This window comes from Streptomyces geranii, from assembly GCF_002954775.1.
Classification (GTDB): domain Bacteria; phylum Actinomycetota; class Actinomycetes; order Streptomycetales; family Streptomycetaceae; genus Streptomyces; species Streptomyces geranii.
The window spans coordinates 1-57,671 of record NZ_PJME01000047.1 but is presented as its reverse complement, the minus strand read 5'-3'; the positions used below and the strand labels follow the sequence as shown (position 1 = coordinate 57,671).

Annotated in this window: 50 protein-coding genes and 1 tRNA gene; 38 read left to right on the top strand and 13 right to left on the bottom strand. The window is 70.5% G+C overall.

Features of this window, described 5'->3' with window-relative positions; all coding sequences use genetic code 11:
• Nucleotides 1-15 precede the first annotated feature (15 nt).
• The 11 genes from CW359_RS35660 to CW359_RS35610 all read left to right on the top strand — a co-directional run bounded on the left by CW359_RS35660 (nucleotide 16) and on the right by CW359_RS35610 (nucleotide 15,004).
• Nucleotides 16-732 carry a hypothetical protein gene (locus CW359_RS35660; protein WP_105974360.1) on the top strand — a complete coding sequence of 239 codons (717 nt, stop codon included), beginning with the start codon at nucleotides 16-18 and terminating at the stop codon, nucleotides 730-732.
• Complete coding sequence (locus CW359_RS35655; protein WP_105974359.1) at nucleotides 732-2,942, top strand: bifunctional polysaccharide deacetylase/glycosyltransferase family 2 protein; 2,211 nt, start codon at nucleotides 732-734, stop codon at nucleotides 2,940-2,942. Before CW359_RS35660 ends, CW359_RS35655 begins: the two co-directional genes overlap by 1 nt.
• Nucleotides 2,943-2,977: 35 nt before the next feature.
• A complete protein-coding gene (locus tag CW359_RS35650; RefSeq protein WP_105974380.1) occupies nucleotides 2,978-4,204 on the top strand; it encodes an acyltransferase family protein in 1,227 nt (408 codons plus the stop codon).
• Nucleotides 4,205-4,467: 263 nt separating this feature from the next.
• Entirely contained in the window at nucleotides 4,468-5,850 is a 1,383-nt protein-coding gene (locus tag CW359_RS35645) for a nitrate/nitrite transporter (RefSeq protein ID WP_105974358.1), read from the top strand.
• 124 nt (nucleotides 5,851-5,974) lie between these two features.
• Nucleotides 5,975-7,144, top strand: a complete 1,170-nt coding sequence (locus tag CW359_RS35640; RefSeq protein ID WP_105974357.1) for a uroporphyrinogen-III synthase — start codon at nucleotides 5,975-5,977, stop codon at nucleotides 7,142-7,144.
• 700 nt (nucleotides 7,145-7,844) lie between these two features.
• The gene (locus tag CW359_RS35635; RefSeq protein ID WP_105974356.1) at nucleotides 7,845-8,420 is read left to right on the top strand and encodes a CGNR zinc finger domain-containing protein; all 576 of its coding nucleotides are present in this window, start codon (nucleotides 7,845-7,847) and stop codon (nucleotides 8,418-8,420) included.
• A gap of 359 nt (nucleotides 8,421-8,779) precedes the next feature.
• Nucleotides 8,780-9,301 carry a sigma-70 family RNA polymerase sigma factor gene (locus CW359_RS35630; RefSeq protein ID WP_044471680.1) on the top strand — a complete coding sequence of 174 codons (522 nt, stop codon included), beginning with the start codon at nucleotides 8,780-8,782 and terminating at the stop codon, nucleotides 9,299-9,301.
• A 38-nt stretch (nucleotides 9,302-9,339) separates the two neighbouring features.
• A complete protein-coding gene (locus CW359_RS35625) occupies nucleotides 9,340-10,128 on the top strand; it encodes an anti-sigma factor family protein (RefSeq protein ID WP_105974354.1) in 789 nt (262 codons plus the stop codon).
• A 162-nt stretch (nucleotides 10,129-10,290) separates the two neighbouring features.
• Nucleotides 10,291-12,603, top strand: coding sequence for a HelD family protein (locus CW359_RS35620; protein ID WP_105974353.1), 2,313 nt, complete (start codon nucleotides 10,291-10,293; stop codon nucleotides 12,601-12,603).
• A gap of 334 nt (nucleotides 12,604-12,937) precedes the next feature.
• The gene (locus CW359_RS35615; protein ID WP_105974352.1) at nucleotides 12,938-14,362 is read left to right on the top strand and encodes an NAD-dependent malic enzyme; all 1,425 of its coding nucleotides are present in this window, start codon (nucleotides 12,938-12,940) and stop codon (nucleotides 14,360-14,362) included.
• A 360-nt stretch (nucleotides 14,363-14,722) separates the two neighbouring features.
• Complete coding sequence (locus CW359_RS35610) at nucleotides 14,723-15,004, top strand: HU family DNA-binding protein (protein WP_105974351.1); 282 nt, start codon at nucleotides 14,723-14,725, stop codon at nucleotides 15,002-15,004.
• Nucleotides 15,005-15,195: 191 nt separating this feature from the next.
• Here CW359_RS35610 and murA read toward each other — a convergent pair whose 3' ends face one another.
• Nucleotides 15,196-16,542: a UDP-N-acetylglucosamine 1-carboxyvinyltransferase gene (gene murA / locus CW359_RS35605; protein WP_105974350.1), complete on the bottom strand. Its 1,347-nt coding sequence runs from the start codon at nucleotides 16,540-16,542 to the stop codon at nucleotides 15,196-15,198.
• A gap of 280 nt (nucleotides 16,543-16,822) precedes the next feature.
• Here murA and CW359_RS35600 point away from each other — a divergent pair, with 280 nt between their 5' ends.
• The 14 genes from CW359_RS35600 (at nucleotide 16,823) to CW359_RS35540 (ending at nucleotide 31,913) form a co-directional block, all read left to right on the top strand.
• Nucleotides 16,823-17,398 (top strand): YqgE/AlgH family protein, encoded by a 576-nt coding sequence (locus tag CW359_RS35600; protein ID WP_105974349.1) that lies wholly within the window; start codon nucleotides 16,823-16,825, stop codon nucleotides 17,396-17,398.
• Nucleotides 17,399-17,428: 30 nt separating this feature from the next.
• Nucleotides 17,429-17,725, top strand: a complete 297-nt coding sequence (locus tag CW359_RS35595; protein WP_053741615.1) for a DUF3039 domain-containing protein — start codon at nucleotides 17,429-17,431, stop codon at nucleotides 17,723-17,725.
• A gap of 240 nt (nucleotides 17,726-17,965) precedes the next feature.
• Nucleotides 17,966-19,282, top strand: coding sequence for an extracellular solute-binding protein (locus tag CW359_RS35590; RefSeq protein WP_105974348.1), 1,317 nt, complete (start codon nucleotides 17,966-17,968; stop codon nucleotides 19,280-19,282).
• 38 nt (nucleotides 19,283-19,320) lie between these two features.
• Complete coding sequence (locus CW359_RS35585) at nucleotides 19,321-20,238, top strand: carbohydrate ABC transporter permease (RefSeq protein ID WP_198655515.1); 918 nt, start codon at nucleotides 19,321-19,323, stop codon at nucleotides 20,236-20,238.
• Entirely contained in the window at nucleotides 20,238-21,125 is an 888-nt protein-coding gene (locus CW359_RS35580) for a carbohydrate ABC transporter permease (RefSeq protein WP_198655514.1), read from the top strand. Before CW359_RS35585 ends, CW359_RS35580 begins: the two co-directional genes overlap by 1 nt.
• Nucleotides 21,122-22,765 (top strand): beta-N-acetylhexosaminidase, encoded by a 1,644-nt coding sequence (locus CW359_RS35575; RefSeq protein WP_105974347.1) that lies wholly within the window; start codon nucleotides 21,122-21,124, stop codon nucleotides 22,763-22,765. Before CW359_RS35580 ends, CW359_RS35575 begins: the two co-directional genes overlap by 4 nt.
• 256 nt (nucleotides 22,766-23,021) lie before the next feature.
• On the top strand, nucleotides 23,022-23,915 hold the full coding sequence (locus CW359_RS35570; RefSeq protein ID WP_105974346.1) for an FAD binding domain-containing protein: 894 nt from the start codon (nucleotides 23,022-23,024) through the stop codon (nucleotides 23,913-23,915).
• Complete coding sequence (locus CW359_RS35565; RefSeq protein WP_105974345.1) at nucleotides 23,912-25,633, top strand: 2Fe-2S iron-sulfur cluster-binding protein; 1,722 nt, start codon at nucleotides 23,912-23,914, stop codon at nucleotides 25,631-25,633. Before CW359_RS35570 ends, CW359_RS35565 begins: the two co-directional genes overlap by 4 nt.
• Complete coding sequence (locus CW359_RS35560; RefSeq protein WP_105974344.1) at nucleotides 25,630-27,939, top strand: xanthine dehydrogenase family protein molybdopterin-binding subunit; 2,310 nt, start codon at nucleotides 25,630-25,632, stop codon at nucleotides 27,937-27,939. Before CW359_RS35565 ends, CW359_RS35560 begins: the two co-directional genes overlap by 4 nt.
• Nucleotides 27,936-28,061, top strand: a complete 126-nt coding sequence (locus tag CW359_RS47205) for a hypothetical protein (protein WP_269805620.1) — start codon at nucleotides 27,936-27,938, stop codon at nucleotides 28,059-28,061. The genes CW359_RS35560 and CW359_RS47205 overlap by 4 nt, the downstream gene beginning before the upstream one ends.
• Nucleotides 28,062-28,228: 167 nt before the next feature.
• Entirely contained in the window at nucleotides 28,229-29,164 is a 936-nt protein-coding gene (locus CW359_RS35555; protein WP_105974343.1) for an SUKH-4 family immunity protein, read from the top strand.
• Between the two features lie 164 nt (nucleotides 29,165-29,328).
• Entirely contained in the window at nucleotides 29,329-29,916 is a 588-nt protein-coding gene (locus CW359_RS35550; RefSeq protein WP_198655513.1) for an ATP/GTP-binding protein, read from the top strand.
• A 41-nt stretch (nucleotides 29,917-29,957) separates the two neighbouring features.
• Nucleotides 29,958-31,253, top strand: a complete 1,296-nt coding sequence (locus tag CW359_RS35545; RefSeq protein WP_232838753.1) for a GNAT family N-acetyltransferase — start codon at nucleotides 29,958-29,960, stop codon at nucleotides 31,251-31,253.
• A 75-nt stretch (nucleotides 31,254-31,328) separates the two neighbouring features.
• Complete coding sequence (locus CW359_RS35540) at nucleotides 31,329-31,913, top strand: hypothetical protein (protein WP_232838752.1); 585 nt, start codon at nucleotides 31,329-31,331, stop codon at nucleotides 31,911-31,913.
• Nucleotides 31,914-32,063: 150 nt separating this feature from the next.
• Here CW359_RS35540 and CW359_RS35535 read toward each other — a convergent pair.
• Nucleotides 32,064-32,138: transfer RNA gene (locus CW359_RS35535), tRNA-Cys, on the bottom strand.
• Nucleotides 32,139-32,374: 236 nt separating this feature from the next.
• Between CW359_RS35535 and CW359_RS35530 the strand changes: the two genes are divergently transcribed.
• From CW359_RS35530 to CW359_RS35505, 6 genes are all read left to right on the top strand, one after another.
• A complete protein-coding gene (locus CW359_RS35530; protein WP_105974340.1) occupies nucleotides 32,375-33,847 on the top strand; it encodes an MFS transporter in 1,473 nt (490 codons plus the stop codon).
• A gap of 40 nt (nucleotides 33,848-33,887) precedes the next feature.
• Nucleotides 33,888-34,088, top strand: coding sequence for a CopG family transcriptional regulator (locus CW359_RS35525; protein WP_408647554.1), 201 nt, complete (start codon nucleotides 33,888-33,890; stop codon nucleotides 34,086-34,088).
• Nucleotides 34,085-34,474 (top strand): type II toxin-antitoxin system death-on-curing family toxin, encoded by a 390-nt coding sequence (locus CW359_RS35520; RefSeq protein WP_105974338.1) that lies wholly within the window; start codon nucleotides 34,085-34,087, stop codon nucleotides 34,472-34,474. Before CW359_RS35525 ends, CW359_RS35520 begins: the two co-directional genes overlap by 4 nt.
• A 145-nt stretch (nucleotides 34,475-34,619) precedes the next feature.
• A complete protein-coding gene (locus CW359_RS35515; protein WP_105974337.1) occupies nucleotides 34,620-36,428 on the top strand; it encodes a DEAD/DEAH box helicase in 1,809 nt (602 codons plus the stop codon).
• Between the two features lie 327 nt (nucleotides 36,429-36,755).
• The gene (locus CW359_RS35510) at nucleotides 36,756-37,397 is read left to right on the top strand and encodes an IclR family transcriptional regulator (RefSeq protein ID WP_105974336.1); all 642 of its coding nucleotides are present in this window, start codon (nucleotides 36,756-36,758) and stop codon (nucleotides 37,395-37,397) included.
• An 88-nt stretch (nucleotides 37,398-37,485) separates the two neighbouring features.
• A complete protein-coding gene (locus tag CW359_RS35505; RefSeq protein WP_105974335.1) occupies nucleotides 37,486-38,277 on the top strand; it encodes a S16 family serine protease in 792 nt (263 codons plus the stop codon).
• A 106-nt stretch (nucleotides 38,278-38,383) separates the two neighbouring features.
• Here the strand turns inward: CW359_RS35505 and CW359_RS35500 are convergent, their stop codons facing one another.
• Nucleotides 38,384-40,120: an RICIN domain-containing protein gene (locus tag CW359_RS35500; protein WP_105974376.1), complete on the bottom strand. Its 1,737-nt coding sequence runs from the start codon at nucleotides 40,118-40,120 to the stop codon at nucleotides 38,384-38,386.
• A gap of 293 nt (nucleotides 40,121-40,413) precedes the next feature.
• Here CW359_RS35500 and CW359_RS35495 point away from each other — a divergent pair, with 293 nt between their 5' ends.
• Nucleotides 40,414-41,451, top strand: a complete 1,038-nt coding sequence (locus CW359_RS35495; RefSeq protein ID WP_105974334.1) for a LacI family DNA-binding transcriptional regulator — start codon at nucleotides 40,414-40,416, stop codon at nucleotides 41,449-41,451.
• A gap of 90 nt (nucleotides 41,452-41,541) precedes the next feature.
• Here CW359_RS35495 and CW359_RS35490 read toward each other — a convergent pair whose 3' ends face one another.
• The 7 genes from CW359_RS35490 to CW359_RS35460 all read right to left on the bottom strand — a co-directional run bounded on the left by CW359_RS35490 (nucleotide 41,542) and on the right by CW359_RS35460 (nucleotide 46,645).
• Nucleotides 41,542-41,733: a hypothetical protein gene (locus CW359_RS35490; RefSeq protein WP_105974333.1), complete on the bottom strand. Its 192-nt coding sequence runs from the start codon at nucleotides 41,731-41,733 to the stop codon at nucleotides 41,542-41,544.
• Nucleotides 41,734-41,746: 13 nt separating this feature from the next.
• Complete coding sequence (locus tag CW359_RS35485) at nucleotides 41,747-42,334, bottom strand: ArsR/SmtB family transcription factor (RefSeq protein WP_105974375.1); 588 nt, start codon at nucleotides 42,332-42,334, stop codon at nucleotides 41,747-41,749.
• Nucleotides 42,335-42,401: 67 nt separating this feature from the next.
• Entirely contained in the window at nucleotides 42,402-43,370 is a 969-nt protein-coding gene (locus CW359_RS35480) for a glycine betaine ABC transporter substrate-binding protein (RefSeq protein WP_105974332.1), read from the bottom strand.
• Nucleotides 43,367-44,119, bottom strand: a complete 753-nt coding sequence (locus CW359_RS35475) for an ABC transporter permease (RefSeq protein WP_232838755.1) — start codon at nucleotides 44,117-44,119, stop codon at nucleotides 43,367-43,369. The genes CW359_RS35480 and CW359_RS35475 overlap by 4 nt, the downstream gene beginning before the upstream one ends.
• Before the next feature lie 134 nt (nucleotides 44,120-44,253).
• Nucleotides 44,254-45,498, bottom strand: a complete 1,245-nt coding sequence (locus CW359_RS35470; protein WP_105974330.1) for a betaine/proline/choline family ABC transporter ATP-binding protein — start codon at nucleotides 45,496-45,498, stop codon at nucleotides 44,254-44,256.
• A complete protein-coding gene (locus CW359_RS35465) occupies nucleotides 45,491-46,138 on the bottom strand; it encodes an ABC transporter permease (protein ID WP_105974329.1) in 648 nt (215 codons plus the stop codon). Before CW359_RS35465 ends, CW359_RS35470 begins: the two co-directional genes overlap by 8 nt.
• Before the next feature lie 21 nt (nucleotides 46,139-46,159).
• Entirely contained in the window at nucleotides 46,160-46,645 is a 486-nt protein-coding gene (locus tag CW359_RS35460) for an Lrp/AsnC family transcriptional regulator (protein WP_105974328.1), read from the bottom strand.
• A gap of 127 nt (nucleotides 46,646-46,772) precedes the next feature.
• On the opposite strand from CW359_RS35460, the gene hppD reads away from it, so the two are divergent.
• The gene (gene hppD / locus CW359_RS35455; protein WP_105974327.1) at nucleotides 46,773-47,918 is read left to right on the top strand and encodes a 4-hydroxyphenylpyruvate dioxygenase; all 1,146 of its coding nucleotides are present in this window, start codon (nucleotides 46,773-46,775) and stop codon (nucleotides 47,916-47,918) included.
• An 18-nt stretch (nucleotides 47,919-47,936) separates the two neighbouring features.
• Here the strand turns inward: hppD and CW359_RS35450 are convergent, their stop codons facing one another.
• Nucleotides 47,937-49,355: a tetratricopeptide repeat protein gene (locus CW359_RS35450; protein WP_105974326.1), complete on the bottom strand. Its 1,419-nt coding sequence runs from the start codon at nucleotides 49,353-49,355 to the stop codon at nucleotides 47,937-47,939.
• A 92-nt stretch (nucleotides 49,356-49,447) separates the two neighbouring features.
• On the opposite strand from CW359_RS35450, the gene CW359_RS35445 reads away from it, so the two are divergent.
• A complete protein-coding gene (locus tag CW359_RS35445; protein ID WP_105974325.1) occupies nucleotides 49,448-50,854 on the top strand; it encodes an FAD-binding oxidoreductase in 1,407 nt (468 codons plus the stop codon).
• Between the two features lie 14 nt (nucleotides 50,855-50,868).
• Here the strand turns inward: CW359_RS35445 and CW359_RS35440 are convergent, their stop codons facing one another.
• Nucleotides 50,869-51,342, bottom strand: coding sequence for an SsgA family sporulation/cell division regulator (locus tag CW359_RS35440; RefSeq protein WP_105974374.1), 474 nt, complete (start codon nucleotides 51,340-51,342; stop codon nucleotides 50,869-50,871).
• A 431-nt stretch (nucleotides 51,343-51,773) separates the two neighbouring features.
• Between CW359_RS35440 and CW359_RS35435 the strand changes: the two genes are divergently transcribed.
• Together CW359_RS35435 and CW359_RS35430 are read left to right on the top strand one after the other, a co-directional pair.
• Nucleotides 51,774-53,177, top strand: coding sequence for an RDD family protein (locus CW359_RS35435; protein ID WP_105974324.1), 1,404 nt, complete (start codon nucleotides 51,774-51,776; stop codon nucleotides 53,175-53,177).
• 122 nt (nucleotides 53,178-53,299) lie between these two features.
• Nucleotides 53,300-53,959 carry an RDD family protein gene (locus CW359_RS35430; RefSeq protein WP_105974323.1) on the top strand — a complete coding sequence of 220 codons (660 nt, stop codon included), beginning with the start codon at nucleotides 53,300-53,302 and terminating at the stop codon, nucleotides 53,957-53,959.
• 80 nt (nucleotides 53,960-54,039) lie between these two features.
• Here the strand turns inward: CW359_RS35430 and CW359_RS35425 are convergent, their stop codons facing one another.
• The gene (locus CW359_RS35425) at nucleotides 54,040-54,324 is read right to left on the bottom strand and encodes a hypothetical protein (protein ID WP_105974373.1); all 285 of its coding nucleotides are present in this window, start codon (nucleotides 54,322-54,324) and stop codon (nucleotides 54,040-54,042) included.
• A 369-nt stretch (nucleotides 54,325-54,693) separates the two neighbouring features.
• Here CW359_RS35425 and CW359_RS35420 point away from each other — a divergent pair, with 369 nt between their 5' ends.
• Together CW359_RS35420 and CW359_RS35415 are read left to right on the top strand one after the other, a co-directional pair.
• A complete protein-coding gene (locus CW359_RS35420) occupies nucleotides 54,694-57,039 on the top strand; it encodes an immune inhibitor A domain-containing protein (RefSeq protein ID WP_105974322.1) in 2,346 nt (781 codons plus the stop codon).
• A gap of 133 nt (nucleotides 57,040-57,172) precedes the next feature.
• Entirely contained in the window at nucleotides 57,173-57,532 is a 360-nt protein-coding gene (locus tag CW359_RS35415; protein ID WP_105974321.1) for a hypothetical protein, read from the top strand.
• Nucleotides 57,533-57,671 lie beyond the last annotated feature (139 nt).

Sequence of the window (57,671 nt, the reverse complement as noted above, 5' to 3'; positions counted from 1 at the left end):
CATGACCCGCACGAGGTGACCGTCCAGCTCGACGGCGTCGGCCGGCAGCTTGAGGAACTGCTCGTCCGGCAGGCCAAGGAGGGCGCGGACGCCGGTGCGGGCGACGGTCCCGTCTTCGTCGACGAGACCGGCCGCCGCAGTCGCCGGTACCGCCGCATAGGCATAGTCGTGGGCATCGCCTGCGCCGTGTACGCCGTCGTCATCGTCGGCACCCTGCTCTCCGGCAACTCGGACGCCCCCTGGCTGCCGGTCCCGGGCCAGCAGGACGAACAGCCGGCCGGTCAGGTCGAGACGAGCCCGCTGCCCGCTGAGTCGGCGCCCGTGTCGGAGTCGGCCGGGTCCTCGCCCACCCCGGAGGCGTCGGTGGGCCCGAGCGCCGTGCCGTCGCAGGGGACCAGCGCGACCCCGGAGCCGTCCGCGAGCGCGGCCCGGCCGAGCACGTCGACCAGCGCCAAGCCCGCGCCCAGCGCCAGCAGGCCCGACCCGGACCCCAGCCCGAGCGTCTCCGACCCCGCCCCGTCCCCGTCGGTGTCCGTCTCCCCGTCGCCGTCCGCGTCCGGCGGCCCCGACCCGTCGCCCGACCCGTCCCCGTCGACCAACCCCGGCACGGACCCGGTCGCGGGCGGTTCGCAGGAGCCGGTACCGATCGCGTCCGAGGGCCCGGCCGGCGGGGGCCCGAGCCCCGCCGACCCGGGCACCGCCGGTTCCACCTCCCCGGAGTACGTCATCTGATGGCATCCCGCACCAGCCGTCGAGCCACCCGAAACACCCGGAACACCGGCAGGTCCCGCAGGTCCGCCCCGCGCCCCAGGCGCCGGCTGCCCCTGCGCCAGCTGCTGCCCTCGCTCGTCCTCCTCGCGCTGATGGCGATGCTGATGCTGCGCGGGTACGTGCACAACGAGATCCTCGCCGACCACCGGGTCCAGTCGCCCGCCTCCGCCGACCAGGTCCCCAAGGAGATCCTGGAGGGCGGCCCGGTCATCGACACCCGGGGCGGCCAGACGGCCAGCCTCGACATGCCGGACCGCGAGCTGGTCCTCACCTTCGACGACGGTCCCGACCCCAAGTGGACGCCCAAGGTCCTCGACGTACTGAAGAAGCACGACGCGCACGCCGTCTTCTTCATCACCGGCACGATGGCCTCGCGCTACCCCGAACTGGTCCGGCGCATGGTCGACGAGGGCCACGAGATCGGGCTGCACACCTTCAACCACCCCGACCTCTCCTACCAGTCGAAGAAGCGCATCGACTGGGAGCTGTCCCAGAACCAGCTGGCCCTCGCGGGCGCCGCGGGCATCCGCACCTCGCTCTTCCGGCCGCCGTACTCCTCGTTCGCCGCCGTCATGGACAACAAGTCGTGGCCGGTCACCGAGTACATCGGCAGCCGCGGCTACATCACGGTCGTCAACAACACCGACAGCGAGGACTGGCAGCGCCCCGGCGTCGACGAGATCATCCGCCGGGCCACGCCCAAGGGCGACGACGGCGCGATCGTCCTCATGCACGACTCCGGTGGCGACCGCTCCCAGACCGTCGCCGCGCTCGACCGGTTCATCGGCCAACTCCAGGACCGGGGCTACGAGTTCGACACCCTCACCGCCGCCCTCAAGGCCCCGAGCGCGCACACCGCCGTGGTCGGGACGGAGCGCTGGAAGGGCCAGGCGTGGGTGTACGCCGTGCAGGCGTCCGAGCACATCACCGACACCCTGGTCGTCGGCCTCGCCGTGATCGGCGCGCTGGTCATCGCCCGGTTCGGGCTGATGCTCCTGCTGTCGGTACTGCACGCCCGCAAGGTGCGCAGGAAGAACTTCCGCTGGGGCCCGCCCGTCACCGAACCCGTCTCCGTCCTCGTGCCCGCCTACAACGAGGCCAAGTGCATCGAGCAGACGGTCCGTTCGCTGATGGAGAGCGACCACCCCATCGAGGTGATCGTCGTCGACGACGGGTCGAGCGACGGCACCGCCCGCATCGTCGAAAACCTGGGCCTGCCGAACGTACGCGTCGTCCGCCAGCTCAACGCGGGCAAGCCCGCCGCCCTCAACCGGGGTGTGGCGAACGCCCGTTACAACATCATCGTGATGATGGACGGCGACACCGTCTTCGAGCCGTCCACCGTCCGCGAACTCGTCCAGCCCTTCGGCGACGCGCGCGTGGGCGCCGTCGCGGGCAACGCGAAGGTCGGCAACCGCGACCGGCTGATCGGCGCCTGGCAGCACATCGAGTACGTGATGGGCTTCAACCTCGACCGCCGGATGTACGACATGCTCCGCTGCATGCCGACCATCCCCGGCGCGATCGGCGCCTTCCGGCGCAGCGCGCTCAAGCGGGTCGGCGGCATGAGCGACGACACGCTCGCCGAGGACACCGACATCACCATGGCGATGCACCGCGACGGCTGGCGGGTCGTGTACGCGGAGAACGCCCGCGCCTGGACCGAGGCCCCGGAGTCCGTCCAGCAGCTCTGGTCCCAGCGCTACCGCTGGTCGTACGGCACCATGCAGGCGATCTGGAAGCACCGCCGCGCGGTCATCGAACGCGGCCCTTCCGGCCGCTTCGGCCGCGTCGGCCTGCCCCTGGTCTCCCTGTTCATGGTCCTGGCCCCGCTCCTCGCCCCCCTGATCGACGTCTTCCTCCTCTACGGGCTGGTGTTCGGCCCGACCGAGAAGACGATCGTCGCCTGGCTGGGCGTACTGGCGATCCAGGTGGTGTGCGCGGCCTACGCGTTCCGCCTCGACAAGGAACCCATGACCCACCTGATATCCCTGCCGCTCCAGCAGATCCTCTACCGCCAGCTCATGTACGTCGTCCTGCTCCAGTCCTGGATCACCGCGCTCACCGGAGGCCGGCTGCGCTGGCAGAAGCTGCGCCGGACCGGAGCGGTCGGCATGCCCGGCGGGGTGCCGCAGCAGGCACCGGCGCAGGAGCGGCGGCCGGTCGGATGAGCACGTACCACTCTCCCCAGAAGGCGCCGCACGCGATGACCGTACCCAGCACGCGAACCGGCGCGACCGACGAGCTGTCCGACACGGCCCCGATCCCGGAGCAGGCCCCGCGCCCGTCCGGCGGCCGGGACCGCTACTTCGACCTGCTCCGCGCGCTCGCCCTGTTCCGCGTGGTCCTCTACCACCTCACCGGCTGGGCCTGGCTCCCGCTGCTCTTCCCCTCCATGGGCGTGATGTTCGCCCTGGCGGGCAACCTGATGGCCCGCTCCCTGAAGCGGCCCGCAGGCCAGGTCATCAAGAGCCGCGTACGCCGCCTGCTGCCCCCGATGTGGCTGCTGGGCGTCGTCGGCGTCACCGGCATGGTCCTCCAGGGCTGGGGCCCGGACGCCGAGGGCCACCCCGGCTGGTGGTGGCTGCACCTCACCTACTGGATCCTCCCGCTGAGCGACCCGCCGTTCGCCGAGGGCCTGCCCGGCGTCCACGGCTTCATCGGCGAGAACTGGGCCGCCGACCTCGCCGGACCGCTCTGGTACCTGCGCGCCTACCTCTGGTACGTACTCCTCTCGCCGTTCCTGCTCCGCGCCCTGCGCGCGCTGCCGGTGGCCACCATCGCCGCGCCGATCGCGCTGTCGGCGGCGTTCGAGTTCGGGTACATCACCCTGCCGGGGGAGCGCATCCCGTCGGCGCTCACCGACTTCAGCACCTTCGGCGCCTGCTGGATCCTCGGCATGGCCCACCAGGAGGGCGTCCTGCAGCGCCTGCCGCGCTACATCGTCCCGTCCATCGCCCCGGTCATCGCCATGGTCGGCCTCTGGTACGCCCTCAACCACGACTTCGGTGAGGGCAACGACCTGGACTCCATGCCCTTCGCCCAGGCCCTCTGGTCCTGCGGCACGGTGATGCTGCTGCTGCACGTCAGCCCGTCCTGGTCGGAGTGGCCGAAGCGACTGCGCCGCTGGGACAGGCCGATCACCCTGCTGAACTCCCGTGCCGTGACGATCTACCTCTGGCACAACACCTGCATCCTGATCGCCGCGACCCAGTGGGACCGCCTGTGGGCGTTCGAACCCCTGGAACAGAACGCGGCCTGGCTCCTGGAGAGCCCCTGGCCGGTACTGGCCCTGACCTGGCTCCTGATCGCCGCCTGCGTCGCCTGCTTCGGCTGGGCGGAGGACCTGGCGGCGAAACGAAAGCCCCGCCTGTGGCCGAGCGGCCCGGAAAAGCGACGGCCCGCCCGAGGCGGTGCGGGCCACCGCAGGTGAGACACGTGAGGGAACGGCCCGGCACCCCGGTGGGTGCCGGGCCGTTCCGCGTCGCTTCCGCATGGTCACGGACGTCTCCGTGCCCCGCCCGTGACCTCCGTCTGGTTAACCTCTCATCCCACCTCCTCGCGGGGTGAGAGCAAAGTTCCCTTCCGGTCACCCACAGCCACAGTGCGGAAACGCGCTCTGCCTACCTTCGGGACTCATCACCGCTCAGTACCCCGAAACGAACCACCCGAGCCCCGGACCACCGTGGAGGCGTCATGACAGCCCCTAGTTCAGCCCCCGCACCCGGCAGGGGAGGCCGCTGGATCGAGCACTGGGATCCCGAGGACGAGGCCTTCTGGAACGCGACCGGCGAGAAGGTCGCCCGCCGCAACCTGTTCTTCTCCGTGCTCTCCGAGCACATCGGCTTCTCCATCTGGACGCTGTGGTCCGTGATGGTGCTGTTCATGGGACCGGAGTACGGGCTCACCCCGGCGGACAAGTTCTTCATCGTGTCGATGGCGACCGCCGTCGGCGCCGTCGTCCGCGTCCCCTACACCTTCGCCGTCGCCATCTTCGGTGGCCGGAACTGGACCATCGTCTCCGCGTCGCTGCTCCTCATCCCGACGATCGCGGCGTTCATCGTGATGGAACCGGGGACCTCCTTCAACACGTTCCTGGTGTGCGCCATGCTCGCCGGTCTCGGTGGCGGCAACTTCGCCTCCAGCATGACCAACATCAACGCCTTCTTCCCGCTCCGCAAGAAGGGGTGGGCGCTCGGGCTCAACGCCGGCGGCGGCAACATCGGTGTCCCGGTCGTGCAGCTCATCGGGCTCGCCGTCATCGGCGCGAGCGGCGGGCCGCGCGTGCTCCTCGGGATCTACATCCCGCTGATCCTCATCGCCGCCGTCCTGGCCGCGGTCAAGATGGACAACATCGCGCACCTGAAGAACGACACCGGCGCCGCCAAGGAGGCCGTCAAGGACGCGCACACCTGGATCATGTCCTTCCTCTACATCGGGACGTTCGGGTCGTTCATCGGCTACAGCTTCGCCTTCGGCCTCGTCCTGCAGACGCAGTTCGGGCGTACGCCGCTCCAGTCCGCGTACGTCACCTTCATCGGCCCGCTGCTCGGCTCGCTGATCCGGCCCGTGGGCGGCGCCCTCGCCGACCGCTTCGGCGGGGCGAAGATCACCCTGTGGAACTACGTCGGCATGGCGGGCGCCACCGGGGTCATCGTCTTCGCGTCCACCCAGAAGTCGCTGCCCCTGTTCACCGTCGCCTTCATCGCCCTGTTCGTCCTCTCCGGCCTCGGCAACGGCTCGACCTTCAAGATGATCCCCGGCATCTTCCAGGCCAAGGCGCTCGCCAAGGGACTGGAGGGTGAGGAGGCCGCGGCCTACGGACGCCGTCTCTCCGGTGCCACCATGGGCATCATCGGCGCGGTCGGCGCGCTCGGCGGCCTCGGTATCAACCTCTCCCTCCGCCAGTCCTTCCTGAGCGTCGGCTCCGGCACCGGTGCCTTCGTCGCCTTCCTCGCCTTCTACGGGGTCTGCTTCCTGGTCACCTGGGCCGTATACCTTCGCCGCCCGCTCGGCACAACGGCCACCGCGACCCCGGCGTCGGAGGCAAAGCCGCAGCTCAGCTATGCCGAGGTGTGACACTCGCCCTGAGGGGCTTAAGTAACACCGGCGACATGAATCCGAACCGAGCCTGTCACGCGCCGTTGACAGGCTCGTTCGGCACGCTAGTGCAGAGATGTGACCCGACTGCGGGACGAGAGCCATGTACGACGAAGAGCAGCGACCACAGCGACCGGCCCAGCCCGACCACGGCCCCCTCGCGGGGTTCACCGTGGGTGTCACGGCCGCACGTCGGGCCGACGAACTCGGGACACTCCTCCAGCGGCGGGGCGCGGTCGTCGTACACGCGCCCGCGCTGCGCATCGTGCAGCTCGCCGACGACAGCGAGCTGCTCGCGGCGACCAAGCAGCTGATCGCCCAGGCGCCGGACATCGTCGTCGCGACCACCGCGATCGGCTTCCGGGGCTGGATCGAGGCGGCCGACGGCTGGGGCCTCGGCGACGACCTCCTCGCCTGCCTCGGCGGCGTGGAACTCCTCGCCCGCGGCCCCAAGGTCAAAGGGTCCGTCCGGGCCGCAGGCCTTACGGAGGACTGGTCACCGTCCTCCGAATCGATGGCGGAGGTGCTCGACCGCCTCCTGGAGGAGGGGGTGGACGGCCGCCGTATCGCCATCCAGCTGCACGGCGAGCCGCTGCCGGGCTTCGTCGAGTCGCTGCGGGCGGCCGGCGCGGAGGTCGTCGGCGTGCCGGTGTACCGCTGGATGCCACCGGAGGACATCGGCCCGGTGGACCGACTCCTCGACGCGACGGTCTCCCGAGGCCTGGACGCGCTGACGTTCACAAGCGCCCCGGCGGCGGCGTCCCTCCTCTCCCGAGCGGAAGAAAGGGGCCTCCTTCCGGAACTCCTGGCGGCCCTCCACCACGACGTGCTCCCCGCGTGCGTGGGCCCGGTGACGGCGCTCCCGCTCCAGGCCCACGGCGTGGACACGGTCTCTCCCGAACGCTTCCGCCTGGGCCCCCTGGTCCAGCTCCTCTGCCAGGAACTCCCGGCCCGCGCAAGGGCGTTGCCGATCGCCGGCCACCGGGTGGAGATCCGCGGCCACGCGGTCCTGGTCGACGGCGCGCTACGTCCCGTCCCCCCGGCCGGCATGTCCCTCCTCCGCGCCCTCTCCCGCCGCCCGGGTTGGGTGGTGGCCCGAGCGGACCTCCTCCGCGCGCTGCCCGGAGCGGGCCGGGACGAACACGCGGTGGAAACAGCGATGGCCCGCCTCCGCACGGCCCTGGGCGCCCCCAAACTGATCCAGACGGTAGTAAAACGCGGCTACCGCCTGGCCCTGGACCCAGCAGCGGACGCGAAGTACTCCGACGCGTAGCCCTTTCCACCCTGAGGCCCGGCGGGGGCAGGTCGCGCAGTTCCCCGCGCCCCTGACGGGTGGGCGCGCGCGGTTTCTTCGTCTGCAGGCCGGCGGGGGCTGGTCGCGCAGTTCCCCGCGCCCCTATCGGGTGGGCGGGCGTGATTCCTTCGTCCGCGGCCCGGTGGTGGCAGAGCGCGCAGTTCCCCGCGCCCCTGAAGGACGCGCCCCACCCGGCACACCAGCGGCACCCCCCAGCCAAAGAAACCACGCACGCCCCGGGTGAGGGGCGCGAGGAACTGCGCGACAAGCCCCCACCAACGCGCGGCCAAAGAAACGACGCACGCCACCCCTGGCAGGGGCGCGGGGAACTGCGCGACAAGCCCCCACCGGGCCGCGGCCAAAGAAACCACACACGCCCACCCGCCAGGGGCGCGAGGAACTGCGCGACCAGCCCCCACCGTCCCGCACCCAAAGAAACCACGCACGCCACCCCGATAGGGGCGCGGGGAACTGCGCAACAAACCCCCACCGGCCCGCAGCCAAACGAACCGCCCATCCGGCGGAGCCAAGGGCTTCCGGCCACGACACCGGCCAGGCACTGTAGAGGCACCGATTCCCCTGCCCCCTAGCCCCCTTGCCCCCAACCTCCAGCCCCCCAATCCCCGCAGCCCCCAACCCCAACCCACCCCCGTCACTGACATCCGCATCGGAGACGACCGTGGCCACACCCCCAGCCCCATACGCGCCGCGTTTCGACGCCGGGCGGATCTGCCTGGACCTGCTGGCGACCACCCACCCCCACGAGCGCCTCGGCGCAGCCGACCCGCTGCGGGCCTGGATCACCGGGTCCGGGCTCGTCCCGCCGGGCACCCCGCTGCCGCACGCCGACGCTTCCTGGGCCGAGCGGTTCCGTGAACTGCGCGACCTCACCGGCACGTTGGTGCGCGGCCCCGCCCCCGCCGACCCCCGCCACCTCGACCGCCTCAACGACCTCGCCCGCCCCGCACCCCCCGCCCCGCGCGCCGTCCGCGCCGAGGACGGCACCCTCGTACGGGAGTTGCACGGCCCGCCCGACTGCGCGGCGCTGCTCGGCGTCGTCGCCAGGGACGCCGTGGAACTGCTCACCGACCCCGTCGCACGTGCGTGTCTGCGCCAGTGCGAGGGCGACAACTGCCCGATCGTGTACCTGGACACGTCCCGGGGCAGACGGCGCAGATGGTGTTCCAGTGAGATCTGCGGCAACCGCGAACGGGTCGCGAGGCATCGCAGACGGGCCGCCCTCGCACGCGCGTAGACCGCTCGCCGGTCGGTCACAGTTCGCTCATAGCGGGCCTGTCGGGCGGAATCGGGCCTGCCAACTCCCGCAGGTTGCAGTGACCTTGATAACACCGGAGTTTCCACTCGGCGCGCCGCGGGCACTGCCCCGATCTTGCCAGTGTGGCGAAAATGTAAAGCACTTGCGGCAGAAATGTGCTCCCTTGTCCCTCACGTCTCGTCCAGATAAAGAAAGTTGTGGTCGCGCGTTGAACATCCCGCACGCCTCCTGCGTACCTCGGGGGGAGCGACCGACTGGGGGAACCCGGGACAGCGGAGGTGGGCGTGCGCAAGGATTCCGTCGTGGCCAATGAACGAGCACCGAGGGCCCGACATCGCATGTCCCAGCCCTCGGAACCCGACGAGGACTTGATGCGTGCGTTGTACCGCGAGCACGCAGGGCCTCTGCTGGCATACGTCCTCAGGCTGGTCGCCGGAGACCGGCAACGCGCCGAGGACGTCGTCCAGGAGACACTTATCCGTGCCTGGAAGAACGCCGGTCAGCTCAATCGAGCAACCGGTTCGGTACGCCCCTGGCTGGTGACGGTCGCCCGGCGCATCGTCATCGACGGCCACCGCAGCCGGCAGGCCCGGCCGCAGGAGGTGGACCCGTCGCCGCTGGAGGTGATCCCCGCGGAGGACGAGATCGACAAGGCGTTGTGGCTGATGACGTTGTCGGACGCGCTGGACGACCTGACCCCTGCCCACCGGGAGGTACTGGTCGAGACCTATTTCAAGGGGCGTACCGTGAACGAAGCGGCCGAAACGCTGGGCATACCCAGCGGAACGGTGCGCTCACGGGTGTTCTATGCCCTGCGTTCGATGAAGCTCGCACTGGAGGAGCGGGGGGTGACGGCATGAGCATTTACGGGGGGTTCGGAGCGGGTAGTCCTGGTTCCATGCGAGGAGCGCAGGGGTCCCAAGGGCCGAACGAACACGAGACCGTAGGCGCCTACGCCCTCGGCATCCTCGACGACGCGGAGGCCACGGCCTTCGAGGCACACCTCGCCGGCTGCGAGTGGTGCGCCCAGCAGCTCGACGAGCTGGCCGGGATGGAACCGATGCTGGCCGCCCTCGCGGACCTGCCCGGTGCCCAGGGCTCGCCCGCCATCGGCGAGTCGCTGTCCGCCCGCCCGAGTCCGCAGCTGGCGACCAGACTGGTCGACGAGGTCGCGGAACGGCGTGCGGTCAAACGCCGGCGCAGCTTCTACATGGTGGCCGCCGCGGCGGCCCTCATCATCGGCGGCCCGGCCACGGTGTTCGCGACGACCGGCGGCGACACCAGCAGCGTCGCCACCCCGTCGCCCACGGTCACGACGAAGACGGCCTCCGCCAAGGACGAGTTCGCCGGGATGACCGACCGGGTCTCCGCCACCGACCCCAACACCGACGTCACCGCCACCGTGGCGATGCAGTCGAAGGCGTGGGGCGTCGGCGCGGTCCTGGAACTGGCCGGCGTCAAGGGCCCGCTGAAGTGCTCGCTCATCGTCGTCGGCAAGGACGGCTCGCGCGAGACGATGTCCAACTGGTCCGTCCCGAAGTGGGGTTACGGCATCAAGGACTCGACGAACGCGACCGCCCGCGACCCGCTCTACATCCACGGCGGTACGGCCTTCAACGCCGACGAGATCGACCACTTCGAGGTCGTCACCTCCACCGGCAAGCAGCTCGTCGAGGTCGACGCCTGACCCCGTCGCAAAACCGTTCCACCACCGTTCCTCCACCGCTCAGCGACCGCCCCGGGATGCCTCGTACGAAGACTCGTACGGTGTCCCGGGGCGGTCGCGTAGCTTCCGGGCCGCTTTTTCGCGTACGGTTGACGGCTGCCCAGCACGTCAGAAGGGGGCCCGGTGGCCGCTCAGGCTCAGCAGGAAACGGCGCTCGTACCGGTCGAGGACTCCTCAGCACAGGACTCCGTCCGCGACCGCGAGATCAGCGTCGAACAAGAACACCTGGACCGGGTGTACCGGCGTCTTGAGGAGAAGATCGACGAGGCCGAGTTCCTCATGCACGACGCGGCGAAACGAGGCCAGGTCGGCACCCCCGGCGCGCTCGCCGAACGGGACGCCCAGGTGTTCCGCGCCGGCATCCACCTCAACAGGCTGAACAACGAGTTCGAGGACTTCCTCTTCGGCCGTATCGACCTGCTGCGGGGCATGGACGGCAAGAAGGGCCCGGACGGCGCGTACACGGCCGTGGAGCCCGCGGAGGGGGCCGTGCGCCCCGACTCCACCGCGGACATCGCGGAGACCCTGCACATCGGCCGTATCGGCGTCCTCGACGCGGACTACGCGCCCCTCGTCATCGACTGGCGCGCTCCGGCCGCCGCGCCCTTCTACCGCTCGACCCCGGTCGACCCGGGCCGGGTGGTCAGGCGCCGCGTCATCCGCTCCAAGGGCCGGCGGGTCCTCGGCGTCGAGGACGACCTGATGCGCCCCGAGCTGACGGCGTCCCTGGACGGCCGGCAGTTGGCGGTGATCGGCGACGGCGCCCTGATGGCCGCCCTCGGCCAGGCCCGCAGCCACACCATGCGGGACATCGTGTCGTCCATCCAGGCCGAACAGGACCTGGTGATCCGCGCCCCGGCCGCCTCGGTGACGTACGTCGAGGGCGGCCCGGGGACGGGAAAGACGGCCGTCGCCCTGCACCGCGCCGCCTACCTCCTCTACCAGGACCGCCGCCGGTACGCGGGCGGCATCCTGATCGTCTCCCCGACGCCGCTGCTCGTGGCGTACACGGAGGGCGTCCTGCCCTCCCTCGGCGAGGAGGGCCAGGTCGCGATCCGCGCCATCGGCTCCCTGGTCGACGGCGCCGAGGCCACCCTGTACGACGCCCCGGCCGTGGCCCGCGCCAAGGGCTCGTACCGCATGCTGAAGGTGCTGCGGAAGGCCGCGAGAGGAGCCCTGGAGAACAACCAGCCGCTCACCCTGCTCCGGGTCGTCGCCTTCGGCCGCCGTATCGAACTGGAGGCCCCCGAGCTGGCCCGCATCCGCGAGTCGGCGCTCAGCGGCACGGCCCCCGTCAACCTGCTGCGCCCCCGCGCCCGCAGGCTCCTCCTGGACGCCCTGTGGGCCCGCTCGGGCGCCCAGGGCCGGCACACCGACCCGGAGCTGGCGGCGGAACTCCGCTCGTCCTTCGACGAGGACGTGACGACCGAGGACGACTTCATCGCGTTCCTCGACGCCTGGTGGCCGGAACTGACCCCAGCCTCGGTCCTGGCCGCGATGTCCGACGAACGCCGCCTCGGCCGCTGGGCCCGCCGCATCCTGAACCCGGGCGAGGTCCGCCGGGTCGCCCGCGCCCTCAAGCGCGACGGCCTCTCCGTCCACGACGTGGCCATGCTGGACGAGCTGAACGCGATCCTCGGCACCCCGGCCCGCCCCCGCAAAAGACGCGACCTGGACCCCCTGGACCAGCTCACCGGCCTCGAAGAGCTGATGCCGGTACGGGAGGAGTCGCAGCGCGAACGCGCCGAGCGGCTCGCCCAGGAGCGCACCGAGTACGCCCACGTCATCGTCGACGAGGCCCAGGACCTCACCCCGATGCAGTGGCGCATGGTGGGCCGCCGGGGCCGGCACGCCACCTGGACGGTCGTCGGCGACCCGGCCCAGTCCTCCTGGTCCGACCCCGACGAGGCCGCGGAGGCGAGGGACGAGGCCCTGGGCACCCGCCCCCGCCGCCGCTTCACCCTCACCGTCAACTACCGCAACCCCGCCGAGATCGCCGACCTGGCCGCCAAGGTCCTGGCCCTGGCGATGCCCGGCTCGGAGTCCCCGAGGGCGGTCCGCTCGACGGGCGTCGAGCCGCGTTTCGTCGCCGTACGGGGCTCGCTGGCCAAGTCGGTCCGCGAGGAGGCCGCCCGCCTCCTGGACCTCGTCGACGGCACGGTCGGCGTAGTGGTGGCCATGAACCGCCGCGAGGAGGCCGCCCGCTGGCTGGCGGGCCTGGGCGACCGCGTGGTGGCCCTGGGCAGCCTGGAGGCCAAGGGACTGGAGTACGACGCCACCGTGGTCGTCTCCCCGGCCGAGATCGCCGACGAGAGCCCGGCCGGCCTGCGCGTGCTGTACGTCGCCCTGACCAGGGCGACCCAGCAGCTCACGGTCGTCTCGGCGGACCGCGACGAGCCCGACGCGGAAGGGGTGCCGGACCTTCTCCGTGACTGAGGCCAAGAGTGTGGCCGATGGGAATTGCCTTACGGGGATCGTTTGTTACCGTTGACGTGGCACCGGCTCGATCCAAGCCCCCGGGCCCAACCTTCGTCGCTACGAGCGACCACTTGCCGCGAGGCGAGCATGGCGGGTCGGTGCCACTTGAACGAAGCAGTGCATGAGGAGGTCCACGCCACCCGGTGGCGTGGACCTCTTTTTTGCTTTTGGCCGAAGAACGTATTGAGAACAAAACGTTCGCAATAGAGGCCCCGCTACCAGCTACTCAACGGTAGGTGCGACGATCGGACAGCAAACCAAGCATCAGGGTGAAAGCAGAAGGAAGTCGGCCATGGCAACGGCGCCCAGCGTCTCCTACTCGATCACGGTCCGGTTGGAGGTGCCCGCGAGCGGAACCGCGGTCTCCCAGATCACCACCGCCGTGGAGTCCTCCGGAGGCTCGGTGACCGGCCTCGACGTCACCGCATCCGGCCACGAACTGCTCCGGATCGACGTCACCATCGCGGCGACCTCGACCGCGCACGCCGACGAGATCGTGCAGAAGCTCCGCGGCATCGAGGGCGTGACGCTCGGCAAGGTCTCCGACCGTACGTTCCTGATGCACCTCGGCGGCAAGATCGAGATGCAGGCCAAGCACCCGATCCGCAACCGTGACGACCTCTCGATGATCTACACCCCGGGTGTCGCCCGCGTGTGCATGGCGATCGCCGAGAACCCCGAGGACGCCCGCCGCCTCACCATCAAGCGCAACACCGTCGCGGTCGTCACCGACGGCTCCGCGGTCCTCGGCCTCGGCAACATCGGTCCGATGGCCGCCATGCCGGTCATGGAGGGCAAGGCGGCCCTGTTCAAGCGGTTCGCCGACATCGACGCCTGGCCGATCTGCCTGGACACCCAGGACACCGACGAGATCGTCACGATCGTCAAGGCGATCGCCCCGGGCTTCGCCGGCATCAACCTGGAAGACATCTCGGCCCCGCGCTGCTTCGAGATCGAGGCCCGCCTGCGCGAGGCCCTCGACATCCCCGTCTTCCACGACGACCAGCACGGCACCGCGATCGTCGTCCTGGCCGCCCTCACCAACGCCCTGCGCGTCACCAACAAGTCGATCGGTGACATCCGGGTCGTCATGTCCGGCGCCGGCGCGGCCGGTACGGCCATCCTCAAGCTGCTGCTCGCGGCGGGCGTCAAGAACGCGGTCGTCGCCGACATCCACGGCGTCGTCCACGCGGACCGCGCCGACCTGGTGAACGCCGCCCCCGGCTCCGCGCTGCGCTGGATCGCCGACAACACCAACCCCGAGGGCCTCACCGGGACGCTGAAGGAGGCCGTGCGCGGCGCCGACGTGTTCATCGGCGTCTCGGCCCCGAACGTCCTCGACGGCGACGACGTGGCCGCCATGGCGGAGGGCGCGATCGTGTTCGCGCTCGCGAATCCCGACCCCGAGGTCGACCCGGCGATCGCCCGCCAGACGGCCGCTGTCGTGGCCACCGGCCGCTCGGACTTCCCGAACCAGATCAACAACGTGCTGGTCTTCCCGGGTGTCTTCCGGGGCCTGCTGGACGCGCAGTCCCGCACGGTCAACACCGAGATGATGCTCGCGGCGGCGACCGCACTCGCGAACGTGGTCAGCGAGGACGAGCTGAACCCGAACTACATCGTGCCCAGCGTCTTCAACGACAAGGTCGCGGGCGCGGTGGCCGGTGCGGTGCGGGAGGCGGCGAAGGCCGCGGCGGCTGCGGCGAGCGCCGAGTAGGCGTCCGCACGGCCGGACGAGCACAATATGTGACGGTTGCCACGGTCCTCCGTACCGGCGCGTCGGGGGCACCCCGCCCCCGGGCGGCTCTAGGGTGGCGGCCAGACTCAACCCGCTCGGCCCCGCGCCGGTGACGCTTTCCAGGTGACTCCCAAGGGTGTTCGTGTGACTCCCAGGGGTGCCGGATTGGCTTTCCCGCCGCAGGTGGGGGCAGGATGCGTCTTCGGGCGCGAGGGTCCGACGACGGACCCGGGTCCGGGGACCCACCGAGGACCCTGGCAGCATCGGCTTCGCTGTGCCCACCACGCGGCTCCGCCGCGGGGCACGCCTCAACAGCAAGAAGAACACGGGAGTAACAACATGAACCGCAGTGAGCTGGTGGCCGCGCTGGCCGACCGCGCCGAGGTGACTCGCAAGGACGCCGACGCCGTTCTGGCCGCGTTCGCCGAGACCGTCGGTGAGATCGTCGCCAAGGGCGACGAGAAGGTCACCATCCCCGGCTTCCTGACCTTCGAGCGCACCCACCGTGCCGCTCGCACCGCGCGGAACCCGCAGACCGGCGACCCGATCAACATCCCCGCCGGCTACAGCGTCAAGGTTTCCGCGGGCAGCAAGCTGAAGGAAGCGGCCAAGGGTAAGTAGGGGCGCCTATTCGCCGTTGCGGCTTGGCGCCGCGGGCGACTGCGGGGCCGTTGTGGCTGGTCGCGCCCCTGCGGCGCAGCCGCATAGTCGGACACAGCCCCGCGCCCCTTGAGGGCGATGCAGTTGACGCCGATGGGGCGGTCACCCAAATTTGGGTGACCGCCCCATCGGCGTTCGTACGACCGGTGCTGCTATCCGAGGGCCTTGCCGGGGAGTTCGACCTTCGCGCCAAGCTCTACGAGCTTCTCCATGAAGTTCTCGTAGCCGCGGTTGATCAGGTCGATGCCGTGGACCCTCGACGTGCCCTGGGCCGCCAGAGCGGCGATGAGGTAGGAGAAGCCGCCTCGGAGGTCGGGGATGACCAGGTCGGCGCCCTGGAGGCGGGTGGGGCCCGATACGACCGCCGAGTGGAGGAAGTTGCGCTGGCCGAAGCGGCAGTGGGAGCCGCCGAGGCACTCGCGGTAGAGCTGGATGTGCGCGCCCATCTGGTTGAGCGCGGAGGTGAAGCCGAGGCGGGACTCGTACACCGTCTCGTGGACGATCGACAGGCCCGTGGCCTGCGTCAGGGCGACCACCAGGGGCTGCTGCCAGTCCGTCTGGAAACCGGGGTGTACGTCCGTCTCCAGCGCGATCGACTTCAGCTGGCCGCCGGGGTGCCAGAAGCGGATGCCCTCGTCGTCGATCTCGAAGGCGCCGCCGACCTTCCGGTAGGTGTTCAGGAACGTCATCATCGAGCGCTGCTGGGCGCCCCGGACGTAGATGTTGCCCTCGGTCGCCAGCGCCGCCGACGCCCACGACGCGGCCTCCAGGCGGTCCGGGAGGGCCGCGTGGTTGTAGCCGTCGAGCTTGTCGACACCGGTGACCCGGATCGTCCGGTCGGTGTCCATGGCGATGATCGCGCCCATCTTCTGCAGTACGCAGATGAGGTCCTCGATCTCCGGCTCCACGGCCGCGTTCGACAACTCGGTGACGCCCTCGGCCAGTACGGCCGTCAGCAGCACCTGCTCGGTCGCGCCCACCGACGGGTACGGCAGGGTGATCTTCGTACCGCGCAGCCGCCGGGGCGCCTCCAGGTACTGCCCGTCCGCCCGCTTCTCGATCGTCGCGCCGAACTGCCGCAGCACCTCGAAGTGGAAGTCGATCGGCCGGCCGCCGATGTCGCAGCCGCCGAGGCCCGGGATGAAGGCGTGGCCGAGACGGTGGAGAAGAGGGCCGCAGAGGAGGATCGGGATACGGCTCGAACCCGCGTGGGCGTCGATGTCGGCGACGTTCGCGCTCTCCACGTGCGTCGGGTCCATCACCAGCTCGCCCGGCTCCTCGCCCGGACGGACCGTCACCCCGTGCAGCTGCAGCAGCCCGCGTACGACACGGACGTCACGGATGTCGGGGACATTGCGCAGTCGACTTGGCGCACTGCCCAGCAGGGCGGCCACCATGGCCTTCGGTACGAGGTTCTTCGCACCGCGGACACGGATCTCGCCCTCCAGCGGGGTGCCGCCGTGGACAAGCAGTACGTCGTCTGTGCCGTTGACCGTCATGTATCTCGCGTTCCGATGAGTTGGGCGGGGTGTCGGGCGGGCTCGACAGGGGCCTGGAGCCGAAGAGCAAGGGTAATCGCCGTACACCCCCCTTCTGTAAGCCCAAGCGCCGCCCAGCCGTGTCATAGGTTTGCCACAACACGAACCGTTCGCCGCCGGGCACATGCGGTCACCGGTACGCCGGACGCGCCCGCCCTGCGCCTTTACGCCCTGAGCTGCGTTCACTTGGGTACCCCGATTGGCTCCCCGCACCGGGGGAAGATGCGGGATCATGTCAGGCATGACCGAGGTGTCCTCGCTCACAGGGCGGCTGCTCGTGGCAACGCCGGCCCTGGCGGACCCCAACTTCGACCGCGCGGTGGTGCTCCTTCTCGACCACGACAAGAAGGGCTCCGTCGGCGTCGTCCTCAACCGCCCCACCCCGGTGGACGTCGGGGACATCCTGGAGGGCTGGGCGGAGCTCGCCGGCGATCCGGGCGTCGTCTTCCAGGGCGGCCCGGTCGGCCTCGACTCGGCGCTCGGCGTCGCGGTCATCCCCGGCGGCGGCCTGTCCGGCGAGCGCACCCCGCTCGGCTGGCGGCGCGTGCACGGCGCGATCGGCGTCGTCGACCTGGAGGCCCCGCCCGAGCTGCTCGCCAAGGCTCTCGGCTCGCTGCGGATCTTCGCCGGGTACGCGGGCTGGGGCCCGGGGCAGCTCCAGGACGAGCTGACGGACGGGGCCTGGTACGTCGTCGAGTCGGAGCCGGGGGACATCTCCTCGCCGGCGCCGGAACGCCTGTGGCGCGAGGTGCTCAGACGCCAGCGCAGCGAACTGGCGATGGTCGCCACGTACCCGGACGACCCTTCGCTCAACTGACCGCTGTGACCTTAAGTACCCTTGGCGGTTATGAGCACTCTTGAGCCTGAGACCCAGCCCCAGCGCGGGACTGGTACGGGGACCCTCGTCGAACCGGCGCCGCAGACCTCGCACGGCGACGGCGACCACGAGCGCTTCGCCCACTACGTCCAGAAGGACAAGATCATGGCGAGCGCCCTCGACGGGACTCCCGTCGTGGCGCTGTGCGGCAAGGTGTGGGTGCCGGGCCGCGATCCGAAGAAGTACCCGGTGTGTCCCATGTGCAAGGAGATCTACGAGTCCATGGGCTCCGGCGGCGACGAGGGCAAGGGCGACGGCAAGAAGTAGGGCCGGCGCTGCTGGCCGGTTGTTCAGTTGTGTGCGAGGTCCCCAGGGTGCGTTTTGCGTGCCCTGGGGACCTTTGCGTTGTCTGTCGTTGCACGGGATGCGTCGGTCGGTCACAGAGTGGTGGAGAGGTGGTCGAGACCTCTTGTGGCCATGTCCCTGCAGTCCATAACCTCCGTGGTGTTGTGCAGAGCGAAACATCCATTGCGCATGTTGCAACGCTTTCACCGGAGGAAACGCCAGATGAAGCTCTCTGTTCGGTCCGCCCGGCTGGTCGCCTCCGTGGCCGCCCTGGCCCTCGCCGGGCTCACCGCCACCGCTTGTGCCCCCGAAACGTCGGACAACTCCTCCTCCGGCAAGGACGAGCAGACCGGCACCCTGCGCGTGTGGCTCTTCCAGGAGGTCGGCAACACCCCGAAGGAGAAGGTCGTCACGTCGGTCGTCGACGCCTTCGAGAAGGCCCACAAGGGCGCCGAGGTCAAGATCGAGTACATCCCCGTCGAGACCCGCGCCCAGCGCATCAAGGCCGCCTTCAACGACCCGAAGAGCGCCCCCGACCTCATCGAGTACGGCAACACGGACACCGCCGGTTACGTCGCCGACGGCGGACTCCTCGACATCACCAAGGAGTTCTCGGCCTGGGGCGAGGCCTCGGACACCGACCCGACCGCCCGTCAGTCCGTCACCGTCGACGGCAAGGTCTACGGCGCCCCCTTCTTCGTCGGCGTCCGCGCCCTCTACTACCGCACCGACGTCTTCAAGGAACTCGGCCTCGAAGTCCCCAAGACCATGGCCGAGTTGACGGACACCGCCCACCGGATCCGCGCGGCCAGGCCCGACCTCTACGGCCTCGTCGTCGGCGGCGCCTACACCTACGGCGCGATGCCGTTCGTCTGGGCCAACGGCGGCGAACTCGCCACCGGCCGGGGCGGTTCGTACGCCTCCGCCATCGACAGCGCCGCCTCCCGGAAGGGCATCAAGGCCTACACCTCGCTCTTCGGCGACGACAACTGTCCCGCCGCCAAGTGCGCGGGCATGGGCGGCAACGACACCATCACCGCCTTCGCCGCGGGCAAGGCGGGCATGGCGATCGGCGGCGACTTCAGCCACACCGCCGTCGAGGCGGGCAAGGTGAAGGGCGAGTACGCGGTCGTACCGCTGCCGGGTGTCGAGGCCGGCTCGGTCGCGCCGGCGTTCGCGGGCGGGAACAACCTCGGTGTGCTGAACAGCACTTCGCACCGGACGCTCGCCGTCGACCTGATGGAGCAGCTCGCCTCCAAGAAGACACAGGCCGAACTCTTCGACGCGATGGGCTTCCTGCCGACGTTCGCCGACACGCGTGACGCGGTCGCCCGGAAGCAGCCGTACGTCGCGCCGTTCGTGAAGACGCTCGCGGCGGGTACGAAGTTCGTGCCGGCGTCGCCGGCGTGGTCGCAGATCGACTCGTCGCTGGTGCTGCCGACGATGTTCCAGGAGATCGTCAGCGGCAAGAAGGATGTCGCGGCGGCTTCTGCGGATGCGGCGAAGAAGATGGACGCCGCGTTTGGGTCTGTGGGGTGACGGCGCCTATCGGGGTGGGGAGTGCGGAGCGTTCGCGGGTGCGGGTGGGTCGTGGTTTGTCGCGCAGTTCCTCGCGCCCCTTGGCGAGGTCCAGTGTCCCTTGGCTGTATCTCGCGCCCGCTCTTGTCGTCCTCGGTGGGCTGCTGCTCTACCCCGTCTATCAGCTCGGGTTGATCTCGTTCTTCCAGTACACCCAGGCGCAGGTGAGTGGTGGTCAGCCGACCACCTTCGAGGGGCTCGCCAACTACCGGGAGATCTTCTCCGACTCTCAGTTCTGGCAAGTGCTGCTGGCCACCGTCCTGTTCGCCGCCGCCTGTGTGGTGTCCACGCTCTCCGTCGGGTGTGCGCTCGCCGTGCTGCTGACCCGGGTCCGTGCGCTGCCCCGGCTCGCGTTGATGCTCGCGGCGCTCGGGGCGTGGGCGACGCCCGCGGTCACCGGGTCCACCGTGTGGCTGCTGCTGTTCGACCCCGACTTCGGGCCCGTCAACCGGGTGTTGGGCCTCGGGGACCACTCGTGGACGTACGGACGGCTGAGCGCCTTCCTCCTGGTGCTGCTCGAAGTGGTGTGGTGCTCCTTCCCGTTCGTGATGGTCACGGTGTACGCCGGCATCCGTGCCGTACCGGCCGAGGTGCTGGAGGCGGCCTCCCTGGACGGCGCGTCCCAACTGCGCGTCTGGCGCTCGGTGCTGGCGCCGATGCTGCGGCCGATCCTGGTGGTCGTCACCATCCAGTCGGTGATCTGGGACTTCAAGGTGTTCACACAGATCTATGTCATGACGAACGGCGGCGGTATCGCCGGCCAGAACCTCACCCTCAACGTCTACGCCTACCAACAGGCCTTCGCCTCCTCCCAGTACAGCCTCGGCTCGGCCATCGGGATCGTGATGCTGCTGATCCTGCTCGCCGTGACGCTCGTGTACCTGCGGCTGCTGCGCAGGCAGGGGGAGGAGTTGTGATGTCCGGCAACGTTGTCCAGCGTGTCCAGCGTGTCCAGGGCGTGCGTGGCGTACGGCGGTTCGTCCGGCGGCCCTGGCGGCTGGCCGCCGAGGTGTCGGCGCTGGTGATCGCGGCCGTCGTCGCCTTCCCCCTCTACTGGATGGTCCTCAGCGCCTTCAAACCGGCCGGCGAGATCGAGTCGAGCGAGCCCCGGCCCTGGACGCTGGAGCCCTCGCTCGACTCCTTCCGGCGGGTCTTCGGGCAGCAGGAATTCGGCCGGTACTTTCTCAACAGCCTTGTGGTCGCCTGTTCCGTGGTCGTCGTCTCGGCGCTGATCGCGTTTCTCGCGGCGACCGCGGTGACCCGATTCCGGTTCCGCTTCAGGACCACTCTGCTGATCATGTTCCTGGTGGCGCAGATGGTGCCCGTGGAGGCGCTCACGATCCCGCTGTTCTTCCAGATGCGGGACTTCGGTCTGCTGAACACCCTGGGTTCGCTGATCCTGCCGCACATCGCCTTCTCGCTGCCCTTCGCGATCTGGATGCTGCGGGGCTTCGTGAAGGCCGTTCCGGAGGCGCTGGAGGAGGCCGCGTACATCGACGGGGCGAGCCGGTCGCGATTCCTGTGGCAGATCCTTTTCCCGCTCGTCTTCCCGGGGTTGGTGGCGACGAGCGTGTTCTCCTTCATCTCGGCCTGGAACGACTTCCTGTTCGCCAAGTCGTTCATCATCAGTGACACCTCCCAGTCGACGCTGCCGATGGCCCTGCTGGTCTTCTACAAGCCCGACGACCCGGACTGGGGCGGTGTGATGGCCGCGTCCACGGTGATGACGATTCCGGTGCTGGTGTTCTTCGTACTCGTGCAGCGCCGACTGGTGTCGGGGCTCGGTGGAGCGGTTAAGGACTGACTGACGTGAACGAACTGATTCCGGCGCCCGTCGCCGTGCGGGACGTCAGGGTCGCGGGCGGCTTCGTGTTCGACGAGAACACGGTGATCGACGCCGGGCCCGGTACCGAGGCGACAGAACGCTGGCTGCGTGGCGTCCTCGGGGCGGCGACCGGGCTCGCACTGCCGCCCGGCGCGGGGGACGACGGCGAGACCGTCCGGCTGCGGGTCATGCCCGGGGACGCCGGACATCTCGGCCCGGAGGGCTACAAGCTGTACGTCAACGGGGACGACATCACCATCCACGGCGGAGGGCCGGCCGGTGTCTTCTGGGGCGCCCAGACGCTCCGTCAACTGCTCGGCCCCGAAGCCTTCCGGCGTGCTCCCGTGGTCCCCGGCCGGCGGTGGCTCGTACCCGGCACCTTCGTCGAGGACAGCCCCCGCTTCCGCTGGCGCGGCCTGATGCTCGACGTGTCCCGGCACTTCATGCCGAAGGAAGGCGTCCTGCGCTACCTCGACCTGATGGCGGCGCACAAACTCAACGTCTTCCACTTCCACCTGACGGACGACCAGGGCTGGCGCGTCGAGATCGAGCGGTACCCGAGGCTGACGGAGGTCGGCTCCTGGCGGGCCCGGACGAAATTCGGCCACCGGGCCTCACCGCTCTGGGAGGAGAAGCCGCACGGGGGCTTCTACACCCAGGACGACATCCGCGAGATCGTCGCCTACGCCGCCGAGCGGCATATCACCGTGGTCCCCGAGATCGACGTACCGGGACACTCGCAGGCCGCGATCGCCGCGTATCCGGAACTCGGCAACACCGACGTCATCGACACGACCTCCCTCTCCGTCTGGGACACCTGGGGCATCAACAAGAACGTACTCGCCCCCACTGACAACACCCTGCGCTTCTTCGAGGGCGTCTTCGAGGAACTCCTCGGCCTGTTCCCGGGGGAGTTCGTGCACATCGGCGGCGACGAGTGCCCGAAGGACCAGTGGCGCGAGTCGCCCGCCGCGCAGGCCCGGATCGCGGAACTCGGGGTCGGTGACGAGGACGGGCTGCAGTCGTGGTTCGTCGGACACTTCGACAAATGGCTTGCCGCGCGCGGGCGTCGGCTCATCGGCTGGGACGAGATCCTGGAGGGCGGGCTGGCCGAGGGGGCCGCCGTCTCCTCCTGGCGCGGCTACGCGGGCGGCATCACGGCCGCGCGCGCGGGACACGACGTCGTCATGTGCCCCGAGCAGCAGGTCTACTTGGACCACCGTCAGCACGGCGGCCCCGACGAACCCGTCCCCATCGGGTACGTCCGCACCCTTGAGGATGTCTTCCGCTTCGAGCCGGTTCCACCGGAGTTGGGCCCCGAGGAGGCGCGGCACGTCCTCGGCACCCAGGCCAACCTGTGGACCGAGGTGATGGAGGACACCGCGCGCGTGGACTACCAGGCCTTCCCTCGGCTGGCCGCGTTCGCCGAGGTCGCCTGGAGCACCCTGCCCGCGCCCGCCGACCGGGACTACGCCGACTTCGAACGCCGGATGACCGCCCACTACGGGCGACTTGACGCCCTGGGCGTCGGCTATCGGCCACCCGCGGGGCCGCGTCCGTGGCAGCGGCGGCCCGGAGTGCTCGGACGTCCGATCGAGGGGACGCCCCCGACCGTGTGAGGGCCCGCCGCCCCAAGACCCCAGGGCCGCACCGGAAAAAGCTCACAAAAATCGCCGACCGTTTCCAATCGGAACCGGTCGGCGATGTCGTACGAAAACGGACCATGTGGCCGACGAGAGGGGCGAATGCCTCCTAGCGGACCCCTGCGTTCGGGTCTCGCGAGAATGTGCCAGAGTTGCCACGTCCGCCCTGTCAGCACGTACCGTACGGCAACACAGGTGGGACCAGGTGGGGCAGCGGGAAGGGGCAGCCGGTTTGACCACGCACGCACCGCAGGCGGCGCAGGCCGTGACGCTGCCCGCCTCGCTGGACGAGGCCGTCGCGGCGCTCGCCGCCATGCCGGCCGCCGTACCCGTCGCGGGCGGCACCGACCTCATGGCCACCGTCAACTCCGGGCAGCTCAGGCCCGCCGCGCTCGTCGGCCTCGGCCGGATCAGCGAGATCCGCGGCTGGCAGTACCAGGACGGCCACGCCCTGCTCGGCGCCGGGCTCACCCACGCGCGGATGGGGCGCCCCGACTTCGCCGCCCTCATCCCGGCCCTGGCCGCCTCCGCGCGCGCCGCGGGCCCGCCGCAGATCCGCAATGCGGGCACCCTGGGCGGCAACATCGCCACGGCCGCCCCCACGGGGGACGCGCTTCCGGTGCTGGCCGCCCTGGAGGCGACGCTCATCATCGCGGGGCCCGGCGGCGCTCGCCGGGAGATCCCGGTGTCGCACCTGCTGGCGGGCGTCGAATTGTTGCGGGCCGGTGAACTTATCGGCTTCGTACGCGTGCCCCTGCTGCACGCCCCCCAGGTCTTCCTGAAGGCCACCGGACGGACCGGCCCCGGGCGCGCTCTCGCGTCCGTCGCGCTCGTCCTCGACCCCGCCAGGCGCGGTGTGCGGTGCGCCGTCGGTGCCATAGCGCCGATGCCGCTGCGCCCCCTGGACGCCGAGCAGTGGGTCGCCCGGCTGATCGACTGGGACAACAACCGCACGATCGTCCCCGAGGCACTGGGTGCCTTCGGGGAGTACGTCGCCGCGGCCTGCATCCCCGACCCGGTCCCGGACGCGGACGGCACCGTGGCACCGCTTCCGCCCGCCGTACTGCATCTGCGGCGCACCGTCGCCGCGCTGGCCCGACGAGCACTGGGGAGGGCACTCTCGTGACCGACGACCAGTACAGCGACGACCAGTACGGGGACGGTCGCGGGGGCGGACAGGGGGCGCGCGAAGAGGGCGCCCCCCGCACCGGCGGCCGTTGGGACCCGCTGCCCCAGGGCGACTACGACGACGGCGCCACCGCCTTCGTGAAGCTCCCCGAGGGGGGCATCGACGCGTTCCTCGCCTCCGTGGACAGTCCGCTGGCCGCGCCCGGCCACGGGTACGTGCCCCCGCAGATCGCCGCGGCGCCGGGTACCGGGGCCGAGGACGGCTCCGCGGGCGGGCCGGGCGCCTGGGGTGCGCCGCCCGCGCCCCCCGGCGGCGACCGCTGGCCGGACCCGAACCCCGCCTCCCAGGACTCCCCGCAGACCCTGCACGACGGCTTCACGTACGAGCAGAGTTCCACCGGACAGTGGGCCTTCGACCAGAGCGCCGCCGCGCAGGCGGGCGCGGCACCCGGCACGCCGGGCCGCGAGGTCACGGGGGAGTGGCGCATCCCCGTCGCCGGTGGTGATCTTCCGGACGAATCGGGCGAGTTCAGTACATCCGCGCTCGTCGAGCAGTGGGGCGGCACGCCGCCCGCCACGCTCCCCGGCGGAGCGCCCGCGCCCTGGGCGACGGAGGGCGCGGGACAGGCCTGGGCACCCGAGGCCGAGCGGCGGCGCGAGCACGGCCTCGCGCCGGGCCCGGAGGCGACGTACGCGCCCGAGACCGCGCAGGAAACGGGCGGCGCCGGTCACCCGGCCGTCGGAACCGGTCATCCGGCCGACGGCGGCAGTCATCCTGCCGACGTCTCCGGTCGTGGCGCGTCCGAAGCCGGTCACGCGGTCGCCGACGGGGATCATGGCCCCGCCGGATCCCCGCACGACCCCGGCGAGGGCCCTGACGGCCCCGTGGAGGCCGTCACGGACCCGGACCCGGCCACCGGGCCGGAAGGCTCGCCGGAGGCCGCTGAGGAGCCCGTGGAGGGCGAGCCGGAGGCGGACTCCGAGGCATCCGGTGCCGAGGCGGCCGACGGGACGTCCGCAGCCGAGGAGGCCGCGGACGACGACGCCCCCTCGATGCCCGGCGAGGAACACCCCCTCGCCTCCTACGTCCTGCGCGTCAACGGCTCCGACCGGCCCGTCACCGACGCCTGGATCGGCGAGTCGCTGCTCTACGTCCTGCGCGAGCGCCTCGGCCTCGCCGGCGCCAAGGACGGCTGCTCCCAGGGCGAGTGCGGCGCCTGCAACGTCCAGGTGGACGGGCGGCTCGTCGCCTCCTGCCTGGTGCCCGCGGTCACCGCCGCGGGCAGCGAGGTGCGCACCGTGGAGGGCCTCGCCACCGAGGGCCAGCCCTCGGACGTGCAGCGCGCGCTCGCCAAGTGCGGCGCGGTGCAGTGCGGATTCTGTGTCCCCGGGATGGCGATGACCGTGCACGACCTGCTGGAGGGCAACCCCGCCCCGACCGACCTGGAGACCCGCCAGGCCCTGTGCGGCAACCTGTGCCGCTGCTCCGGCTACCGGGGTGTCCTGGAGGCGGTCCGCGAGGTCGTCGCCGAACGCGAGGCGCACGCCGCCGACGCCGAGGCGGAGGACGGCGAGGCCCGCATCCCGCACCAGGCAGGACCGGGCGCGGGCGGGGTCAACTCCTCGGCGTTCGACGCGCCGGGCTTCGAGCCCGCCCGCAACCACGACTCGCAGGCGTACGACCAGACTCACGGCCAGGACGGAGGCCAGACGTGAGCAACGAAGCCGCCACCGCGACCACGTCCGCGGAGGCAGCCCACGACGCGGAGGCGCTCCCGCACGGCCTCGGCGTGTCCCTCCCGGCCGCCGACGCGCGCGCGAAGACCGAGGGCACCTTCCCGTACGCGGCCGACCTGTGGGCCGAGGGCCTCCTGTGGGCCGCCGTACTGCGCTCACCGCACCCGCACGCGCGCATCCTCTCCATCGACACCACCCACGCGCGGGACATGCCCGGCGTACGGGCCGTCGTCACGCACGAGGACGTGCCGGGCGCCGAACTGCACGGCCGGGGCCGGGCCGACCGCCCGATGTTCGCCTCCGAGGTCGTACGCCACCATGGCGAGCCCATCGCCGCCGTCGCCGCCGACCACCCGGACACCGCGCGCATGGCGGCGGCGGCCGTCATCGTCGAGTACGAAGTACTCGACCCGGTCACCGACCCCGAGCAGGCCTTCGAGGCCGAACCCCTGCACCCCGACGGCAACCTGATCCGCCACATCCCGCTGCGCCACGGCGACCCGGACGCGGTCGGCGAGATCGTCGTCGAGGGCCTCTACCGCATCGGCCGCCAGGACCCCGCCCCCATCGGCGCGGAGGCGGGCCTCGCGGTACCGCGCCCCGACGGCGGCGTGGAGCTGTACCTCGCGTCGACGGACCCGCACGGCGACCGAGACGCGGCAGCCGCCTGCTACGGCCTGGAACCGGAGCGCGTGAAGGTGGTGGTCACGGGCGTCCCCGGCGCCACCGCCGACCGCGAGGACCAGGGCTTCCAGCTCCCGCTGGGCCTGCTGGCGCTGAAAACGGGCTGCCCGGTGAAACTGACGGCGACCAGGGAGGAGTCCTTCCTGGGCCACGTCCACAGGCACCCCACCCTCCTCCGCTACCGCCACCACGCGGACACCGACGGCAAGCTCGTCAAGGTCGAGGCACAGATCCTGCTGGACGCGGGCGCGTACGCGGACACCTCCTCGGAGGCCCTCGCGGCGGCCGTCTCCTTCGCCTGCGGCCCGTACGTCGTCCCCAACGCCTTCATCGAGGGCTGGGCGGTGCGCACCAACAACCCCCCCTCCGGCCATGTCCGCGGCGAGGGCGCGATGCAGGTCTGCGCGGCCTACGAGGCCCAGATGGACAAGCTCGCGAAGAAGCTCGGCGTCGACCCCGCGGAGCTTCGCCTGCGCAACGCGATGGCCACAGGGGACGTACTCCCGACCGGCCAGTCGGTCACCTGCCCGGCCCCGGTGGCCGAACTGCTGCAAGCGGTACGGGACTTCCCGCTCCCCCCGCTCCCCAAGGACACCCCCGAGGACGAGTGGCTGCTCCCGGGCGGCCCCGAGGGCGCGGGCGAACCGGGCGCGGTCCGCCGGGGCGTCGGCTACGGCCTGGGCATGGTCCACATGCTCGGCGCCGAGGGCGCGGACGAGGTCTCGACGGCCACGGTGAAGGTCCACGACGGCATCGCGACGGTCCTGTGCGCGGCGGTGGAGACAGGCCAGGGCTTCACCACCCTGGCCCGCCAGATCGTCCAGGAGACGCTGGGTATCGACGAGGTCCACGTGGCCCCGGTCGACACCGACCAGCCCCCGGCGGGCCCCGGCGCGCGGGGCCGCCACACCTGGGTGTCGGGCGGCGCGGTGGAACGGGCGGCGAAGATGGTCCGCACCCAGCTCCTCCAGCCCCTGGCGCACAAGTTCGGCATGTCCACGGAGCTGCTGCAGATCACCGACGGCAAGATCACCTCGTACGACGGCGTCCTGTCGACCACGGTGACGGAGGCGATGGACGGCAAGGAACTCTGGGCCACGGCCCAGTGCCGCCCGCACCCCACGGAACCGCTCGACGAGGCGGGCCAGGGCGACGCGTTCGTGGGCCTCGCCTTCTGCGCGATCCGCGCGGTGGTCGACGTGGACATCGAGCTGGGCTCGGTACGGGTGGTGGAGCTGGCGCTGGCCCAGGACGTGGGCAGGGTGCTGAACCCGGCGCAGCTGGAAGCCCGTATCGAGGCGGGCGTGACCCAGGGCGTAGGCATCGCCCTGACCGAAAACCTGCGCTCCGCGCGCGGGCTGATCCGCCACCCGGACCTCACGGGCTACGCCCTCCCGACGGCGCTGGACGCCCCGGACATCCGCATCGTGAAACTGGTCGAAGAACGGGACGTGGTGGCCCCCTTCGGCGCGAAGGCGGCGAGCGCGGTACCGGTGGTGACGTCCCCGGCGGCCATCGCCTCGGCGGTACGCGCGGCGACGGGCCGCCCGGTGAACCGCCTGCCGATCCGCCCGCAGGCGGCGGTGGTGACGGCCACATGACGACTCCGGAGAACGAACCGCGCTACGAGCCCGGGCCGACGCCGGGCAAGGTGCTGGCGTGGGTGCTGCTGTTCGTGGTGGCGGCGGTTGTGGTGGTCGCGGGTGGGGTGTACTTCGGCTGACGGGCTGGGCCGCTGAGCGGCTGGGGGCTGATTTGCTGCTCTGTCGCAGGTCAGGGGCCGTTGTCAGTGGTGGCGGGTAGTGTTCTGGTCAGTGGGAGGGCCTGCCGGGCGACGAAGGTGTTGGACGTCGTGCGGGGGACTGCGAACAACCATGCACGGGGGACACCATGAGCAAGACGAACACGCTGACCAGGAACGGGATCGGTACCGGTCCTGGTACCGGTACCAAAGCCAGGACCAGGGCCGAGTCGCTGACGCGCGTGGCGCTGCCGGCCGGTCGGGGTCGGCTGAGGTTCGGCGCGCTGCGAAATGGTGCTCTGCGCAATGACGTTCTGCGGGCGATGGCGAACGCGACGGGGGAGCCGCCGAGGACGCGGCACCGCGCGCCCGACCGCCGTACGTCGTCGGCCCGGCGCCCGCCGGCGTCCGCACTGGAAGCGCTGCTGCGATTCGCGGCGGCGACGGAGGAACTGGCGGTGGCACGAGGCCGTTTCGCGTCGTACGCGGGCCGGTCGGGCGCCCGGACGGTGGCGGAGACGTCCCGTCACCTGCTGACGGTGTTCGCGCGGAGCGCCAACGCCGATGTGCTGCCGTACTGGAAGATGGCCGCGCTGATCCGCCCACTGGCGAGGATCGCGACCCCCGGCACGGAGTCGGGGCTGGCCCTGGACCTCCCGGCCCGGCTCCTGGAGCAGGAGTTCGGCCACGGCAGGGTGGCCCGCTTCGAGCCCCTCGACTTCCCACCCACGCTCACCCACGAGCCGACGCGCGTTTTCCTTTCGTCCACGGGCCTCCCGGAGGACGACTGCCACTTCCACCTCGACACGGAGATACCGCTGCCGACGCTGGCGGAGTACTGCGCGGACGAGGACACGCCGACGGAACTCCCGCAGGGAGCGGCGGACTTGATCCGCCTTGGCGCTCTGACGCAGGACAACAGCCTGGTCCTGGACGGCAGAACGGGCACGCTCCTGGCTTGGAACGAGCCCGAGACGACCCTGCACCGCCTGAACACGGACGTCGCGACCTTCGCGTACACGCTGTGGCTGCTGCGCAGGGCGAGGAGGATCGACTTCGAGGGGGAGGCGGGGCGGGTGCGCTGAGAGGACCAGGCCGACCTGGCTGCTGCCGACGGCGCTAAGGGACGGCCCGTACGGGCACACTGCTGATCCCCCGACCGCCGACCGCCGACCCCCGACCGCCGAGTTCCGCGTCGAGGGTCTCCTGGGCGCCATGGGCCCGTTGTCCTGGAAAGGATTCTCGGATCATGCGGCGGTACGTTCTCACCGGCACCCCGGGCGCGGGCAAGACATCGATCCTGCGGTGCCTGGAGGAGCTTGGCTACGGCGTGGTCGAAGAGGCGGCGACGGCGGTCATCGCGCAGGCGCAGGCCCTGGGTGAGGACCAGCCATGGACGCGGGCGTCCTTCATCGACGAGATCGTCGCTCTGCAGCGACAGCGACAGCAGCAGCGCCAGTCGGAAGGCACCGGCTCTGTTCAGGTTTTCGACCGATCACCGGTCTGTACCCACGCCCTTGCCACCTACTTGGGTCGGCCGGTGTCTCAGCCGCTGGCCGAGGAATTGGACCGGATCACCTCCGCAGGGGTCTACGAGCGGCAAGTGCTCTTCGTCCGCAATCTGGGTTTCTGCGAGCCTACGGCGGCCCGGCGGATCAGTTTCGAGGAGTCGCTGGAGTTCGAGAGGATTCACGAAGAGAGCTACCGAGCGTTCGGCTACGAGATCATCGACATCCCGGCCGGCGACCTGGCCCAGCGCGTCGCCACGGTGAACTCGACAATCGCGGATGCCGTGCGTCAGGCACCCGCAGGGTCACCGGACCGACCCCGCAAGTAATCGGTTGTGCGCAAGTGGTGGCGGCGGATGCAATGTCCGGCATGGCTATTCAGGTCCGCCCGCCACGGCGCGATGAGATGAACGCGTACTACCTGGCTTTGCCTTACGCGAACGGGTTGCCGAACTGGGAGCCGGCCGATGCCGCGTGGCACGGAGGGTCGGAGCCGTGGCCTCCGCAGCGCGGTCCGGCGACCGCCGAGCAGCTGGAGAAGTGGGCGGAAGCTGACGTCAAGGACGAGTCCTTCCACCCGATCGCGACTTTCGCCGACGGGGTCTGCGTCGGCGCATCGGCCACCATCTCCTTCGATGTCACGGTCCCCGGCGGGACCACGGTGAAGATGGCCGGCGTCACCGCCACCGCGGTGATCGCTACCCATCGCCGAAGCGGTCACCTGCGGCGGATGATGCAGGCCATGTTCGAGGCGGCCTTGGACCGGGGCGAGCCGTTGGCGATGCTCAGCGCGAGCGAGGGCAGCATCTACGGCCGATTCGGTTTCTCACCGGCGACCTACCGCGTGCGGTGGGAGCTGGACCGTCACGAGGCCGCCCTCCTTCCGGCAGCGCCGGATCCAGGTTCGCTGGAGTTGGTCGACGCCGCTCAGGCGAAGAAGTTCTGGCCCACGGTGCACGCGGACGTGCGGGCAAGCCGCGTGGGTGAGCTTGCGCCCCTGCCCGGACGCTGGGACGGACTGTCCGACGGTGCGGACGGCACGAACGGACCACTGCGGTATCTCGTCCACCGTGACCAGCACGGAGATGTGGACGGCATCGCCAATTTTCGCCTGCCGTGGTCCTCGACCGTACGTAACGCGGGAACGCTCGTCGTCGAGGCGTTGGAGGCGACGACCCCGGTGGCCTATCGCGCCCTCTGGAGTGTGCTGGTCGACTTCGACCTCACCAGGACGATCGTGGCGCCCGGCCGCCCGCGCGAGGAACCCTTGAGGTGGATGCTCGTGAGCCCACGGGCGATGCGCATCACCCGCCAGTCGGACAACCTCTGGGCACGTCTCCTCGACGTTCCCCGCGCCCTGACCCAACGTTCCTACGACGTGGCCGGCGAGTTGGTGTTCACCGTCGACGGCGACCGCATGTGTCCGGCCAACAACGGGACATGGCTTCTCCGCGCAGACGGTGCCGCGGCGACCTGCGTCGCCACCGACCAGGAGGCGGACCTGACCATCACGGTACCGGCGCTCAGTTCGCTCTACTTCGGAGGCATGTCGGCGCACGACCTGACGTACGCGGGCCACATCACGCCGCACACCGATGGCGCGATCGGCCGGCTGGCCCGGATGTTCCGCACCGACCCCGAACCGCACAACTCCTTCGGTTTCTGAGGGGCATCTCAATCGGCCTGGCCGTGCACGTGAATGCGGGTGGCATTGGAGCGGCTTCTGCCGCATGATCACGCCGTGACGAATCCTGCCGCCTTCCGGGACCAGACCAACTGGTCCGACGGCTACTACGAGCTGGCCATAGAGGTCGGATCGAGTGACGATGCCAGGCTTCAGGCCGTCCTGAGCGCTCTGTGGTCCGCCGCAGACGTTCACGGGTGCTTCGGGCAGAGAGACCGTGAACCTGAGGAGCAGGATCCCGTGCCTTGCACGGTTGCCTCACTGACCGAGTTCGGCCACCTCCACGGCCAGGTCCGTCTGCCGACGGGCCAACTGGTCGTGTGCGGTTGTGTGGCGATCCGCGGCGGTGATGAGAGCGGCGACTGGCTGGACTTTTACGTCCCCGTCGGTGCGCTGGGTCACGCGGGTCTTACGTACTGGGACGGTCGGCCGTTCTTCAGGTCCGACGTGATGGACGAATGGCTGGCTGCCATCGGGACCGAAGCCTTCCAGAGTGCCTCCTTCAGCCTCGGGGTCATCGGCTTCGAGGTCTCTGGCTGCACCGACGCGTCGACGCTGGCAGGAAGGTTGCCGCAGAGACGGGACATCGGATATCTGCTTCCGCAAGGCAACGTCCTGGGCTATGGCGCCGCCAACACCTGAGTCCTGTGCCGACATCGGGTGTGGCTCCCCTTGGACGGGGGCTAAGCAGGTCGGAATGGACCAAGCGACTTACGTAGCCCCGTTCGGACTGGGTGTCACAGCCCTGGGGGAGCCTGTCTGACCGAGGAACATCCTGGTCAGACCCTGTCTTGGAGGCCGTGGCGGGAATCGAACCCACGTAACTCGCTTTGCAGGCGAGTCCCTAAACCACTCGGGCACACGGCCGGGTCGGGAGCGGTTTGGGGGGTGGCCCTGGCCGTTCCGGACTTCGTTTTCTGACCGTAGGGGTGGGGGGTGGGGAGGGGCAAGGGCGTCGGGCGGGTCGCAATGGGACTGCCATACGGCGTTCATGAAGCGCGGGTGGGTGCCCGTTGGTGTCCGTGGGCGTACGACCAAGGTCCCGGGGTGGGTCCTACCTCCGACAGGGGTCAAGGTCGGGGACGGCCCTTACGCTGGCCTGTATGACCTCCCTGGGACCTGGTGACACAGACGTCGCCGACGGCGCTGCCGACGCGGATTCTTCATTGGCTGCCGGGAGTGGTGGGGAGGGGGTGCTGGGGCGGTCCTATCGGGCCCTCAGCGTCGGGATCGTCTCCGTTGTGTTGCTCATCGCCTTTGAGGCGACCGCGGTCGGGACCGCCATGCCCGTTGCCGCCCGGGAGCTGGACGGGGTTTCTCTGTACGCGTTCGCCTTCTCCGGGTACTTCACCACCAGTCTCTTCGGGATGGTGCTCGCCGGGCAGTGGTCGGATCGGCGGGGGCCGCTCGGGGCGCTCACCACCGGTATCGCCGCCTTCGCCGCCGGGCTGTTGTTGTCCGGGACCGCCGGGGTCATGTGGTTGTTCATCGCCGGGCGCGCTGTTCAGGGGCTCGGGGGCGGGCTGGTGATCGTTGCCCTGTACGTCGTCGTGGGGCGGGCCTATCCCGAGCGGTTGCGGGCCTCGATCATGGCCGCCTTCGCCGCCAGTTGGGTTGTGCCGTCAGTGGTCGGGCCCCTGGCCGCCGGGGCCGTCACCGAGCACTTGGGGTGGCGGTGGGTGTTCGTCGGGATTCCTGTGCTTGTCGTCTTTCCGCTTGCCCTTGCTCTGCCTCAGATACGTCGGCTCGCCGGTGGGGCCGTCCACGCCGGGCCCCGCAAGGGGGAGGGGAATGGGCGGCGGCGTATTCGGCTTGCCTTCGGGATCTCCCTCGGGGCCGGGCTCCTTCAGTACGCCGCCCAGGATCTGCGGTGGTTCTCGCTCCTCCCCGGGCTGCTGGGCGTCTCGCTGCTCGTGCCCGCCGTGCGGGGGCTGCTTCCCCGGGGGACCTATCGGGCCGCCCGTGGGCTGCCGTCTGTTGTGTTGTTGCGCGGAGTGGCCGCCGGGTCCTTCATCGCCGCTGAGTCCTTCGTGCCCCTGATGCTCGTCACCCAGCGGGGGCTGTCGCCGACGCTCGCCGGGTTCTCGCTCGCCGCCGGGGGTGTCACGTGGGCGCTGGGGTCGTCCGTGCAGGCCCGGGCGCGGATGGAGCCGTATCGGGAGCGGCTGATGACGTTCGGGATGGTGCTCGTCGCCGCCTCCATCGCCGGGGCACCCGCCGTGCTGATCGACGCCGTGCCGGTGTGGACGCTCGCGGTGGTGTGGGCGTTCGGGTGCTTCGGGATGGGGCTGGTCATCGCCAGTACCAGCGTGCTGCTGCTGCATCTCTCCGCCCCGGACGAGGCCGGCGCCAACTCCGCCTCCCTGCAGATCTCCGACGCGCTCTCCAACGTGGTGCTGCTGGCCGGTGGGGGCGCGGCGTTCGCCGCGCTGGGCGGGGGGTCGGTGGCTCATGCCTCCGGCGCGGCGGCCGGTGGGTCTCATCCGGGTGCGTTCGCTGTGGTGTTTCTGCCTATGGCGGGGGTGGCGTTGGTGGGGGCCTGGGTGACTACGCGGGTGCGGGTCAATCCCGCCTGAATGGTACTGGTTTGACCCTATTGGGCGGTACCGTTTTGATGTGGCTATGAACCTTCGTCTCCGTGACGATCAGACGGAAGCTCTGAGGCTGCGTGCCGAGCAGGAGGGCGTGAGTATGCACGCCATCGTGCTGCGGGCTGTGGACGACTACTTGGCCAGGACCGCTCACGAAGCGCTGGTGCGTAAGGCTGCCAAGGAACAGACCGTCAAGTGGGCTGAGCTGCTGGAGCGGCTCAAGTGACGTACGTCTATCTGTCGGGTGAGGATGTTCTGGGCATCGCGGGCCTGGCCGTCGAGGACCGGCACTTCGTCGTACGTGACGTGGGTCTGGTGGCGGCTGCTGCGCATCGCCCCTCGGCCACACCGCTCGGGCGGGAGGCGTACATCGGGCTGTTCGACAAGGCTGCGGCTTTCCTGCAGTCGCTCGTGATCGACCGCCCCTTCGATATCGGAAACAGGCGCACGGCGTGGACGTCCTGCGTCGTCTTCCTGGCACTGAACGACGTACAGCTGCGGCCGGACATCGACGCCGCCGAAGATCTCATGAATGCGGTGGCCTCCGGCACCGTGTATGAGGTCGAAGCCATCTCCGAGGCGCTGCGAGACCTCACCGAGCCGTCGATGTGAGCTGAGTCCCATCCCGGGACGCCCCCGCGTCGTACGCACGTTGACAGCACCGGGCCGCCGGTAGGGTGGCCCGGTTGTCATACGTAGCCCCAGCACCCACAAGCTGACCGCCGCAGAGCTGCCCGACCCACCACCCCCGGAGACCGTGACTACCACCGCCGCCAGTGCTGCCCCCGCCGCCTCCAACCATCACCTCTCGCCTGCCTTCCCCGGCCGTGCCCCCTGGGGTACCGCCAGCAAGCTGCGTGCCTGGCAGCAGGGGGCCATGGAGAGGTATGTCCAGGAGCAGCCGCGTGACTTTCTCGCCGTCGCCACGCCCGGGGCCGGCAAGACGACCTTCGCGCTGACGCTCGCCTCCTGGTTGCTGCACCACCATGTCGTGCAGCAGGTGACCGTGGTCGCGCCCACCGAGCATCTGAAGAAGCAGTGGGCCGAGGCGGCGGCGCGGATAGGGATCAAGCTCGATCCCGAGTACAGCGCCGGGCCGCTCAGCAAGGAGTATCAGGGCGTCGCCGTGACGTACGCGGGGGTCGGCGTGCGGCCCATGCTGCACCGCAATCGTTGCGAGCAGCGCAAGACGCTCGTCATTCTTGATGAGATCCACCATGCCGGGGACTCCAAGTCCTGGGGCGAGGCCTGTCTCGAAGCCTTCGAGCCCGCCACTCGGCGGCTCGCGCTCACCGGTACGCCCTTCCGGTCCGACACCAATCCCATTCCCTTCGTCACCTATGAGGAAGGGAACGACGGGATTCGGCGGTCCTCCGCCGACTACACCTACGGGTACGGCAACGCGCTCGCCGACCATGTCGTCCGGCCCGTCATCTTCCTCTCCTACAGCGGGCAGATGCGGTGGCGGACCAAGGCCGGTGATGAAATCGCCGCCCGGCTCGGTGAGCCCATGACCAAGGACGCCATCTCGCAGGCCTGGCGTACCGCCCTCGATCCGCGTGGCGAGTGGATGCCCAGCGTGCTGCGCGCCGCCGACAAGCGGCTGACCGAGGTGCGGAAGGGGATCCCGGACGCCGGGGCGCTCGTCATCGCCACCGACCAGGAGTCGGCCCGTGCCTACGCCAAGCTGATCCGCGACATCACCGGGACCAGGGCCACCGTCGTCCTGTCCGACGACTCCGGCGCCTCCGACCGTATCGACGAGTTCGCCAACAACGACTCCCGTTGGATGGTCGCCGTCCGGATGGTGTCCGAGGGCGTGGACGTGCCTCGGCTCGCCGTCGGGGTGTACGCCACCACCATCTCCACCCCCCTCTTCTTCGCCCAGGCCGTCGGGCGCTTCGTGCGGTCCCGGCGGAGGGGGGAGACCGCGTCCGTCTTCCTGCCCACCGTCCCCGACCTCCTCACCTTCGCCAACGAGATGGAGGTCGAGCGCGACCACGCCCTCGACAAGCCCAAGAAGCAGGGCGAGGAGGACCCGTACGCCGAATCCGAGAAGGAGATGGAGGAGGCGAACCGGGAGGAGGACGAGGACACCGGGGAGCAGGAGCAGTTCTCCTTCGAGGCGCTGGAGTCCGACGCCGTCTTCGACCGGGTGCTCTACGACGGCGCCGAGTTCGGTATGCAGGCGCACCCGGGGAGCGAGGAGGAGCAGGACTACCTCGGGATCCCGGGGCTGCTGGAGCCTGACCAGGTGCAACTCCTCCTCCAGAAGCGGCAGGCCCGGCAGATCGCGCACAGCCGTAAGAAGCCCGACGACGAGGCCGATCTGCTCGAACTGCCCGCCGAGCGGCGGCCCGTGGTCTCCCACAAGGAGATGCTCGAACTGCGCAAGCAGCTCAACACCATGGTCGGCGCGTACGTCCATCAGAGCGGCAAGCCGCACGGGGTGATCCACACCGAGCTGCGGCGGGTCTGCGGTGGGCCGCCGAGCGCGGAGGCGACCGCCGGACAGTTGCGACAGCGCATCGCCAAGGTGCAGGAGTGGGCCACCCGGATGCGGTGACGGTCCCGCCGTCGGCCGGAGTGTTCGGCGAGGGGGCGTGTGGGGCCGTATGTACGCCGTGCATATCGGGAGGAAGCGCAGTAGTCCGTACCGCGGAGTGACCGGATTCTGGACGGAGACTTCCGCTGAGCGAACCGCCTTCGCTAATGTCCCGCACACGCACACGCCCCGTGGCAGCGCCGCCGCGGAGCGCAGTCGTGAAGCGACCGTGTCCGGGAGAGCCCGGGCCGCGCCGATCGGCCGCCTCTGAACGCGCGTCGCCCACGGGATCGACGACGCACCGCCGCCAGGGAGCAGCCGACCTCACCACGTGAAGGAGTGGGCGTCGTGACCGCGGAGACCTCCCAGACGCTCGACCGGGGACTGCGCGTCCTCAAGCTGCTCGCCGACACCGACCACGGCCTGACCGTCACCGAACTCTCGACCCGGCTCGGCGTCAACCGGACCGTCGTGTACCGGCTCCTCGCCACCCTGGAACAGCACGCGCTCGTACGGCGTGACCTGGGCGGCCGGGCAAGGGTGGGGCTGGGCGTGCTGCGGCTCGGGCGGCAGGTGCACCCGCTCGTACGGGAGGCCGCGCTGCCCGCGCTCAGGTCGCTGGCCGAGGACATAGGCGCGACCGCCCACCTGACCCTCGTCGACGGCACCGAGGCGCTCGCCGTCGCCGTCGTCGAGCCGACCTGGACCGACTACCACGTGGCCTACCGGGCCGGTTTCCGGCACCCCCTGGAGCGCGGCGCGGCCGGCAAGGCCATCCTCTCCGCCCGGCAGCAGCCCGCCACCGACCCCGGGTACACCCTCACGCACGGCGAGCTGGAGGCCGGCGCGAGCGGGGCCGCGGCCCCGCTGATCGGGGTGACGGGGGTCGAGGGGAGCGTGGGCGTCGTCATGCTCGCCGACGCAGTGCCCGAGCGGGTGGGGCCCCGGGTCATGGACGCCGCCCGGGAAGTGTCCGAGGCCCTGCGCTGACCGGAGCAGAGGCCCTGCGCCGACCGGAGCAGGGGAGGGCGGGGCAGCCGCCCCTGGCCCGAAAACGCCCCCGCGTTAGATTGACCTCGTGCTCTCTCGTCTCACGCGCCCCCGGGCCGTCGCCGTCTGTGCCCTGCCCGTCGTGGCCCTGCTCGCCACGGCCGCGTTCGCGCCGCTGCCGTTCGCGGTCGCGCAGCCCGGGATGACGGCGAACGTCCTCGGCGAGAACCAGGGCGACCCGGTCATCACCATCACCGGCGCGACGGTCCGCGAGACGCGCGGTGAGCTGCGGATGACGACCATCGAGGCGACCGGCCCTGACACCCACGTCAGCCTCGGTGACGTACTCGACGGGTGGTTCCGTACCGATCAGGCCGTGATGCCGCGCGACTCGGTGTATCCGAGCGGGGACAGCACCAAGGAGATCGAGAAGCACAACGCGGCCGAGATGAAGCAGTCGCAGGACGCGGCTGCCGAGGCGGCGCTCAAGTATCTGGGCGAGGACTCCGGGGACGTCAAGGTCACTCTGAAGCTGTCCGATGTCGGGGGGCCCAGTGCCGGGCTGCTGTTCTCCCTGGGGGTCGTCGACAAGCTGGACGGTGACGGGCGTGGCGGGGATCTGACCGGGGGGCGGTCCATCGCGGGTACGGGGACGATCGACGCGGACGGGACCGTGGGGGCGGTGGGAGGGGTTGCCCTGAAGACCCAGGCCGCTCGGCGGGACGGGGCGACTGTCTTTCTGGTGCCGGCGGCGGAGTGTTCGGACGCGAAGTCCGAGCTGCCCAAGGGGCTTCGGCTGATTCCGGTCACCACGCTCAAGGGCGCGATCAGTTCGCTGGTGGCGTTGGAGACGGGGCGGGGGACTGTGCCCAGCTGTTGAGCACGGTCGGTTCCTTGGCCGGGGGCCAGGAGCCAGGAGCCAGGAGCCGGTGGGGGTTAGGGCGCAGTTCCTCGCGCCCTAACCCCCCGCCCCCTCTGTACGTCCTCTACTTCACCAGCTTCCAGTCCTGCGAACCGTCCGTCGTAGCGTTCTGCAGGGTCAACGGAGCCCCGGCGCTCGCGCCCGTCAAGTACACGTTCGGGTTCTTGAGCGACTGGAGCTTGTAGAAGCCGTCGTCCGTCTTGACCAGGTTCCAGCTGCCCGTGGCGCTGTTGTCGACCCACTGGCCGATGCGCTGGCCGACCGTCGCGTTGCCGGTCCAGATGGACGCCGCGCGACCGCCGGACCTGTTCAGCAGGGTCGTACCGCCGTTCGGTTCGGTCACCACGTGCCAGGACTGGGTGTCGGGGTTCGCCGCGGCTCCGGCGTCCTCCAGGACCACGTCGGGGGTGTCCGCGTTGCCGAGGTTGGCGTCGTTGGTCTTGTTGCCGGTGCCGATCACCTGGCCGGTCTTGCGGTTCAGCAGCTGGTAGTAGGTGCCGGCCGAGTCGCCGAGGTCGACCTCCGCGTAGGCGATCGTGGAGGTGCCCTGGTTGTTGAGGATCGCGACACGTCCGGTGCTGTCGACGTACTGCAGGTTGCGGCTGTAGCCGGCCGGCGAGGTCGTCTGGTACTCCGTCCACACCCCGTCGCTGCGCCCGCTCTCGTTGACCCAGACGTCACCGCTGTTCGAGGCGTTGTACACCAGGCGTCCGTCGGGGATCCGGACGATGACCGGGCTGCCGCCGCCCGAGAGCGGCCGGGAACCGGAGACGACCGGCAGCGAGCCGACGGACATGCCGGTCTGGGACCCGCGGAAGAACTTCAGCGGGCTGTCGGCGATCACGTACCGGGTGTTGGCCCCGCCGCCCCAGTACTCGAACGTGAGCAGCCACCTGCCGTCCGACGTGGCGACGACGTTGGTCATGCCCGGCCGCCCGCCCCCGATCTCCGTCTTGCCGCCGCCCATGTCCTGCTTGGACCCGGCGACGTCGACGACCGGGGCGCTCCACGTGGCGGCACTGCCGTCCCACGTCCGGTGGGCGAGGATCTGGCCGTGCGAGTCGGTTGCCGTGTCGTTGGCGGGGTCCAGGGTCGGGACGCCGGTGACCGGGTCGAAGCCGGTGTAGTCGTTCTCGTCGGAGTAGTAGCAGACCAGTTTGCCGTCGTAGACCATCAGGTACGGCTCCCAGAGGGGGTCCACCTGCCGGTTCGTGTTCGCCGCCGCGATGTTCTGGCCGACCGCGCCCGCGCTCCCGCCCTGCCAGCCGCCGGTCGCGATGACGTTGACGACCTTCCAGCTCCTGCCGTCGTCGGTGCTCGAGTACAGGGCGATCGCCAGGTCCTTGCGGTCACCGTCGTTGTTCGGCGTCCAGTTGGGGTCGGCCGCCTTGTGCTCCTTGTAGTAGTAGTCGTCCCCCGACACGACACTGGCCAGCAGCAGGGTGCCCTTCTTGAGCGCACCGACCTTCTGCGGAAGGACGTAGAGATACGGGTTGGTCCAGTTGCTCGTGTACCGGGCGTACTTGGGGTCCGTGGAGAGGTACGCGGGAGCCTTGACCTCGGACAGCGGCTGCCAGCTCGTTCCGGCGTCGTCGCTCTTGTAGACCGGGAGGGTCTGTCCGTCGGCGCTTCCCGACGTCGTCACGACGGTGGACTTCTCGAACGAGGCGACCAGCCGCCCGCCCGGCAGCTCCGCCGACTTCGGGTAGACCGCGCAGTTGCCCCGGCCCTTCAGACACGGCTCGTTGCCGAGCTGGTAGAGGATTCCGCCGGTCGGGTTGTAGGCCTGGGCGGTCGCCATCGGTACCGCCAGCAGCGCGGCTGCCGCGACGAACGTACCCAGCGCCTTGGTCAACTTTCGTCTACTCTGCCTGATCGGCATTGCCCCTCCGGTCGCTCTGTTCCAAGTCCACTCTTGACTGCGTAGTCAGGCCGGAGTCTGTGGCCCGGATCGAGCCGGCGTCAATACTCGTGTCGCTGCTGTTTCCTGCGGGTTACCGGGAATTACGGTGGCGATTGACGATTTCCAGGCCTGACCCGCACACTGATTCCGACGGTTTTCTGACAGCGCAGTCTTGAGAAAAGGGAGCACCGGTGGCCGGTACCCACGGTCGTGACGGCGTCTCGCGGCCGGCCGCGACGAGTTCCGATGTGGCGCGTCTCGCCGGTGTCTCCCAGAAGACGGTCTCGCGGGTCGTGAACAATGAGCCGTACGTCCGTGAGGAGCTGCGCACGCGCGTCCTGCGGGCGGCGCAGCAGCTCGGGTACCGCCCCAACGGCGCGGCGCGCAGCCTCACTTCGGGGCGCAGCCGGCGGCTCGGGGTCATCTCGCTGGGCGCCCGCCTCTACGGCCCCACGACCATGCTCGTCGCCATAGAGCGCTCGGCGCGGCGGCTCGGCTACTCGGTCAGCGTCGCCCACACCACCGAGGACGACGAACACAGCACCGCCGAGGCCATCGACAGCCTCCTCGAACAGGGCGTCGACGGCATCGTGCTGTCGGAGGCGATCGACGAGGGCAGCCCGGTCAAGGTCTGGCTGGACGTCCCGATCCTCACCATCGGGCGGTTCCCCGGGCTGGTCGCGGCGCGGCGCATCCGCTCGGCGGAGAAGTCGGACCGCAGTGGGTATGTGGCGACGCGGCACCTCGTCGACCTGGGGCACACCGAGATCCGGCACGTCTCGGGGCCGGGCCAGTGGTGGGCGTCCCGCGACCGCGCGGACGGCTGGCGCTCGGCGCTGACGGAGGCGGGCCTGCCCGTGGTCGAGCCCGTCGAGGGCGACTGGTCCTGCGCGAGCGGCTACGAGGCGGGGCTGCGACTGGCGGACGACGACGCGATGACCGCCGTGTTCGTCGCGAACGACGACATGGCGATCGGCCTGGTCAGGGCGTTGCACGAGCGGGGGCGGCGGGTGCCGGACGAGGTGAGCGTGGTGGGGATGGACGACATCCCGGCCGCCCGATTCCAGCGGCCCGCGCTGACGACTGTGGCGCAGGATTTCGACGCGGTGGCGACGGAGGGGGTGGGGTTGCTGGTGGAGGAGATCGCGAACCCGGGGTCCGCGGAGCGGGTGTTGCGCGAGGTGGATCCGCCTTTGGTGGTGCGGGAGTCCAGCGGACGGCCACGGTAGCGGGCTCGGGTGGGCTTAGGTTGTCGGTTCGCTGCTGCGGCGTCGTGGCTGGTCGCGCAGTTCCCCGCGCCCCTTTGGGGGCGCTCGTACTCAGGCGAGTTGTTGCCTTGGCGGTGCTGATGCCAGGCGTAGGCCCAGTTCTACGAGGGTCCAGCCGACGCGGGTGCGCAGGTCCCGTGCCGGGGGCTTGGCCGTGGCGGCGAGGCGGTGGGCGTCGGCCTCGGCGCGGAGGTCGGCGGCGCGGAGGTGGTGGAGGGCGAGGTAGGGCTCGGGGCTGCTCATCGGGCGCGGCCTCTCAGGTCGTGTGGGTCGGGAAGACATGGGTGTGGACGCGTACCGTCTCGGCCTCCGGGGTGCCGTCGGCCGGGGCCTGGGCGCGGTAGCTGTCGACGAGTTCGTGCATCCGGTGGATCAGTTCGAGGGCGCTCTCGGGTGTCAGCCGCAGCGTCATGTCACTCAGGTCCGACGAGCGCTGCCACGCCTCTGACCAGTCGTTCGGATTGCCGAGCCAGGTCGAGATCTCCCGGGTGTGGCTGTTCGCGACCTCGTGGATGAACAGGTCGGCGGCGCCACGGACAGCGGGGTCGGGGTCCTTGAACAGGGCGTCGTCGAACTGCACGCCCTCATGGACCGACCGCCACCAGCGCTCCCGCCCCTTGCCGTGCTCGGGCGCGTCCTCGACGAAGCCGTGGGCGGCGAGCTGGCGCAGGTGGTAGCTGGTCGCCCCGCTGGACTCGCCCAGTTTCGCGGCCAGTTGGGAGGCGGTGGCGGGTCCGCCGCGCCGCAGCGCGGTCAGGAGCTGCATCCGCAGGGGATGGGCGAGGCCGCGGAGTGAGCGGGCGTCGAGTACGTGAGGTACGAATTCTTCGGGCTGCTCCGGCATGAACACAAAGGTAGCTTTGCAAAGAAGTCGATGCAAGGGTTTCTTTGCAACTAGTCCTTCGCAAGCCCTACTTCACGAACCCCTCCGCCCGCATCCAGTCCAGCGCCACCTGATGCGGATCCTCCCCCTCCACATCCACCTTGGCGTTCAGCTCCCGCGCCACCGTGTTCGTCAGCCTCGCCGTCACCGGGTCGAGGATCTTGCTGATCGCCGGCCACTTCCTCAGCGTCTTCGAGTTGATCTCGGGGGCCGCGTTGTAGTTGGGGAAGAACTTGCGGTCGTCCGCCATCACCGTGAGGTCCATCGACTTGATGCGGCCGTCCGTCGTGAAGACCTCCCCGTACACGCAACTCCCCTTCGCCGCCTGCGTGTAGATGATCCCGGTGTCCATCTGCGTGATGTTCCCGGCGGGCAGGCTCATGCCGTACGCCTTCTCCATGCCCGGCAGTCCGTCCGCGCGGTTGGCGAACTCGCCCTCCACGCACAGCGTGACCGCCTTCGGCCGGGTCGCCGCCAGTTCGGCCACCGCCGACAGCGTCTTCGTGCCGTACTTACGGAAGTTGGCCTGGTTCATCGCCAGGGCGTAGGTGTTGTTCAGGGCCGACGGGGACAGCCACGTCAGGCCGTTGCCCAGGTCCGCGTCCCGTACCGCCTTCCACTGCGTGTGCGGGTCGGCGATCGGTTCGCTGTTGCCCTGGTACGTGATCCACGCGGTGCCCGTGTACTCGTACATGCCGTCCGCGTCGCCCTTCTTCACCGCCTCGCGCGCCCCGAACGAACCCTGGATGCCCGTCCGGTCGAGCACGTCCGCGCCCGCCGCCTCGAAGGCGATGCCCATCATCGCGCCGAGGATCAGGTTCTCCGTGAACGACTTCGACGTCACCGTCAGATCGGCGCCCTTCAACGGCTTCCCCCTGCCGATCGTGCCCGGTTCGACGTCGTCGACCATCGGGGAGCCGCTGGTCAGACCGCAGGCCGACGCCAGTGCCGCGAGGAGCAGCACCCCGGTCGCCGTGACCCGCCCGCGCCGCCTCATGTCCCCGTCTCCAACCCCCGTGGCCGCAGCAGCAGTTCGGCCAGCGAGGCCAGCCAGTCCACCAGCAGGGCCAGTACGACGGTCAGGATCGAGCCCAGCATCAGCACCGGCATCCGCTGGTTGGTGATGCCGGTCGTGATCAGCACGCCCAGTCCACCGCCCCCGCCGAACGCGGCCAGCGTCGCCGTGCCCACGTTCAGGACGAGTGCCGTACGCACGCCCGCGAGGATCAGCGGTACGGCCAAGGGGAGTTCGACTCTGGTCAGCACCCCGAGCGAGGACATGCCGATGCCCCGGCCGGCCTCCAGGAGCGTCGGGTCGTTGGCCTTCAGGCCGGCGATCGTGTTGGAGAGGACGGGCAGCACCGCGTATGCCACGATGCCGATCAGCGCCGCCTTCCGGCCGATGCCCAGCCAGATCACCAGCAGCGCCAACAGGCCGATCGCTGGCGTTGCTTGACCCATGTTGGCGACCGCCATCGCCACCGGCGTCGCCCGGCGGAACGCCCCGCGCGTGAGCAGGATGCCCAGCGGGATCGCGATGACCAGCACGAAGAACGTGGAGATCGCCGTGAGTTCGACGTGCTGCCAAAGGGCCTTCGACACCTGGCCGTTGGACAGCGCGTTCTCGGAGATCGCGTCCAGGTCGGCCTGCCGGAACCACAGCCAGGTCGCGAGCAGGACGAGGACCAGGACCCCGGGCAGGATCGTCAGCTTCTGCCAACTCAGCCGGGCCGTGCGGGACTTCAGGGATGGGGGAGGGGGTGTAGGAGTTCCGCCGAGACCCGGGCCCGACACCGCCTCCGTACCGTCGCCCGCGCCTCCCTCACTGCCCTCACCGCCCTCGCCCTCTTCCTCCGTCTCGGAGGCGGTCGCCGGAGTGGTCACGCCCTTGCCTCCCCTCGTTCGCCGTCCCCCTCCTGCTCGGCGTGCGTCAGCTCCGTCCGCGCCGACTCCAGGTCGTGCTGCGCCTCCACCGCCTCCAGCCGGTCCGCCTCCAGGAGTTCGTGCACGGAGTTCATCAGCGTCTCCATGTCGACGACCCCCTCGTACTCGCCCCGCCGCCCGGTCACCGCGACCCGGCCCGCGTTGTCCGTCAGCACCGCCTCCAGCGCGTCCCGCAGGGTCGCGTCCCGGGTCACCGTGTCCGACACCAGCGTCCCGGCGCGCGCCAGCGAACCCCTCGCCCGCATCAGGTCGCCCCGCCGCAGCCACTTGTACGGGCGGCGCCGCTTGTCGAGCAGCAGGATCTCGTTCGTCCCGCTGGACCGGAGCTTGTTGAAGATCTCCTGGAGCGGGTCGTCGACGGCCACCGTCGGGTAGTCGGTGATCTCCACGTTCCGTACGCGGGTGAGGTTCAGCCGCTTCAACGCCGCCCCCGCGCCCACGAAACCGGACACGAAGTCGTCCGCCGGGTTGGTCAGGATCGCCTCGGGGGTGTCGAACTGGGCGATGTGCGAGCGCTCGCGCAGCACCGCGATCCGGTCGCCCAGTTTGATCGCCTCGTCGAAGTCGTGCGTCACGAAGACGATCGTCTTGTGCAACTCGTGCTGGAGCCGGATCAGTTCGTCCTGGAGGTGGTCCCGGGTGATCGGGTCGACCGCGCCGAACGGCTCGTCCATCAGCAGGACCGGCGGATCGGCCGCCAACGCCCTTGCCACACCCACCCGTTGCTGCTGACCGCCGGACAGCTGACGCGGATAGCGGTCGTGGAACTCGCCGGGGTCGAGACCGACCAGGTCGAGCATCTCCTCCACCCGCGCCTTGATCCGGGACGCCGGCCAGCCCGTCATCCTCGGCACGAGCGCGATGTTCTGGGCGACCGTCATGTGCGGGAAGAGCCCGGACGACTGGATCGCGTACCCGATCCGGCGGCGCAGCTTCACCGGGTCCATGTCGGTGACGTCCTCGCCGCCGATGCGGATCCGGCCGCCGGTCGGCTCGATCAGCCGGTTGATCATCTTGAGCGTCGTGGACTTCCCGCAGCCCGACGGGCCCACGAAGATGACCGTCTCGCCCGCCTTGATCTCCATCGAGACGTTGTCGACGGCGGGCCGGGGGCTGCCCGGATACCGCTTGGTCAGCCCCTCCAGCTCGATGGTCGCGCCCGCGGACGTGGTCTCAGACACGGATCCCCCTCGGAATGGTCAGGCGCCCGACCAGCACATACGCCGCGTCGAACAGCAGCGCGAGCACGATGATCCCCAGCGTGCCCGCGAGGACCTGGTTCAGCGCGTTCTTGCTGCCCAGCGAGGCGATGCCCCGGAAGATCTCGTTGCCGAGCCCCGGCCCTGACGCGTACGCGGCGATGGCCGCGATGCCCATCAGCATCTGCGTCGAGACCCGGATGCCGGTCAGGATCGGCGGCCAGGCCAGCGGCAGCTCCACCCTGGCCAGCTGCGCCACCCGGGACATCCCGATGCCCCGCGCCGCGTCGACGAGCGACGGGTCGACGCCCCGCAGGCCCACGATCGCGTTGCGCACGATCGGGAGGAGGCCGTAGAGGGTGAGCGCGATGACCGTCGGCGGCACGCCCAGGCCGACGACCGGGATCAGCAGGCCGATCATCGCGAGCGAGGGGATCGTCAGGATCGTCGACGTCGCCGTGGTCGCGAGGTTGCCCGCCCACTCGCTCCGGTAGGTGACGACCCCGAGCGCGACCCCGACGACCGTCGCCACGACCATGCACTGGAACACGGCACTGGCGTGCTGGAACGCGTCCGTGAGGAGCTGCTGATGGCGGTTTCCGAGGTACTCCCAGAAGCTCACCGCCCGCACCTTCCCGTCGGTTCAGTCGATTCGGTCGCTGTCCTCCAGGGCCGCCTGCTCCACCAGCGGGATGATCCGCAGCGGAACGGGGTTCTCCATGACGATCGCCGTGGCGGCCCGGTCGATGCCATCAAAACCGACGACCCGGTCGATCACCCGCTGGAGATCGGCGTTCGAACGGGCCACCAGCCGGCACAGCATGTCCCCGCTGCCGGTGGTCGTGTGCAGCTCAAGCACCTCCGGTACGGACGCCAAGTGGGCCCGTACGTCCGGCCCTTGGCCCTGCCGGATCTGCAGCGTCGCGAAGGCGGTGACCGGGTAGCCGAGGGCCGCCGGGTCCACCTGCGGCCCGAAACCCCGGATGACGCCATTCGACTGAAGCCGGTCCAGCCGCGCCTGCGCCGTCCCGCGCGCCACACCCAGCCGCCGGGACATCTCCAGCACACCGATCCGCGGCTCCCGCGCGAGCAGCACGATGATCCGTCCGTCCAGCTCGTCGATCGTCACGGCGGCCCCCAGTTCGCATGGTCATGATGTACAGAAAGCCCGGCTCTACGGGTCTACAGCTGAGCAGAATGTCCAGTGGCAGCGCAAACTGTTGCGCATCTTGCGAGCCCGGGGCGACGCTTCAGCCATGACGCAGACCACACACCACACTCCCGACACCGCCCGGCAGGCAGACCCCTTCCCGGTCAAGGGAATGGACGCGGTCGTCTTCGCCGTGGGCAACGCCAAACAGGCGGCGCACTACTACTCCACGGCCTTCGGCATGCGGCTCGTCGCCTACTCCGGACCGGAGACGGGCAGCCGCGAGACGGCGTCGTACGTCCTGGAGAACGGCTCCGCCCGGTTCGTGTTCACCTCGGTCGTCAAACCCGCCACCCCCTGGGGCCACTTCCTGTCCGGCCATGTGGCCGAGCACGGCGACGGCGTCGTCGACCTCGCCATCGAGGTCCCGGACGCCCGCGCCGCGTACGAGTACGCCGTCGGCCACGGCGCCCGCTCCCTGGCCGAGCCGTACGAGCTGAAGGACGAGCACGGCACCGTCGTACTCGCCGCGATCGCCACCTACGGCCAGACTCGCCACACCCTCGTCGACCGGTCGGGCTACGACGGCCCGTACCTCCCGGGGTACGCAGCCGCCGCCCCACTCGTCGAACCGCCCGCCCGGCGCACCTTCCAGGCCATCGACCACTGCGTGGGCAACGTCGAACTCGGCCACATGAACGAATGGGTCGGCTTCTACAACAGGGTCATGGGCTTCACGAACATGAAGGAGTTCGTGGGCGACGACATCGCCACCGAGTACAGCGCGCTGATGTCGAAGGTCGTCGCCGACGGGACCCTGAAGGTCAAGTTCCCGATCAACGAGCCCGCGATCGCCAAGAAGAAGTCCCAGATCGACGAGTACCTGGAGTTCTACGGCGGCGCGGGCGTCCAGCACATCGCGCTCAACTCCAGCGACATCGTCGAGACGGTACGGACCATGCGGGCGGCGGGAGTTCAGTTCCTGGACACGCCCGACTCCTACTACGACACCCTGGGGGAGTGGGTCGGCGACACCCGTGTCCCCGTCGACACCCTCCGCGAGCTGAAGATCCTCGCCGACCGCGACGAGGACGGCTATCTGCTCCAGATCTTCACCAAGCCGGTCCAGGACCGGCCGACGGTCTTCTTCGAGATCATCGAACGGCACGGCTCGATGGGCTTCGGCAAGGGCAACTTCAAGGCCCTCTTCGAGGCGATCGAACGGGAGCAGGACCGGCGCGGAAACCTGTGACCAGTCCAGTGCCAGCGGTCAGTTGGGCGGGCCCGCCACCGGCTCGCCCAGCGCCGCCAGCGCCTCCTGCGCCGCCGGGACCCCTGCGGGCGAGAAGTACGGGTTGATCCGCAGCGCCTCCGCCAGATGCCGGCGCGCGGGCCCGCCCATCCTCAACTCCCGCTCGATCATGCCCCGGTGGTACGCGTACAGCGCGCTGCGCACCTCACCGCCGTGCTCCTGGTCGGTCGCCCGCCGCGCCCAGGGGAGCGCCAACTCGCCGTGCCCCGACCGGTGCAGCGCCCAGCCCAGCGCGTCCGCGACATCGAGCCCGGGCTGCCGGGCCCACTCCGCCCGCAGCCGTCGTACCGCCGACTCCGCGTCGCCGTGGTCCGCCTCGAACCGGCCGAGCAGCAACTCGCCGTCCACGCCTGCGGCTTGCTCCTTGGCGACCCGGTCCCGCAGTACGGCGTACTGCGCGCGCGCCTCCTCCGGGCGGCCCAGGGACTCGTACAACTCGCCCAGCTCCAGGGCGTACTGGGGAGAGGGCTGCCCGGACAGGGCCGCCCGGTAGGAGTCGACGGCCTTCTCCGTGTGCCCCAGCGCGGCCAGCGCCCGGCCCTGGCCCGCCCGGGCCGACCACAGTTCGGGGTCGAGACGCAGCGCGGTCTCGAAGTGGGCCAGTGCGGCGGCCGGTTCGCCGCGCTCCCAGGCCAACTCGCCCGCCCGGTACTGCCATTCGGCCTCCTCCGCCGGGGTCGTCGCCCGGGCCGCCGCGTCCGCGAGCGCCGCCTGCGCGTCCTCGCGGCGGCCCTGGTCCCGGTAGACGCCCGCCGTCCGCGCCATGACCGCCGGTACCGTCGCCCCGGCCCGCAGGCCCTGCAGCCGCTCCAGCGTCCGCCGTACCGCCTTGTAGTCGCCGAGGCCGGTGTACGCGTCGAGCAGCGGCGGGTACGACAGCCAGCGCGTCGGCGCCTGGCGTACCGCCGCCTCGCCCCACTTCCGCGCGGCCGGGAAGTCGCGGCGCGCGTTCGCCAGGGCGGCCAGCGCGCCGAGGGCCTCCGCGTTGCCGCCCGGGCGCACCCGTACCGACGTACGCAGTGCCCGTTCGGCCCTCGGGAAGTCGGCGGCGTCGGAGGTCCGCCGGCCGCGCTCCACGTACGCCGAACCGAGCTGCGCCCAGGCCTGCCCGTCACGCGCATGGGCGCGTACGAACGCCTCACGGTCGCCGATGAGCGCCGTCAGGTCGGGCAGCGCGGCCGGTGCGCCGCCGGTCACCGCCTGTTCCGCGCGGGCCGCCGGGCCGGGCACCGGTGGGGCGGCGGGCCCGCCGGAGGGCAGCAGCATCAGGGCGCCGCCGAGTACCGCACACCCCGCGAGTGCGGCGATCAACGGGCGCGGAAGGACACGACCACGGGCATGACCACGGACCCGACCACGGGCTCTCTCCATCACCATGGCGCTCACTGTGCGTCAATAGGACGACCGGATTCCCGTACCGAAAGCGCCTCGCGGACGGGGTTCACACCGATGGCCCCGGGTGCGACGCTGTGATCATGAGCCGTATCCAAGCCGCACCCGACGAAGCCCAGGGCAACCTCACGGACCGGCTGCTCACGGAGCTGCCGGCCGAGGCGGTGCTCACCGATCCGGACGTCACGGCCGCCTACGCCAACGACATGGCGAGCTTCTGCGAGGCGGGCACCCCGGCGGTCGTGGTGCTGCCGCGCACGGTCGAACAGGTGCAGCACGTGATGCGGGTCGCGACCGAACTGCGCGTCCCGGTCGTCCCGCAGGGCGCCCGCACGGGGCTGTCGGGCGCGGCCAACGCGTCCGAGGGCTGCATCGTGCTGTCGCTGGTGAAGATGGACCGCATCCTGGAGATCAACCCCGTCGACCGCATCGCCGTCGTCGAGCCCGGCGTCATCAACGCGACGCTGTCCCGCGCGGTCAACGAACACGGTCTGTACTACCCGCCGGACCCCTCCAGCTGGGAGATGTGCACGATCGGCGGCAACATCGGCACCGCGTCGGGCGGGCTGTGCTGCGTGAAGTACGGGGTCACGGCCGAGTACGTACTCGGGCTGGACGTCGTGCTCGCCGACGGGCGGCTGATGTCCACCGGGCGGCGGACCACGAAGGGTGTCGCCGGGTACGACCTCACCCGCCTCTTCGTGGGCTCGGAGGGCTCGCTGGGCATCGTCGTACGGGCGGTGCTGGCGCTGAAGCCGCAGCCGCCCCGACAGCTGGTGCTGGCCGCCGAGTTCGGGTCGGCGGCGGCTGCCTGTGACGCCGTGTGCCGGATCATGGCGGGCGGTCATGTCCCGTCCCTCCTCGAACTGATGGACCGTACGACCGTCAAGGCGGTCAACGACCTGGCGAACATGGGTCTCCCGGAGTCGACGGAGGCGCTGCTGCTCTGCGCCTTCGACACCCTCGACCCCGCCGCCGACCTGGCCGCGGTCGGCGCCCTGTGCGAGGCGGCCGGGGCGACCGAGGTGGTGCCCGCCGACGACGCCGCCGAGTCCGAACTGCTCCTCCAGGCACGGAGGTTGTGCCTGGTCGCGCTCGAAGCGGTCAAGGGCACGACGATGATCGACGACGTGTGCGTGCCCCGGTCGCGGCTCGCCGAGCTGCTGGAGGGGGTCGAGCGCATCGCCGAGAAGTACCAGCTGACCATCGGGGTGTGCGCGCACGCGGGCGACGGCAACACCCACCCCACGGTCTGCTTCGACGCCCAGGACGCCGACGAGTCCCGGCGGGCCCGCGAGTCCTTCGACGAGATCATGGCGCTCGGTCTGGAACTGGGCGGCACGATCACCGGGGAGCACGGCGTCGGCATCCTGAAGAAGGAGTGGCTGGCGCGGGAGTTGGGGCCGGTGGGCGTGGAGATGCAGCGGGCGGTGAAGGCGACCTTCGACCCGCTGGGCATCCTGAACCCCGGCAAGCTCTTCTGAGCCGGTCCTTGGTGTCATTCGCCGTCCTGCGACTCGTCGCTCGGCCACGGGTCGCGCAGCCAGAGGTCGTCGGCCGGGGTGGGTGCGAGCAGCTCGGCGAGGCCGTCGTCGATTCCGAGCTGCTCGGCCTCAGAGCCCGGGGGGACCGCCCGGAGGGTGCGCTCCAGCCATGCGGACACCTGGGCGGCGGGCGCCTCCAGGAGGGCGTCGCCGTCGGGCGAACTCAGCGCCATCAGGACGACACTGCGCCCGTCGACCTTGGTCGGCCAGACGCGCACGTCACCGTGCCCGCAGGGCCGGAACACCCCCTCGACCAGCAGCTCGCGGGCGAACGTCCAGTTCACCGGGTTCTCCGAGCTGATGTGGAAGGCGATGTGGACGGCGAAGGGGTCGTTGGTGCGGTAGGTGAGCCGGGCCGGGACGGGGATGCTCCGCTCCGGCGACAGGATGAGTTTCAGCTCCAGTTCCCGTTCCACCACGGTGTTCATGGCGTGAGTCATGCGGGCACTTCCTCTCTTCTCGTGAGCCTCTGCGGCGGGCCCGTACGAGGAGAGAGGGCGGGGAGGCGTGAGCATTACGCGGTTTCCGGAAACTTTTTTGGCGGCCTTCGACGGAGGGCCCCGGTGTCCGTAGCAGATGGTGTGCCGGAGTGTGCCCGAATGGGGGCTGTCCGACCGCACTGGCCCAGTGAAGCGTGCCCGTCTGGCTGTGTCTTCCCGGGGGATAACCCCCGGACCCCCAGCCGAAGGCCGCGTCGGTTCGTCTTGGCCCCCGTCGGCCGGTCCCGCGTCTGTAGCAGATGGTGTGCCGGAGTGTGCCCGAATGGGGGCTGTCCGACCGCACTGGCCCAGTGACGCGTGCCCGTCTGGTAGATGTGGTGCACCCCAAATGACCCCCGAGCAGATACGGGACGACGGACATGAGCGCCCCAACCCCGGCCCCCGGTGACGACAGGCCCCGTGAAGGGTTTTACCCGGACCCGTCCATTCCTGGATATGTCCGGTTCTGGAACGGCACCGCCTGGGTGCCGGGGACCAGCCGTCCGGCGGTGGCGTCCGACGGTGTGCCCAGTGCGGCGTCGGTCGCGCGGGTCGAGGAGACCGGGCCGCACTTCTTCGACGAGGACCCGCGTTCGCCCGCGCCGCGCCGGGCGACCCCGGCGGAGGCCCAGCACGGCAGCCGGCCCGAACCCGCGTCCGCCTGGGGCGCCGACCGTTCCCAGCAGTCCGGCTTCGGCGGTGACCGGGACCGCCAGGTCTCCTGGGGCTCACCGGCGCAGGCCGCCGAGGCGATGGCGGCCGACCCCCGGCTGTCGAGCGGGGACGGTACGGCGACGGCCCCGCCCGCCGACGCGGACGCCGGTGAGGTGCCCGAGTCGGGGACGTTCGTGTTCCGTCGGCCCACCCCGGGGCCGGCCGCGATCGGGGGTGCCGAGGGGGCCGTGCCCTTCCAGGCGCCGTCCCCGCGCACGGGGCGCGAGGGCGGGGCGGGCGGCGCGCAGCCGGGGAGCACGGGGTCGCCGGAGGGCGCGCAGGGCCCCGGCACGGCACCCGCTCCGGGTACCGGCAGCGGTGGCTTCGGTGCCGGGAAGGCCGCGGCTGCCCGTGCCGCCGCGGCCCAGGGCGCCAATCCCGCCCTGCTGCCCGCGGCCCCGGGCCTGCCGCAGCAGAGCCGTCCCGGCGCCGGTGCGCCCATGGCCCCCGGCGTCGGCGGCGGCCAGCCCTCCTGGGCCATGCAGGCGCCCCGCCCGGGCGGGCCCGACGAGGGCGGGGAGCAGCGCCTCGCGCCCTGGAAGCCGCCCGTCGAGGACGTGTTCCAGGCCGCCGCCCGCAGACAGGCGGCGGCCCGCCCGGCGGGCCTCGGCAAGCGGTTCGCCGCCCGGCTCGTGGACACCCTGGTCCTCGGTGCCCTCACCGCGACGGCCGCCGTGCCGCTGGGCACCATGGCCGTCGACCACATCAACGGCAAGATCGACGCGGCCAAGCTCTCCGGCGAGACCGTGACCGTATGGCTGCTCGACGGCACGACCGGGCTGTACCTGGGCATCGTGCTCGCTGTACTGCTGCTCGCCGGGGTGCTGTCCGAGGCGTGGCCCACCGCCAAGTGGGGGCGCACCCTCGGCAAGAAGCTGTTCGGCCTGGAGGTCCGGGACATCGAGGGCCACGAGCCCCCGTCCTTCGGCGCCGCCCTGCGCCGCTGGCTCGTCTACAGCCTCCCCGGACTGCTCGGCATCGGTGTCGTGGGTGTCCTGTGGTGCCTGTTCGACCGCCCGTGGCGCCAGTGCTGGCACGACAAGGCGGCGCACACCTTCGTGGCGGGCTGAGGCCGTACGGCCCGTAGGGCAGACGCGGGGCGGCCGGGTACGGCGTACGAATCACCCGATTCGGTCCCCCGGACGGCCGCTCGCCGGATGCGGAACGCGGCGGTTCGCGGTCGACTCGGGCCATGAGCAGCGAACCGCCCCCCGGCGCCGGTCAGCAGCCACCGGAAGACGACCCGTTCAGGAAGCAGCCACCGCCTCCGTCGTACGGCGCGGGCGATCCGTACGGCGGATCGGGCTCGGCCGGCGGCGGCTCGCCGTACGGCGGCGGCGCCGATACGCCCTACGGCGGTGGTGATCCCTACGGCGGGGGTGGCGCCGCCGACCCCCTCGCGGGGATGCCGCCGCTCGCCGAGAGCGGTCGGCGCGTGCTCGCCCGGATCATCGACATGATCCTCGTCGGCGTCGTCGTCTGGCTGCTCACCCTGGGCTTCCAGGTCAACGAGTACGACTTCGACAGCGACAAGGTCGAGTACGGCCGCTCGATCGGCCAGTCGCTCATCGCCGCCGTGCTCTACATCGCGTACGACACGATCCTGATGTCCAGGACCGGGCAGACCCTCGGCAAGAAGTGGCTCAAGCTGCGGGTGGCCAACCTCGACAACGGCGCCACGCCCTCCGTGCAGACCATGTTCGTGCGGTCCCTCGTGCTGTGGATCCCCTTCGCCTTCTGCTGCGCCTGCATCTGGACGGCGATCGCGGGCGGTTGGAGCTTCTTCGACAAGCCGTACAAGCAGGGGCTGCACGACAAGGCGGCCAAGACGGTGGTGGTCAGCGCGGGTTGACCGACTCCGGGCAGGACAACGGCGGTTGGGCGGGCCTGCATGTCGCAGGCCCGCCCAACCGCCGTTGGCGCGAGGGTGGTTCAGTCCTGGTGCACCGAGGAGACCTGTACCGGGACGCGCTCGCGCGGCGCCGCCGGGGCGGCCGACGAGGCGACGACCTGGGAGGCCGTCCGGGACGGCTTGGAGCGGGGCACGGTCATGGCCACGAGCAGCCCCAGGGCGAGTCCCACGAGGGCGATCAGCGCGACCCCCGGGCCCGAACTCGTCTGGGACAGCAGCAGCATGGCGAGCGTCGAGAGGATCACGGTGCACGAACCGTAGGCGAGCTGTGCGGCGGTCGGACGAGGCGCGGTCGGACGAGGCATGGCAATCGAGTCCTCGTTGGATTCGGGGGTCATCGGGGGTGAGCGACGCGCGTCGGCCTGGCTTTCCACCGGACATCCGGCGTTCCGCCGACCGACTCTAATCGCGTGCATGCCCGAGTGGAACGCGCAGTAAGCGTGACCTAACACACGGCTCCGGAGCACAGGGGGCGCACGGAGTCATGACGTCCAGCAAGTGGACGCGCCCGCGCGCCGGTAATGCATTTGACCTGTCCAAGTCAAGATCTGTCTTTTCTTCTGAAACTCTAGTCAAATTGCGTCACTTGACTACACGCGTATACCGCCCGCGGACTGCTTCCGAACCAGGAATCCCCCCATCCGCGGCTGACGGACGCGGGGGAGGACCCTCAAGTGACCAGCAGACCCTGGACGTTCAGAACGGCCGCCGTAGGCGTAGCACTCGCCACGGCCGCCGCCACCCTCTCCACCTTCGCCATCGCGCAGGCGGACTCGGGTACCAAGGCCGCCCCGGCCGCCGACCGGCACGACCCGGCGGAGCACCAGCACGCCGAGCACGACCTCGACGGCCCGCTCAGCAAGACCCAGGAGGCCCAGCGCGAGGAAGCCCTCAACCAGGTCATCTCCGGTGAGTCGACGGCCAAGAACCGGGGCGGTTCGCAGGTCGTCCAGCTCAAGAGCGGCAAGGGCAAGGGCAAGTACGTCGAACTGGGCCGGGAGAAGACCGACAAGATCTTCACCATCCTGGTCGAGTTCGGCGACCAGATAGACAGCCGCTACGGCGGCACGGCCGGCCCGCTCCACAACGAGATAGCCGAGCCGGACCGCACCCAGGACAACAGCACGGCCTGGCAGGCGGACTACAACACCGAGCACTTCCAGCAGCTCTACTTCGGCACCGGCAAGAACGTCGAGTCGATGAAGAAGTACTACGAGAAGCAGTCCTCGGGCCGCTACTCGGTCGAGGGCACGGTCTCGGACTGGGTCAAGGTCCCCTACAACGAGGCCCGTTACGGCTCCAACCTGGCCAACGACGGTGCCTGGTACGCCGTTCAGGACGGGGTCACCGCATGGGTCGCGGCGCAGGAGGCAGCAGGCGCGACCGACGCGGAGATCAAGGCGCAGCTGGCCGGGTACGACCAGTGGGACCGCTACGACTTCGACGCCGACGGCAACTTCAACGAACCCGACGGCTACATCGACCACTTCCAGATCGTGCACGCCGGTGAGGACGAGTCCGCGGGCGGCGGCGCACAGGGCGAGGACGCCATCTGGGCGCACCGCTGGTACGCGTTCGGCACCGACGCCGGCGCGACCGGGCCCTCCGGCAACCTGCTCGGCGGCGCGCAGATCGGCGACACCGGCATCTGGGTCGGCGACTACACCATCCAGCCCGAGAACGGCGGACTCGGCGTCTTCGCCCACGAGTTCGGCCACGACCTCGGTCTGCCGGACCACTACGACACCACCAACACCGGTGAGAACTCGACCGGGTTCTGGACCCTGATGTCGTCCGGCTCCTGGCTCGGCACCGGCGGCGACAACATCGGCAACCTGCCCGGTGACATGACCGCCTGGGACAAGCTCCAGCTGGGCTGGCTCGACTACGACACGGCGAAGGCCGGGAAGAAGTCCAGCCACAAGCTGGGCGTCGCCGAGTACAACACCAAGAACGCGCAGGCGCTCGTCGTCGAACTGCCCGAGAAGACGGTCACCACCGAGGTCGTCGCCCCGGCGCAGGGTGCGACCCAGTGGTGGAGCGGCAGCGACAACAACCTCTCCAACACGCTGGCCCGTTCGGTCGACCTCACCGGCAAGTCCTCGGCCACTCTGACCCTGGACGGCTGGTACGACATCGAGGCCGACTACGACTACCTCTACACCGAGGTCTCCACGGACGCCGGCGCCACCTGGACGGCGATCGACGGCACGGTCGACGGCGCGGCGATCCCGCGCGACGGCAGCGGCAAGCCGGCGCTCACCGGCACGGTGGACGCGTACAAGAAGCTGTCGTACCCCCTGGACGCCTACGCGGGCCAGAAGTTCACCCTGCGCTTCCGCTACACCTCGGACGGGGGCGTCTCCCAGAAGGGCTTCGCGGCCGACGAGATCACGCTCACCGCGGACGGCGCGACGGTCTTCTCGGACAACGCGGAGAGCGCGGACGCGGCCTGGACGACGAAGGGCTTCTCGCGCATCGGCGCGGGCATCACGGACGAGTACGCGCAGTACTACATCGCCGAGAACCGCCAGTACGTGTCGTACGACAAGACCCTCAAGGTCGGCCCGTACAACTTCGGCTTCTCGGCGACCCGTCCGTCCTGGGTCGAGCACTTCCCGTACCAGAACGGCCTGTTGATCTGGAAGTGGGACACCTCGCAGCAGGACAACAACGTCACCGCGCACCCCGGTCTCGGCAAGATCCTCCCGGTGGACGCGCACCCGACCCCGCTGAAGTGGGCGGACGGCACGCTGATGCGCAGCCGTATCCAGTCCTACGACTCCCCGTTCAGCCTGTACCGCACGGACGCGCTGCGCCTCCACAAGGCGGACGTGCTGACGAAGGTCGCCTCGCAGAAGGGCGTGTCGACCTTCAACGACCACACCTCCACGTACTACGACGCGGCGACCCCGCTGGCGGGTGTGAACATCACTGACACCAACACCAAGATCAAGATCGTCAAGGAGGCCAAGGACGGCTCCACGATCTCGCTCCAGGTGGGCCCCGCGGTGAAGTAATCCACATAACCGCAGCTCAGAGCATGATCGGCCGTGACCCCCTGGCGGGTCGCGGCCGATCGTGTTTAGGTGCGTCCTGTGGTTTTCTTATTGACATCGATCCGACACCGAGTCCCACGGGGGGTGTGACCGCATGGCCGCAGGAGGTTTCTGCAGACTGCCGAGTGGCAGCGTGGTGGTGGCGCTGAACCTGCCCAGCCCCAGCGCGCCGACCGTCGCGGTGGGCCCGTCCGACGTACGCGTCCTGGTCCTGGCCCAGAACCGCGCACGGGCGCTGACGCGGCTGCGGAACCTGGGCCTGCGAGCGGTCTACCTCCGGGGCAACGCGGCCCCGCCGACCCCGGACGAGATCACGGCGGTCCTCCACCACCCCGACGGCCTGATATGGCGCACGGCGCCGGACAACAGCGTGCTGTCACCGTCGGCCCTGGAGCGAACGGAACTGTGGCACCCGATCCGCTCACTGCTGCGACGTCCGGCGGCACGGGCGTGACATCGACTGAGCCCGGACCTTGATTTCCCTCGCCCCCGCCGCCCCTACCCGTCCCATCCCGGGGGGGGGCCGCCCCCCCCCCCCCCCCCAGGCGCGAGCGACGGACCGGCGGGGAGGGGGGGGGCGGGGGGGGGGGGGG

Coding starts and splice junctions, on each gene's coding strand:
- CW359_RS35655 (WP_105974359.1), top strand. CDS start 732: ATGGCATCCCGCACCAGCCGTCGAGCCACCCGAAACACCCGGAACACC.
- CW359_RS35650 (WP_105974380.1), top strand. CDS start 2,978: ATGACCGTACCCAGCACGCGAACCGGCGCGACCGACGAGCTGTCCGAC.
- CW359_RS35645 (WP_105974358.1), top strand. CDS start 4,468: ATGACAGCCCCTAGTTCAGCCCCCGCACCCGGCAGGGGAGGCCGCTGG.
- CW359_RS35640 (WP_105974357.1), top strand. CDS start 5,975: ATGTACGACGAAGAGCAGCGACCACAGCGACCGGCCCAGCCCGACCAC.
- CW359_RS35630 (WP_044471680.1), top strand. CDS start 8,780: ATGTCCCAGCCCTCGGAACCCGACGAGGACTTGATGCGTGCGTTGTAC.
- CW359_RS35625 (WP_105974354.1), top strand. CDS start 9,340: ATGCGAGGAGCGCAGGGGTCCCAAGGGCCGAACGAACACGAGACCGTA.
- CW359_RS35615 (WP_105974352.1), top strand. CDS start 12,938: ATGGCAACGGCGCCCAGCGTCTCCTACTCGATCACGGTCCGGTTGGAG.
- CW359_RS35610 (WP_105974351.1), top strand. CDS start 14,723: ATGAACCGCAGTGAGCTGGTGGCCGCGCTGGCCGACCGCGCCGAGGTG.
- murA (WP_105974350.1), bottom strand. CDS start 16,542: ATGACGGTCAACGGCACAGACGACGTACTGCTTGTCCACGGCGGCACC.
- CW359_RS35600 (WP_105974349.1), top strand. CDS start 16,823: ATGACCGAGGTGTCCTCGCTCACAGGGCGGCTGCTCGTGGCAACGCCG.
- CW359_RS35595 (WP_053741615.1), top strand. CDS start 17,429: ATGAGCACTCTTGAGCCTGAGACCCAGCCCCAGCGCGGGACTGGTACG.
- CW359_RS35590 (WP_105974348.1), top strand. CDS start 17,966: ATGAAGCTCTCTGTTCGGTCCGCCCGGCTGGTCGCCTCCGTGGCCGCC.
- CW359_RS35580 (WP_198655514.1), top strand. CDS start 20,238: ATGTCCGGCAACGTTGTCCAGCGTGTCCAGCGTGTCCAGGGCGTGCGT.
- CW359_RS47205 (WP_269805620.1), top strand. CDS start 27,936: ATGACGACTCCGGAGAACGAACCGCGCTACGAGCCCGGGCCGACGCCG.
- CW359_RS35555 (WP_105974343.1), top strand. CDS start 28,229: ATGAGCAAGACGAACACGCTGACCAGGAACGGGATCGGTACCGGTCCT.
- CW359_RS35550 (WP_198655513.1), top strand. CDS start 29,329: ATGCGGCGGTACGTTCTCACCGGCACCCCGGGCGCGGGCAAGACATCG.
- CW359_RS35545 (WP_232838753.1), top strand. CDS start 29,958: ATGGCTATTCAGGTCCGCCCGCCACGGCGCGATGAGATGAACGCGTAC.
- CW359_RS35530 (WP_105974340.1), top strand. CDS start 32,375: ATGACCTCCCTGGGACCTGGTGACACAGACGTCGCCGACGGCGCTGCC.
- CW359_RS35500 (WP_105974376.1), bottom strand. CDS start 40,120: ATGGCGACCGCCCAGGCCTACAACCCGACCGGCGGAATCCTCTACCAG.
- CW359_RS35490 (WP_105974333.1), bottom strand. CDS start 41,733: ATGAGCAGCCCCGAGCCCTACCTCGCCCTCCACCACCTCCGCGCCGCC.
- CW359_RS35485 (WP_105974375.1), bottom strand. CDS start 42,334: ATGCCGGAGCAGCCCGAAGAATTCGTACCTCACGTACTCGACGCCCGC.
- CW359_RS35480 (WP_105974332.1), bottom strand. CDS start 43,370: ATGAGGCGGCGCGGGCGGGTCACGGCGACCGGGGTGCTGCTCCTCGCG.
- hppD (WP_105974327.1), top strand. CDS start 46,773: ATGACGCAGACCACACACCACACTCCCGACACCGCCCGGCAGGCAGAC.
- CW359_RS35450 (WP_105974326.1), bottom strand. CDS start 49,355: ATGGTGATGGAGAGAGCCCGTGGTCGGGTCCGTGGTCATGCCCGTGGT.
- CW359_RS35440 (WP_105974374.1), bottom strand. CDS start 51,342: ATGAACACCGTGGTGGAACGGGAACTGGAGCTGAAACTCATCCTGTCG.
- CW359_RS35435 (WP_105974324.1), top strand. CDS start 51,774: ATGAGCGCCCCAACCCCGGCCCCCGGTGACGACAGGCCCCGTGAAGGG.
- CW359_RS35430 (WP_105974323.1), top strand. CDS start 53,300: ATGAGCAGCGAACCGCCCCCCGGCGCCGGTCAGCAGCCACCGGAAGAC.
- CW359_RS35425 (WP_105974373.1), bottom strand. CDS start 54,324: ATGCCTCGTCCGACCGCGCCTCGTCCGACCGCCGCACAGCTCGCCTAC.
- CW359_RS35415 (WP_105974321.1), top strand. CDS start 57,173: ATGGCCGCAGGAGGTTTCTGCAGACTGCCGAGTGGCAGCGTGGTGGTG.